The following is a 57,671-nucleotide window of genomic DNA, read 5'->3' on the forward strand; positions in this document are numbered from 1 at the left end:
ATTTAGCTCTTTGCTTCAGGCACTTATTCAATATAGCGAACCTCCTTAAGCTTGTCAACTATTTTTCCAAAAATATTTTGGACTACTTTTGAGTCCCCTGAAACTGCCCACAGTGCCGGGTTGTAGGCAACAATGGTTTATGCACTGTGCTGAGTAAGGAAGGGTGAAGCGTGAATTTTCAGTCGGTAATAAGTTTATTGCATGAGTTTTGGGGCGATCGCGGTTGCTTGATTGCCCAACCCTATGACATTGAGAAGGGGGCAGGTACTAAGAATCCTCAAACATTTTTAAGAGCATTGGGACCGGAACCGTGGGCTGTTGCCTACGTTGAACCGTGTCGTCGCCCGACTGATGGGCGGTACGGCGAAAACCCCAACCGCTTCCAACAGTATTATCAGTACCAAGTTCTGATTAAGCCGTCGCCAGATAATATCCAAGAGATTTATCTTGATTCATTAAGGGTTTTAGGTATTCGTCCTGAAGACCACGATATTCGGTTTGTAGAGGATAATTGGGAAGATGCGACGGTAGGAGCTTGGGGCACTGGGTGGGAAGTATGGTTAGATGGGATGGAAATTACTCAATTTACCTACTTCCAACAGTGTGGGGGAATAGATTGCCGTCCTGTGTCGATTGAGATTACATACGGGTTAGAGCGATTGGTGATGTACCTCCAGGAAGTAGAGGCAATTACTAAGATTCATTGGACAGACAACATTACTTATGGTGATGTTTACCTCCAGGGAGAGATTGAACAGTGTATCTACAACTTTGAAGCGTCAAATCCTGAATTGCTACTGACACTATTTAATTTGTATGAGCAGGAAGCTACCCAATTGACGGAGCGAGGATTGGTCTTGCCTAGCTTAGATTATGTAATGAAGTGTTCGCACACGTTCAATCTGCTGGATGCTAGAGGTGTGATTTCGGTGACGGAGAGAACTCGATATATTGCCAGGATTCGGCATTTGGCTAGGAAGGTAGCTCATTTATATGTTGAGCAAAGGGAGAAGTTGGGTTTTCCGTTGCTCAAAGATACTGTGAGTTCAACAGGAAGCCCGACATCCTAAAGGGTGCGGCTACATGAACTAAGTCCGCTAGGAACAATTGCATATTTGGTTAGCGTACCACTTTGTGTTCTGTTTCTCCATGCTGCGCTGAGGTTTAAGCTAGGTATATCTTTATGATGTCGCGATTACTAAAAGTCAGAAATACCATTAAATCTTGAGTCTAGAACATTAAGGCTACAAAGATAAGGCCCGCCTATGCGGGCTTTGTTCGTATAAACTTGATGGACTATACTTCACCACAAGCATAAAAATTTTTCGGAGTTGCTGATTAAAGAGATGAAAAGCTCACGCAGAGAGAAGTTTGAGCGACGAAAGCCGCTCAAAACTTCGGTAGGCGCTCCAGGCGCAGATAATAAGAGTTTGGAATATTTTATTTCTGAATTTCATAGCCAAATTCAGCAACACCGATTTTTCTCTATTGCTACCCTAGCTATTTTTAAGTTAGCTGCAAATTCGAGTTGTCAGATGCTTTTACAAAAAATCTTATGATTCAAACTAGTGGTGTAATTATTTGTCTTGGCTACATTTTTGGGTTGCTGTTTACAGCAGTTCCTTGGGGTGGTGTGTGGATTTTGGTTCTGGGGATAGTGGGAGCAATTTTTTTTAGAAGACGCACCACTTCACGGCAACTTGCTCAGAAACTAGAAAATGCTGGAGGCAAAAATAAGGCAGTGCTTAACAACACTTGGCAAACTACTCCCCATGCTCGAATATGGCTAGCTGCTGGCTTAGTGGGATTATTGGCAACTCTATATTTTCAATGGCGAGTGCCGCAACCGGGTGCAAAAGATATTAGTCAGTTCGTCCCGCCTGGAAATAGCAGTAATCAAGAACAACTTGTGATTGTTCGTGGCGAAGTAGCGAGTAATCCCCGCTTGACTCGCAGTCAGCGAGGACAATTTTGGCTGGAAGCGACTCAGTTAGATGAAGTCAAAAATGAAAAAGGTTCAGCAGGTGTCTCAAAAGGGGTAACTGGCAAATTGTATGTGACAGTGCCTATACTTCAGGCTACTGGATTATACCCTAGTCAGCAGATTGCTGTGACTGGAATTTTGTACAAACCAAAGGCGGCTTCCAATCCTGGTGGTTTCGACTTTCAGAAGTTTCTCAAGCAAGAAGGAACGTTTGCTGGTTTGATTGGGCGACAAATAAATGTTTTAGATCAGGAACGTAAATGGGGATGGTGGCAAATTCGGGAGCGAATTGTGCGATCGCAAGTTCGTTGGTTAGGTATCCCAGAAGGGCCTCTTGTCAGTGCAATGGTTTTAGGTAGCAAAGCTGTTGATTTACCCTACGATATCCGCGACTTATTTGTACAAGCAGGATTAGCTCATGCTTTAGCAGCCTCCGGGTTCCAAACTTCCTTAATTTTGAGTGTGATATTACAGTTAACTAGGCGGGCAAAAAAAGCAACGCAATTTACCCTTGGCTTTTTCGCTTTAATCATTTTTCTGAGTTTAACAGGTTTTCAACCTGCGGTACTCAGAGCCGTAATTATGGGTTTTGCGGCATTAATTGGTTTGCTATTAAAAAGAAAGGTAAAACAGCTGGGTTCGCTGTTATTAGCAGCAACTCTGTTATTAGTATTTAATCCTCTATGGATTTGGGATTTAGGTTTTCAATTGAGTTTTTTAGCAACACTGGGATTAGTCGTAACAGTACCTACATTAGTCAACCGCCTAGCATGGCTACCACCTGCGATCGCTGCTTTAATTGCCGTTCCTCTAGCTGCAACTCTTTGGACTTTACCTGTACAACTTTTTGTATTTGGAGTTGTACCATCTTATAGTTTGTTACTGAATGTGGTTAGTACTCCATTAATTTCGATCATTAGTATAGGTGGAATCATTAGTGCCTTAGTAGCTTTAATTTGGACTGAAGCAGGAACCTTTCTGGCTGGAGTGTTGCATTACCCTACTGATTGGCTAATTAAACTAGTGGAATTTTTTAGCAAGTTGCCAGGAAATTCTGTTGCTGTAGGCAGCATCTCTACTTGGCAGCTACTGGCGATTTATGTATTGATTATACTGGTTTGGTTAGTCCCTTGGTGGCAGCGGCGGTGGTGGTTTGCTAATGTGATTGCGATTGCTTTAGTATTTATCCCCCTTTGGCATTCTACAAATACATTGTTTCGGATAACGGTATTAGAATCTGGTACAGAACCAATTGTAGTTGTTCAAGATAGAGGTACTGTAACTGTAATTAATAGTGGCGATGAAGGGACAGGACGTTTCACAATCCTACCGTTTTTACAACAACAGGGTGTAAATCAAATCAATTGGGCGATCGCAACTGATTTCCAAGGCAATGAAAGTAATGCTTGGTTGGAATTACTACAACGTTTACCAATCAAAAATTTTTCTGAATATTCCCCTAAGCCAGAAAATTTTCTTGCAACTCAGGCAATTCAACAAGAATTACAAAAGTATCAAGGAGCTTACCAACCGCTGGCAGTTGGTCAAACTGTGGAAACTGGTTCAATAGTGGCACAATTAATCAACGAGCAATTACCCATATTACGATTGCAAATTTTAGATCAGAATTGGTTATTAGTAGGTAATATCAAGTCTAAAGGGATACAAAAACTAGTTAAAAATGGAAGTTTGCCTCATCCACAAGTGCTGTGGTGTGCCCCTCAGTCATTAAAAGATTTAGTTATTGCTCTAAAACCAGAAGTAGCGATCGCTTCTTTTGGTAACTTTGATCTAAAAGCTTTATCTGAACTTAACCAAACCCAAACCAAACTCTTTTTTACAGGACGAGATGGAGCTATTCAATGGACACCTAATGGTCAGTTTGAAGGATTTATTGAAGCAACAGAAAATAAGTCTTCTATCTTATAAAAAATTCACGACGAAGTAAATTTAAAATTAAAATATTTCTTTTTAAGCAAGACTAACTAAAGATAGATGTATGCTCATTTTAAAGTAAGTAAAATCTCGAAATGTCTGAGGAAGTGAATAAGTTTTTATTATCATATCTGGTGACACTGAGTACTTACAGGAAGATATATTTAAAAAAGGGAAATGGGAAGTTTAATTGAATTTACGTTGTTTACTCCTCGTCACAAAGGAGCAGCTTTAATTGGGTCTTTTTCTGAGTGGAAATAAATCCCAATGGGAAAAAGTGAAGATGGTTATTTCTGCACTAAAGTCAAACTGGAAGACGGCATTTATCAATATAAATTTCGCATTCAAAGCAAAAGCCCAAATTTTGCAGTTGAGGAATGGGTAGATGTTATTGACCCTAATGCAACAGATGTTAACGAGACAGAAAAATTTAGCATGGTGCAGATTAAACATGGGCAACGCATTATTGATACTTACGTTTGGCAACATGACGAGAAACCGTTGCCTGACAATCGGGAATTAGTTATATATGAAATGCACGTTGCAGATTTTACTGGTGATGAGGTTGACCTTGACAAACGAGGCAAATATTTAGGGATAATTACCAAGTTAGATTATCTGGTTGAATTGGGAGTTAATGCAATTGAATTAATGCCAGTTAATGAGTATCCCGGTAACTATAGCTGGGGCTATAAAGTCCGCCACTTCTTTGCTACAGAATTTAGTTACGGTTCAACAGAAGATTTAAAACGATACAATAACTCCGTTCACGAGTCTTTTATACTCGTGGGCGAGTCTTTGAACTCCGTTCACGAGTAATCCAAGTAAAAAAATGCCCATGTTGAATAATCTGCAATCGCACAATTGGCGATCGCCTCTTATATCAACTCTTGCAACAACGCCTATAAATTCCTGTGAAAATCGCAATAGTAAGATTGCCGCAGGTATTGCATTGTGAAGCGATCGCAACTGCAAATACAATTAGTTATGGATTATACTCACTGCCTCTACTACCAGATGAGACTGGAGTCTGGCTCCTGACTTACTTAGTCTTTTAGAGTGCAACATGTAGCAGCAAAGATGATTCCACATCCAGCTTGAGGGCTGTGATATTATGGGAGACTGCTGCATACATTTAGAAAAACTAGAAATTGAATCGATCATGGCTCTGACGCAACTGCGGAAACAAGAAATAATTTCCAACTACCAAGTTCACGAAACCGACACTGGTTCGGCCGATGTCCAAGTTGCCATGCTAACTGAGCGCATCAACCGCCTCAGCGAACATCTCCAGGCAAATAAAAAAGACCATTCTTCCCGGCGGGGACTATTGAAGCTAATTGGTCAGCGCAAGCGTCTTCTAGCCTATATATCCCAGGAAAGCCGAGAAAAGTATCAAGCTTTGATTGCTCGCCTCGGTATTCGTGGATAGGGACTACCGCTTATGTCTGCTGAAGAATCTGAACGCAGCCGCTTGCCCTTTGAACCAAACAAAAAGCGCCAAAAACCCGCAAAAACTCAAAGTAAACCGGCAGCACAGCCAGAGGAGTCTGGCAAACAAGCTGATACAAAACGGCGTTACACCAAAGAAGAGATGGCTATTCCCCAAGTAGTTAGCCAGCGGATGATTCGCCGGGTAGCTGTGTTCTGTGGTGTACCAACAGCTTTGGGCATTACTACCTTGGTTGTCAGCTATCTGCTTGCTATCTACTCCCACATCCAACTAGCTCCCATCGCCGTGTTATTGGTGAATATGGGATTATTTGGTTTGGGAGTCTTAGGGATAACTTATGGCGTTCTCTCTGCCTCTTGGGATGAAGAAAGAGTCGGAAGTCTGCTGGGTTTGGGTGAGTTCAACACCAACTGGGGACGAATGGTCGCAGTTTGGCGCGAAACTCGGCAAAAAAACTCATAATGAACGGCGCTCAGGTATTAGATAACTACGGTATTGGGTAAATAAAAAAGTGAGGCACTCCGTTGGGCGGGTTTCCCGACTTGTACCCCTCCGGGGAAGCTACGCGCAGCGTCTCCCCTTCTCCCAAAGGGAGGGCTAGTGCCTGCCGTAGGATGCCCGTTCGCCGCAAGGCGTCCCGTTAGGGAAGGGCTGTAGGGAGAAGGAAGTGCCGAACCGGTGAATGTTGAAGTTGAAATTTTATAACTTCAACATTACTAATAAAAATTATTATATAATTTTATACCCCATATCCACTTTTTATCAGTAAAATCACTTATTGAGCGTCAAGCTAATGACTGAGCGGTATATTTTGTAAATAAATTTTCTTTTTAACTATTCCTAATTAGGGCAATAGGCAATAATAAAGTTAGCCCATTTACAGAAAAATTTACTCAATTAATCAGGAATTTTCACATGATTATAGTAATGAAAAGTGGTTCCCCAGAGGCGGAAATAAACCGCATTGATCAGGAACTAACTAGCTGGGGGCTAACTCCAGAAAAAATTATTGGTCAACACAAAGTAGTTATTGGTTTAGTAGGTGAAACCGCCAACTTAGATCCACTACAAATTCAAGAACTTAACCCTTGGATTGAGCAGGTGTTACGGGTAGAGCAACCTTACAAACGAGCAAGTCGCCAGTACCGTCACGACGAAGCTTCAGAAGTGGTAGTTAATACTCCTAATGGAGCAGTGGTATTTGGTGAACACCACCCCTTGGTAGTGGTTGCCGGCCCCTGCTCCGTAGAAAATGAAGAAATGATTGTGGAGACAGCGCGGCGTGTCAAAACGGCTGGAGCCAAGTTTTTGCGCGGCGGGGCATACAAACCTCGGACTTCACCCTATGCCTTCCAAGGACATGGCGAGAGTGCTTTGGATTTGTTGGCGAGGGCGCGGGAAGTGAGTGGACTAGGTATTATTACAGAAGTGATGGATGCGGCTGACCTGGATAAAATTGCCGAAATTGCTGACGTGATCCAGGTGGGGGCGAGAAATATGCAGAATTTCTCTTTGCTCAAAAAAGTGGGAGCGCAGGCGAAACCAGTTCTCTTGAAGCGGGGAATGGCGGCTACTATTGAAGATTGGTTGATGGCAGCCGAGTATGTTTTGGCATCTGGCAATCCGAATGTAATCTTGTGTGAAAGGGGAATACGCACCTTTGACCGCCAGTATACGCGAAATACGCTGGATTTATCGGTAGTACCAGTGTTGCGAAAGCTGACTCACCTGCCAATTATGATTGACCCCAGTCACGGCGTAGGTTGGTCTGAGTTTGTGCCTTCAATGGCAATGGCTGCGATCGCAGCTGGCACCGATTCCCTGATGATAGAGGTTCACCCCAACCCTGCCAAAGCCTTATCTGATGGGCCCCAATCTCTGACACCAGACCGTTTCGATAACTTGATGCAAGAATTATCAGTGATTGGTAAGGCGGTGGGACGCTGGCAGCAACCAGCAGTGGTTTTGGCTTAAAATTTTAAAAATGCTAAGTAGCTAGTACCGCAAGGCGGAAGTCAAAAGTTAAAAGTCAAAAGTCAAAAGTATTACGGAATGGGCTTTTTAGGGTTTTTAAATTGTTGCTTTATTTACGCCGTGTTGTACTAAGTGTAAAGAAATTAAAATTTGTAGTCAGGATTTTAGTCTTGATAAACCTCAAGCGCTTCATTTTGCTAACTAGAGATTTGATCGCGGGCGATCGCTTAGGTTCGTTAAACACGCCGATCACGTTTTATGTTGCCAACAACTTTTTCCAAAATCCAGTTCTCTAATTTATCTGGGTTTAATTCTTGTTGATGTGTAATCAACCGATTGGCAATTTCTTCATTGCCACTGATTAAATTAAGAAGTTCTTTGTACAATGGATTATTTTTGGATACTCCTTTTGGTTTACTAGGCTGCCTCTTCATTTTTTTGAGGTCTGGTAATGGCGTATCTGACGGTGGAAATAGAGAAACTTCTGTTTGTATTTGTGGTGTTTTTGAACGTAGTTGTTCCTGTGGTTTTTTGAGCTTCAAGTCACTAATAACTTGTTTTAAAAGCCAGTTCTCAGATTTACCTGGGTACAATTGGCGCTGTTTTACCAGTAATTGATTAGCTGTCTTTACGTTGTTGGTTAGAGCAATTAATTCACTGTGCAGATATTTGTTGTTAATGTCTATTTCCTCTTGAGTTACTTTGAATTGCAAAGGTGGTAGCGATACTGATTGCTGCGGAACTTTAGCTTTTGGTTTTGATGTATCTATCCCATGTTCTTTAAGTAGTAATTCATACTCATTTATAGCTTGTCTGAAAAGCTCTATAGATTCTTGGTATTGTACAGACTGCTTAAATAGTTCTGTGGATTTTCGGTACTGTTCCAAAGCTTTCCTCTGAAGCCAAATCTTGATAATGCATATAACCAGCAAGAGGAATGCAACAGATAAAGCAATCTGTAGCTGAAGGATGAGCGTAAGCTGCATAATGAATTTTGAGTTGGTGGTACAACTCTACAAATACGGGGAATCTCTAGGTGAAGACATCAGAAGAATCCCCGTATTTGTTTCACGCTCATTTATGACAACAGTAATTTATCCTGAACAAAAAGCACATGTGATTAGTAGTGATGCTGAAGCGATCGCTTTGGAACTGGCAGCTGAATTTGTCAAAAGAGATTCAGAACGCCACCAGCAGCAGCGTCTACCCTACGGAGAGGTGAAAAAGTTCTCTATTAGTGGTTTATGAGGCAATACGCTTAGGTTAAGCATTTCTTTCTTCTCTCTGCGTTCTCTGCGCCTCGGCGGTTCGTTAAAAAATTGACTTTGATAACAGAATTTTAGCCATAACCCAAGTGTATTGGGTTATGGGGAATCGCTGTACCCAAGGAATATTGAGGGGTGTTTGTTTCCAATGCCACCCTCGCAAAAGTCATCAACCTGAGAGATTAAACTTCCAACCGCTGATAAAAAAGACCTATGGAAACACAACTGGCAACTAAATTAGCCACCATGTATTAATGGCAATGCGCTTTTTTAGTCAGGTTAGCCAGTAAATTAGATGTAGGGCGTAAAAAAATAATACTGAATCAAAGCGATGTCTAACGACAAGCCGCAAGGCGTCTACGCTTCTTATTTTGCATCTATCGTCGGCGAAGAAAATGCTGTTTGCCTTTGGGAAAACATCGAACTAGGTCAGCAAAAACGTATCCAACAGGCTATAGCTTCTGGAAATCCTCCCAGTTGTATCATTTATCCCCGCAGCGAACAACAGCTAGCAGCAGTCATTGCCACAGCTCACAGTAACAACTGGCGCGTCCTCCCCTGCGGTAATAGTAGTAAAATCAACTGGGGTGGTTTAGTCAAGGACATTAATGTTGTAGTCAGTACAGAGCGGATCAACCAACTGATTGAACACGCTGTTGGTGATTTGACAATCACGGTAGAAGCTGGGATGAAATTCTCTGATCTCCAAGCACTTTTGGCAAAGTCGCGGCAATTTCTTGCCCTTGACCCCACTGCACCACACTTAGCAACCATTGGCGGTATTGTTGCTACAGGTGATACAGGTTCTCTGCGGCAACGTTATGGTAGTGTGCGCGACCAGTTACTAGGTATTACCTTTGTCCGTGCTGATGGACAAGTCGCTAAAGCTGGAGGAAGAGTAGTTAAAAATGTTGCCGGATATGACTTGATGAAGTTACTTACTGGGTCATATGGCACATTAGGCTTTATTAGTCAACTAACTTTTCGCGTGTATCCGCTAGCTGAGGCATCGGGGACGGTAGTACTAACTGGTACGGCGGAGGCTGTATCCCAAGCAGCTGATATCCTTCGAGGTTCGGCGTTAACACCAGTCCAAGCTGATTTGCTATCAACTAAACTGGTGTCCAGCTTAGGTTTGGGTGAAGGACTGGGATTAATAGCTCGCTTTCAAAGTATTAGTGAGAGTGTTAAAGAACAGTCAAACCGAGTTTTGGAAGTAGGGCAAAAGTTGGGCTTAGATGGAGCAATTTATGTAGATGGTGATGAGGCTAGTCTATGGCAGAGATTGCAAGAACGAATACATTATACTGCCACAGAATCTGTAATTACCTGCAAAATAGGAGTGTTACCTACTGCTGCCGTAGAGATTTTGACTCAGGTAGAGTTAGGTTTAATTCACATTGGTAGTGGTTTAGGTTTGTTACAATTAGAGGGTAAAAATCAGGTTTTGAAAGTGCGTGATGAGCTACGCTCCGCTGGAAGCGATCGCACTCAAGCTTATAGAGGTTTTTTAACAATTCTGGAAGCACCAGTGGCGGTTAAAGAACAAATAGATGTTTGGGGCTATACGGGGAATGCTTTGCCGCTGATGCGTCGGATTAAAGAACAGTTTGATAGTAAGAATATTTTAAGTCCTGGTCGGTTTGTGGGTGGGATTTAAGAAATTAACCGCAGAGACGCTGAGGGCGCTGAGATAGAGAGGGGAGAAAAATAATTATGCAAGTTTCTGAAAATTCTGTTAATAACACGGCTAGTTTAAAGAATTTGAAGGGGTTTGATGAGAATCATCCGCCTGACCCGAAGTTGATTGATAGTTGTGTACATTGTGGATTTTGTCTCTCGACTTGTCCCAGTTATCGGGTGCTGGGTAAGGAGATGGATTCTCCTAGAGGACGCGTCTATTTAATAGATGCAATTAATGAGGGTGAGATTGCTCTAAATACGGCAACTGTAGAACATTTTGATTCTTGTTTGGGCTGTCTTGCTTGTGTGAGTACTTGTCCTTCTGGTGTGCAGTATGATAAGTTAATTTCTGCAACTCGTCATCAAGTTGAACGGAATTATCCCCGCAGTTTGCCAGACCAATTTTTTCGTCAGGTGATATTTTCTCTGTTTCCCTATCCCAACCTTTTACGGGTTTTACTAGTTCCGTTGTTGGTTTATCAGAAATTGGGTTTTGCTAAATTTTTTCGCGCTACAGGGTTACTCAATAAAATATCGCCCCGTTTGGCAGCAATGGAATCAATTCTGCCAGAAATTACTCTCAAATCTTTTCAAGATAATTTGCCTACTACTATTCGCGCTCAAGGTGAGAAGCGCTACAGAGTCGGGATGATTTTGGGTTGCGTGCAACGGCTGTTTTTCTCCCCAGTGAATGAAGCAACGGTGCGGGTTTTAACAGCGAATGGTTGTGAAGTTGTGATTCCTAAATCTCAAGGTTGTTGTGCAGCGCTTCCCGAACACCAAGGACAAACAGAACAGGCGAAAGCTTTAGCAAGGCAGATGATTGATAGTTTTGTTAATACTGATGTAGATTTCGTGATTATCAATGCTGCTGGTTGTGGTCATACTTTGAAGGAATACGGTCACATTTTAGAAGATGACCCAGAATATCGGGAAAAGGCGAAGGATTTTGCGGGTAAAGTTAAAGATGCTCAAGAGTTTTTAGCAACAGTTGGTTTAACAGCGAAACTTTCACCACTGACTGATAGACCCTTGAATTTAGTTTATCAAGATGCTTGTCATTTATTGCATGGACAAAAAATTAGCGTGCAACCACGTCAGGTATTGCGGCAAATTCCAGGGGTAAAGTTGAGAGAACCAATAGACGCGGCTTTGTGTTGTGGCAGTGCCGGGGTTTATAATATGCTGCAACCGGAAGTTTCTGAAGAATTGGGTCGGCAAAAAGTGCAAAATTTGTTGAATACTGATGCTGAGTTAATTGCTTCTGCTAATCCGGGGTGTACTTTGCAAATTACGAAGCATTTGCAGTTGCAAGGTAAGAAGATGTCAGTTATTCACCCGATGGAGTTGTTAGATTATTCGATTCGCGGTGAAAAGTTGAAATTGTAAACATTTTTTGTAGAATAGACACTTGTCATTGATTTTAAAGCAAAGAGCCAAAGCTACGTTTTAACTCCCCTCCTCGCTTGCCTACGGTGTATACACAAGTGAAATTACCCCCTTAATCCCCCCGATGTATTGGGGGGAAATAAGAAATCTTGTTCCTCCCCTTGACAAGGGGAGGGTTAGGGTGGGGTAAAACCCTGGTTAATCAGCTATTTCAGACTTGTGTATACAATTTGCTGATGTTATTATTTCGCTGTCTTCAGCAAGAAGACCCACCTTTGTCGACTTAACTGAACTATATTGCTTACTGTATCAGATATTTTGTGAAATGGTGTAACGTTAACCATCTCAGTCGTGACGGGAGCGGTATCAGCCGTGACGGGAGCGATATCAATCGTGATGGGAGCGATATCAATCGTGATGGGAGCGATATCAATCGTGATGGGAGTGGTATCAATCGTGATGGGAGTGGTATCAATCGTGATGGGAGTGGTATTAGTCGTGACGGGAGCGGTATCAATCGTGACGGGAGCGGTATTAGTCGTGACGGGAGTGGTATTAGTCGTGACGGGAGCGGTATTAGTCGTAACGGGAGCGGTATCAATTGTAATTTTCACAACTACAGCTTCCGAAAAATCTGTCAATAAACTCCTGGGAAAACTGAATCAGTACCAATCCAGAGCGATCGCCATCTCTGCGACGATATCAAGTAAGAGCCAAGCGATGTCTGGCGACAAGCCGAGGCAGCGTCTACGGAATTTGTAGGATTATCTCATGCGATGCCTACGCTGGTAAACTACGCTCTTTTAGCACAACTATAATCATCTCATGCGATCGCTGAAAAAGTTTCTCAGTTTTGCTCAAGCGATCGCACTTTTTAGAATTATCTCATGCGATGCCTACGGTGGTCACTGAGCCTGTCGTACCCTTACGGGGAAGCAAGCGGAAGCGCAGCGTCTCGTAGAGAAGTGCGGTAAACTACGCTAAGGTTTTTAACTTTTGCTAAAGCGTTTGTTGCAAAAGCGGTGCGTTAGCCTTTGGCGTAACGCACCCGACAAAGTTAAACAGTAGAGAAATTAGCCGTTAAAAACGCGACTGCGCCACTTATTCAATCGGGCTTCTCCAATTGTGGCAGACCGTCGGGCATCAGCGACTTGCTCTTGTAAAGCTGCAATCTGTTTTTCTTGGGCGTCAGCTTGCTGTTGCAAAGATGTATATTCCTTTGTGCTGCTCACAGAATTGGAAGACTGCGAACTACTAGTGAATTTTGTTGTACCAATGCTGGCAAACGGTCGTAAGTCAGCTAGTTGTTGTTGCAAAGTTGCAATCTGGCTTTCTTGCTCTTTAATCTTTTGCCGCAAGCCTTGTTCAGCTGCTGTCTGAGCTGCAATAAACGGATTAACTGGAGGAGCAGTTTCTGGCTTGCGCTTGAATACTTCAGCAAGTATTGCACTAACATCCGTGGGTTTCTGTCTACCATAAGGAGTGTTGGTAATTAGCGATCGCACCAGCTGAGGTTCATTATTCGATGCTAGATTTTTGTCACTGCTAGAATTGCTCCGCACCAGTTGCAGCATATTGGTAAATTCCAATATCTTTTTGCCCGTTTGAGTTTTATAACCCCGGTAATATGGCACTATGTTATCCCCAAAGGCATCTAGATACTCGTCGCTATCCACATAAGAATCAATATCCGCCTCAAAACCCTTCTCATCTAGAATGTTGCTGTGATGTTTCGTCTCGGAGTAGTCATCGGGAGCGCGACCCAGCAGGTGCTTGAAGTTCAGTTCAATCGCCCGGTAGCGGTAAACTTTATCAAAAAATCTGGAACGATACAACTCTGATTTAGCAACTTGACGCACAAACTCACGGACATCGATTATACCTTGCTTGAGTTGGGATTCTGGAACAATGAGCCGCTCACTTTCCATAATATAGGCATTACCCAACACTTGCCGATAAACTGCCCGAATTACAACTTCAATGTCTTCAACTGAAGCAGTAGTCCACAGTTCAAGGGGTTCTGTTTGGGGAAATGCTTGATATTGGCGGCGTCTGGTTTCTTCGTCTAAGAAGATTTGCATACTTGGTTAGTGTGGGTAGGAGTGACTAATGGTTTTGAGGACGTTTGCTAAAAATCTATATTTTAAAGGTAATGGGAACTAAGTATTTGTTAGTGGTTACGTGGTACAACTAATACCAATTCTTTGTAAAACTGCACAAAACCAAGCTTGGTAAGACTTGGGGCTTGAGCAAATTCTTCTGGAGCAACCTCATAGGTAATCGATACAAGCACTAATAAATCTTAATTCCCTTTACAGTCAGGATTAATTTATCAAGTTTTGGGGAGTGTTTTAGTTACATTTTCTAACAAACTTAGACGGCTAACTGTTAATAAGTAACAGCTAATCATAGTAAACAATTAGCAATTAAACATTAACAATTAGCCGTCAACCCCCTTAGGGAGTATTTAAAATTCAAAACTTAATTTTGAATTTTAGTATAGACACCTGTGAGAAGCATTTCCGCAAGATAGTAACTCTCAAACACGCTCATCAAATCTACTGTAGAAACCACCGTATTTTATCCAGTATTGTTTCAAAGTGTGATGAGGCGTATGTAAACTGGCTTTTGCCTGATATAAAATTACTTGGCGATGATCGCCCATCCAAATTTTATTAATCGGGTCAACGCATATTACTGTCCCTCCTAAAGAAGCTACACATTCAGAGAATCTCTCAATCGTTGTATATTCCAATGTCTCGAATATAAAAAAGTTACCCGAACAAATCAAGTGGCGACTGCGAATCCAGCAGCGCATTTTTTTTTCAGCCAGTGGAGGTAACATGTTAGTTTTAACAGACTCAAGCTGAATCAACATAATGCGCTCATCGCATGTAATTCATCAGCAAAACTTTCCCGTTTTTCAAATCGCAAAGGGCCAGCAGTTGATCCCCATATTTGCTCATGGGTTTCAATATCCATACCTTTATCTAGACTTAACCAAGTACGCTCAGTTACTTCTACTTCGCTGATAAGATATGTCTGGCATCCATTGCGCTTAATCAGACATTGATTACCCGGTTCCACACTGCCTCGAAACATTTCACCTTTTCGCTGGAAAACCATTGAACAGTGATGACGCCGTTCGATGTTCTCTGGGGTGATGGTTTTGAGGATATCTAATTCACGAGCAGCACCTGCATAAAGCATAGGGTCTTTCAAGCTGTAATTTTCGATATAGATGCGATCGCCCCAATCCACTAATCTATGTACTCCCTGGCGATAGGGTGTCCATAAATCGTGGTCATATACTTGTTCTGAATAAAAACCGATCGCAGAAAAAAATTCAATCGGTAAAGGACGAAAAAAAATGCGAATGTGGGCGTAAAGTTGCGGATTTGCAAAAGATTGCTTGTAGTTGCTAAAATCTCCTGCCATCCAACAAGCTAAAGTGAGCAAATCGCTAGCGTTGTTGCTAGATTCACTGGGCGCTATCGTCATATTCAACCTCAGGAGTGACAAAAGTAGATGATTCCTTTTATGTTTTAACCTGATATTGCTAACTGGTTGAACTTGATAAAGAGCGAATCTCTGAAGAAAAGGAAGCTGTTGTCACACCTTTACCATCACTGGTTTTAATCGTCGCTACTCGAAATCGGAGATTTGGGTTAGCAAACCAAATTCGCTCTTCAGCAGCAGCGAGTTCATACTCTGTCAGTAGGGTAAAAATACCATCTTCACTCAAGTGATATTTAGCCACTGCTGGGATTGTTTCGGCGTATCCCTGATCCCGCAGGAGTTTGCCTCTAGAACGATTTTCGACATTGGGAATTGGCACCAGCACAGTACTACCAGAGATTAGTTTATCGTCCCAGTCTGACTCACCTTCCCAAGTCATCCGAAAGGGGTGGGTGATACTGACGGGGTCAGTCTCATACAATTCACAGATTGCTACCACCGCCGGATCATTGAGGGATAGAGACTCAATGTCTATCGTAGACAGCACTTGTTCAAAGTGGGCGAATGCTAAATGATGACCGCTACGCTGCGATCGCCATTGTCCAATTGAAAGTTCAAAGAATTCAGTAATTTCCATTAAAAAAGTGATCTTAAAAAGTAGCTTACAATCCAAGAGATATCTTGGTTAAGTAGTTATTCTCTCAGTCTATATGCTAGCCTCCTTGACCACAACCGCATTCAGGGGTGCTGAGTTAGGAGTTTTTCCCCCCAGTCTTCAGCACCCAGTCCCTTTTTCATCTCTACTTAGACAAATCTAAGCAACTTCAGTGATACTGATGATTTTGCCGCCCGTTCTATGAATGTTTTGCATTTGCCCAGACAGTTGGTTGTAGTTAACTACATATTCAAGCTTGCCCAGACGGGTAGGGATCTTAGCTGCACTTTTGACTGCTTTAATCAAGAAGCGTTTGCTAGTGCTGCTTACACTAGAACCAGCAACAGGAGCCTTGATGGATGTGGGTAAATTTGAACCGACATCGCTGATCAGTTTGGCTTTGCGATCGCTATCGCTGCTAGCTACTCCTCTTAATAAGGTAAAGGTGCAGTTCTAATTACGGTTTCAACTTCCTCATTAGAGCGACTTCACTACAGATCAATAAAAGCGGCATCTTCAAACACAACCCTTAATCGTGATACTGGTTCAAAAGCGATTCAAACTATCTCCCAGTTAACAACTAAATTTTATTTATGAGAAGGATATTCAGCAGATGTTAAAAAACTTTACATCGTTGTAATCAAGGAGAGTCTATAAAGACTTTAAATCCTTATAACTTTTTATGATTTAAGTTTTAACATCATTGTGCCTTTACACATTCTGATACGATGTTGAAGCCATATTTATTAAAATTTGTTAAGTTAAATAATAGGAACCTTTGAGAAATTTCAGCTTTTTTTTAGTATCTGATTGGCGTACAGGTAATGGTGTTGTATTAATCTTCTGACTGAGAGCATTAACAGTGCTTAGTCATTAGTTCATTCGTTGCATCCGCATAATTTGTAAAAGCTTAGTTTGAGCCAGCACCACACTGGGAACTAGTCTAGCCACTTTTGGACATAGCACCATTCGCTCAACTAAGTCCTCAGATCAACTAGACACTTGGCTCAGAACTTTTTACGAGTCGTGATGTTTATATTTCCCCTTTTCTAAAGGGGAGATATAAGCAAAGTCGCAAATTTATTCAACTGTGATGTGAATCGTTAATGTACTCCAGTACTTATTTGTGTGCTGACTTTTCCTGTGGTGTCAAACATATAAGAATGTGTCCACATAACCCCCAAAAGTTTGGGAGGCAAAGACGAATATAAAAATCTCCAAATGTTACACTGACACTGCCACGATGAAAAAACAAAAAACAACTGAAAATGGTTTAGTTGTAAAGTACACATGACAATGTGCCGAATCATTAAGGAACCGTGTAATGGAAAACTATTAAGCACGGTTTTGAAGACCAACGCGGTTGGTGACAACCTCGTTGAGTTTACTGAGTATGTTAATTAGGACTATTAAATTGGAAAGTAGCTAGTTGGGTAATTAAATGGTCAAAATAGGGAGCAATCTCTTGCTGATTGGCTTGACACCGCTTTAAACTAGCAAGCTTAATACTTTTTAAGCCTAAGACCATTGCATCTTTTGGAACTTGTAATTCCTGATAGAGCAAATTCATATAGTGCAATCCTGTGGGACTGGTATACTCAGTGTGACCGCCTCCTATGCCATAGGTAATACAGCGGAGAAAATGCCAAAAATCTCGCCAGCAAGCTTGGGCGCGTTCCGGCGGATAAAGACCTCCTCCAGGCTGGATAATTCCGGGATAAGTCGCCAAAACCTGCTCTCTAGCTTCGTCAACAATTTCGGCGGCGCGATCGCGTAATAATTGAGCAACAGGAATCAATGCCGAATTATCAGGTGACAAGGTTTTAATCTGCAAGAAATCTTCGTCGCTCAGATACCGAAAAGCATCGTCCGCAGCTTGGAATATAATAATCGCTGCTTTGGGATGGGATTCCCACTCAGCAAAGCTGATAATTCTAGCTTTGGCTATTAATTCCTTAACGGTTTGGCTTAATTGAGTCATTGGTTTAGGGGATAGGGCATTGGGCATTGAGGAGTGGGGACAAGGGGACAAGCAGAACAAGGAGAATAACCCATGCCTCATACCCTATACCCTTGATTCAATCTTCTTAGAATGCGATCGCTATTTGGTGACATCTGTAAAATAAAGTAAAGAATAGCTATACCAAATGCACCTATGGAAATCGATAAAATCCAAGCTGAACTGAAGAACCCAGATTTTCACTATCGTCTGAAGGCGATCGCTGCTCTGAATAATTATGAATCAGAAGTTGCTGTTCCTCTGTTAACCAGTAAACTTCATGACTCAGAATTTTTGGTGCGTACTTTTGTGGCAAGGGGTTTGGGTAATCAACAATCAGCGGAATCTTTTGCTGCTCTGATGCAAATTATAAAATTCGACGATACCCCCAACGTGCGAGCTGAGGCGGCAAATTCTTTATCGCTATTTGGTAGAGTCGCAGTTTCTCATCTAGTTCTGGCATTTTATCAGGATGACCACTGGCTAGTTAAGCGGAGCATTTTGGCGGCGATCGCCGAAATGGATTGCCCTGAAGAACTATTTGATATCTGCGTTCAGGGTTTAAAAGATGAAGATTTCACAGTTCAGGAATCCTCTGTTGATGGACTCGGCTTACTAGCTGATTCTAGCCAACAGACTGCGGCATTATCCCAAATACTAACGTTGGTGAATGATCAATCTTGGCGGATACGCGTGCGAGTTAGCTATGCCCTGAAACGATTTAACCAGCCCCAAGCAAAAGCAGCCCTGAACCAACTCAGACAGGATGAGAATCACCGAGTTGTTGGAGCTGCTTTAGAAGACTTGTTGCCACAATAGCGGTATAGTTTTGTTGGCAATATTGTCAGAAAACTCAATAGCAAATATCTTAATTATACCTTAAATTTGCCACAAATATCCGGTTAATCTGCCAAAATCTGGAATAAAAAATTAACTTTTTCGAGATGAGGAGACATTTGTGACTGATATTCCAACTGGTCAAATGACTTGGCGATCACCAGGTTCCTCAGAATCTGCCTTACATTTGCGGCATAATGCTTCGGAACCTTGGCGATCGTATAAAGAATTTCCACAATATGTTCTACCTGATCCGCCCGGTTTTTCTGAAGGATATGCTACATTTTTGGCGCTCCTGAAGAAGAACTGGCAGCCGTTGTAAACTCCCTATAGAACAACTGGTCAAACAATTTTGGATTTATTTCGCCCACAAGGAGCGCAGCTTGCACCTAAAATCGAAAATTGGCACAGTCAAGCACTCAAACTCTCACGAGTTGTTGTGCGCGTGTAAGCGTTCCAAGCGTCGAGTTCTGAATGTGGACGGCTACAAAGCATAGCTTTAGTTGCTTGTGTGAGTCCTTGGGCAAGAGTAAAATCTGCCCCAGCGATACTTTGAAGATGCTCCATTTCTGCATCACTGAGGTCAGTTGCTCGCAGGTCTGTATCATGCAAATTAGCTCCAGTCAATCGAGCATTCCGCAAGCAAGCCCCTGTTAAATAAGCTTTCGTCAGGTCAGCGCCACTTAAAGCTGCACCTTGCAAATTGGCTCCTGTCAAGTCAGCACCACTCAAGTAGGCTCCACGCAGATTAGCGCCTTGTAAATCTGCGTTTCGTAAAGAAGCTGTATTGAGAAAAGCACCATTGAGATTAGCACCTGGCCCCACCGCTCCAGAAGCTTTGTAGTTATATTCTTGGGGCCATTTCGTTTGTATATCATAACGCGCTACTTGGAGTTTGGCTCCCTCCAAATTTGCGCCACTAAGATTCGCTTGCTGGAGATCAGCACGATTTAAATAGGCTCCCTGCAAATTAGCTCCACTCAAATCGGCTCCTCGCAGATTAGCGCCTCGCAAATCTGCCCCACTCAGATTTGCATCACTCAAGATTACTTCACCCAGATCAGCTCCTAATAGCTTGGCTTTACTCAAGTTAGCTTGTTGTAAATCGACTTCCTTTAAATTGAATTGGTACAAATCTACCCCATCGAGAGCGATTCCTGCTTTCAAGGCTGTTAATATTTCAGGAGTTGGACTGGGGCGTTCGCTAGTAATAAGTTGAATTTCACTATTTGTCATCAGCTGATTAAAATATGACTTTTGGAGTTATTCTACACTTTAGCTATATCGAGACTTCATCTTCTCACTCAGTATTCAGTAACGCCAAAATTCGATTCCTAGCTCCTCACCAGAGCAATGGAAACGTCTCCGGCTTTGCTCAAAACTCCTAAATTTTAAAAAACGAGGTTTCAAAACATATGCATTTAATACCACCCTTGACTATGATCGACTTCTTCCGTAAAAGTGAGGGGACATGGTTTACGGAACGCTCCGTTCATCATTTTGACTCAGCGGCGGATGAGTCGGGGGAGTCAAATTTGATTATTAAAGTCATGAAAAAGGATGATCCTAAAATCCAAGAAGTCTGTACAGCCCAAGGGATAGACCCTACCAAAGCAACAAGCGGTGCTAGTTTTGCATGGCAGGCTAACCTAGACATTAGGCTACCTAATATCGATAATGCCGCCATTTTAGTTGATGTACCCGACGAAACGAGGCGTTCTGGAAAACTAATCCGCAACCAAGGCTATGTCGAGAGTATTCCGGTTGTGAGTCGGTATCAGTTTGCTGATGATGGAGTCTTGACGATTGATACTGACTATGACAATAACCAAGGTCAGGAACGTTGTTGGTTTGTTACAGATGATTTTCGCGTTAGGGTGAGTACAGTGCGAATGATGAACGGAGTCAACTTGATGACTTATTGTTCTGAGCGTCGCTGTGTTTCCCAAGAAGTCTTAGAAAAAATGATCAGTTGGAATCATGCTAGGTAGGGAATAGGGAGTTGAGGACAAGGGGGATGAGAGGGACAAGGAATAACTCATGCCCCATGACGCCAGTCGCGCCTACAGCGCTGGCTCTCTAATGCCCCATTAAGGAATGTTGCTTAGTTTCTCATAAATGAGACGTGCATGATTGACATCCATTATTTTCATTCAAGGGTTAACAAATCATGCTCCATGTATAAGCCTTTCCTGGAATTTTTAGAAAAAGAGCTATTTCAGCGGTTTGATTTACAAAGTAGGGTTATTCCCCCTGGTTTGGAATTCAAAGTTAGCGATCGCGGCAGAAACCCAGCAACTATCCGCAGTTGGTGTCACCAATGTCAAGAGTTGCGGAAGATTCGCTATACCTACATTGATGCTGGGGAAAGCGCCCAAATTTTTAACAGCGTAATTTATCCCAATCATCACTACGATCTACCTCTATTAGGGATTGATTTTTTATCTTTTGGTAAAGTCAAAAATTTGATTGTGCTTGACTTTCAGCCTTTATTTCAGGATGAAGATTATCAAAAAAAATATATAGTTCCGCTAAAATCTCTTCATGATAAATATCCAGATTTGGCGCAAAATTTAGAAATGAAGTTTTACGATGCCAACCAGTATTTTTCTAAATATCTATTGTTTGCCAAAACAGATCCCGAAACAGTGGCAACACGAGTATTTGAAGCTTTTCAGGATTATTTAAACTTGTATTGGCAAATGCTAGCAGATGCCCAACCTCTCCAAGACCCTGAAGATATCCAGCGGATTGTCAAAGCTCAAAAAGATTATGATCAATATAGTGCAGACCGCGATCCAGCATCTGGTTTGTTTAGCAGTTACTTTGGTCATGAATGGGCAGAGCGCTTTCTCCATGAATTCTTATTTGAAGATGCTGTTCCCCTAGCAGTCAGCGCCAGCAAAAGATGACCGAATGAAAATGAGCATTGGGGATTATTAATTTTCAATGAGTGAATTTTGAATTGGAGCGAAGCGACGTGACACTCTATCAGCCATTTCTCGATTATGCGATCGCCTACATGCGATCGCGCTTGGATTTACAACCCTATCCTATCCCCACTGGGTTTGAGTCTAAGAGCGCTGTTGTGGGCAAGGGAAAGAATCAGGAAGAGGTTGTCACCACCAGTTATGGTTTTCAAACGGCAAAATTGCGCCAAATTCGTGCAGCTCATGTACAGGGTGGCAATTCGCTGCAAGTACTGAATTTTGTGATTTTCCCGCGCCTCAACTACGATTTACCCTTTTTTGGGGCGGATCTGGTGACATTGCCAGGAGGACATCTAATTGCTTTGGATATGCAGCCCCTATTTCGCGATGATCCAGCATATCAGGCAAAATATACTGAACCAATTCTGCCCATTTTCCACGCCCATCAACAGCATCTATCTTGGGGAGGAGATTTTCCAGAAGAAGCACGGCCCTTTTTCTCTCCCGCTTTCCTATGGACTCGTCCCCAAGAAACGGCTGTAGTAGAAACTCAGGTGTTTGCTGCTTTCAAAGACTATTTAAAAGCTTATCTGGATTTCGTGGAGCAGGCAGAAGCTGTAACAAATTCCCAAAATTTAGCAGCCATTGAGCAAGCTCAACTGCGATACCTGCGATATCGGGCTGAAAAAGACCCAGCACGAGGGATGTTCAAACGCTTCTATGGTGCCGAATGGACTGAGGAATATATCCACGGCTTCTTATTTGACCTAGAGAGAAAATTAACACCCATCAAATAGAGGCTCTTGTGCAGGAAGTCATTGCTATATCTTGATTCTTTATTTTAAATCAGGACTTACGCACGGGTGATGAAAGAACGAACCACAGAGATACAGAGAAGCCAGTGCGTTGGGCGGGTTCCCCGACTTGTTCGCGCAGCGTCTCCGACAGGAGAAGCAACTGGCGCAACACGGAGGAATAAGAGTTTGAGAGGTTTTTTGCTTAAGTTTTATTAAGTTTTGAATTTTGAATTTTGAATTGATATTAGTTGTGTTCTAGCAGGTTTAGAATCTTCCTCACTAACTCCTGTGGTTCTAATGGCTTGGTAATGTGAGCTTGAAACCCAGCAGTCAGTGCTTTTTGCTGGTCAATATCTGCGGCATAAGCGGTAAGCGCGATCGCCGGAATTGTTCCTCCCTGATTGGGTGGGCGTGAACGAATCTGCTGAATCAGCATATAGCCATCCATATCAGCCATGCCTACATCACTCACAATTACATCAGGAATGAAACTATCAAGTACTTGCAATGCTTTTAGCCCAGACGCTACAGCTGTAACTTTTGCGCCATTTTGTTCTAGCAAAAATGTTTGAAACTCGCGAGTATCAGTATTATCATCTACCAGCAAAATTTGCAGGTTGCTTAAGGGAGTCTGGGCGCTTGATGTTTCAGCGTCGGCTGACTCAAGTACAATTTTTGCTGACTGGTTCAAGATAGGTATTTGAACTATAAAGGTTGCACCTTGATTCTCACCCAAGCTTTCTGCCTTGACTGTGCCACCGTGCAGTTCCACAATTTGGTAGACGATCGCCAGCCCCAAACCTAAGCCACCAAATCTGCGTGTCGTCGAGCTATCCTCTTGCCGGAAATAATCAAACACATGCGCTAGAAATTTCGGTTGAATGCCAATGCCAGTATCGATCACTCGGATCTGAGCTTGCCCTGCAATTTGCCTTAATTCAATGATTACTTGTCCGTCATCTGGTGTAAATTTGACGGCATTGGTAAGCAAGTTCCATACTACTTGCTGCAAGCGGGCAGCGTCACCAGAGATAGGTGCAGTCGGATCAAGATCGATCCGTAAGTTAATATTTTTTGCTTCTGCTGCTAAACGCACCGTTTCCAGGGCAGCAGAAATAACAGAGATTAGATTAAGGGGAGCCACTGTTAAGGACAGCTTGCCCCGCATAATCCGCGAAACGTCGAGTAAGTCTTCAATTAATTGTGATTGCAGTTTGGCGTTGCGCTCAATCGTTAGCAGTGCTTCGCGTTGACGGGCGGCGTTGAGCTTGCCTTTTTGCAGCAGTTGTGCCCAGCCCAAGATGGGGTTGAGGGGCGATCGCAACTCATGAGACAGCACCGCTAAGAACTCGTCTTTAATCTGGTTAGCTCGTTGCAATTGTGCTGCGTGTTGCTGAATCGAGACAATTAGGTTGGCTCGGTCAAGGGCGATCGCTATCTGCTCAGAAATCAATTGCAGCAAAGCGATTTCTTCTGAGGTAAAGCAAGTGCGAGTGCGGCTACCAAAGCAGATGGTTCCCAATAACCGTTCTTGGATAATTAACGGTTGACCGACATAAGTGGTGCCACTCAGGTCGCGGATGGTGTGGGCACGAGGATGAGTGGCAATTTGGGCGCGGTTGAGAACGATTTGCTGGCGTTCTTGAGCCACCAATCCACAGAGGTCTTCACCAAACTCAAGCCACTTGATCGCCTCTATGATCTCTTGAGTAATGCCCTGATGGTTTTTCAAATGTAGGATGGGGCGGTTGTCTTTTGACTCGACGATGTAGTTGTAGTAAAAGTCCAACCCTAGCTCGGGTGCGAGTTTGCCAAATAGGTTGTGCATTAGCGTCATCGGTTGCTCGACCTCCAGGAGACTGCTGGTGATGTCATAGAGCAACCGCAAGCGTTCATCAGCTTGCCGCTGTGAGGTGACATCGCGCATGATTTTAATAAATTCTTGCACGTCGTCCGCTTCATCGCGTATGGGCATCACAAAGCCACTACCCCAAAAGCGACTACCGTCTTTTCGGATATGCCAGCACTCATTTTCTGCCTGTCCTTGAGTTTGGGCGGTCTGCAATTCCCACCCCACGCGGTCTTGTACGTTATCTTCAAGCGTGTAAAGGCTGCGACTGTCACGGCCAATCATTTCTGCTTCTGAATACTCGAACAATTCTTCGGCACCAGCACTCCAACTGGTGATCGCAGCGTTAGTATCAAGGGTTAAAATCGCATATTCTTTTGCACTTGCCACCATTAACCGAAAGCGAGCTTCACTTTGTTTCAGGGCAATTTCAATTTGTTTGCGAGCGGTAATGTCGTAAGACATTGCCAGCACAGCATCAACTTCACCGCGATCGTTGCGTAAGGGTGTGCCATGAGAGATATAGTAGCGATCGTGGCTGTTGTGTTCTAAGGTAAATGATTCGCCATTGAGAGCTTGGCAGTAGTAGGGTTCGTGGCTGGCTGCCAGCGTTGGGCCGAGGGCTTCCCAGAGTGTTTTGCCGACAAAATTTTCAGTAGTCATGCCGACTCGCTCCAGCGCTTCGCCTTCTGCCAGCAGGTAGCGCAAATCTCGATCCACAATGAACACAGCGCCATGAGGCAGGTTTGCCGCGACTTGACGCAGGCGGGCTTCGCTTCGGTGCAGTGCTGCTTCGGCTTTTTGGCGATCGCGCTTTTCTTTGGCTTCTTGCAGCGCTCGTTGGACACAAGGCACCAACCTCCTTAAGTTGCGCTTTAGCACATAGTCGGTGGCTCCCAGTTTCAGCGCTTCAATCACCAATTCTTCGCCCATACTGCCAGAGACGAAAATAAAGGGCGTGTCAGGACAGAGGTTTTGGGCAATTTTCAAGGCGGAAATCCCATCAAAACCGGGCAAGGCATAGTCTGCCAAAATCAAGTCAAACGCATTGGTTTCTAATGCCGCCACAAACTCAGCGCGAGTTTCCACCCGTAGCAGTTCACAATCAGCACCGCCATCGGTCAGTGTGAGATGTATCACCTCTGCATCAAGGGGATTGTCTTCGAGCAAAATAAACCGCAGTGCTGTCATGACTATGCCTCATGTTTTGGCAGCGAAAAGTAAAACGTTGCGCCTTGGCCAGTCGCACCTTCTGCCCAGATGCGTCCGCCATGTCGATGAATGATCCGCTGCACAGTGGCAAGTCCAACTCCGGTGCCAGCAAACTCCTCCTGCGGATGCAGCCGTTGAAATATACTGAATAGTCGATCATAGTATTTCATGTCGAACCCTGCACCATTATCTTTGACAAAGAAAATCACTTCTTGCTCCTGTTCAATGCTACCGATCGTGATTGCGGCTTCAATATTATTACGGCTGTACTTGACGGCATTCGACAGCAAATTTTGCAATACTACTTGCAGCAGCGCCGGATCGCCTTTTACCGCTGCTAATGGCTCAATTTGCCAGTGAAGCCATCGCCCGATTAGTTCCGGCTGCAATTGTACTTGTACCTGCTGCACCAATTGACTGATATTAACACTAGTCAAATGCATTTCTGTCTGCCCCAGGCGGGAAAATTCCAGCAGGTCATTCACCATTTTTTCTGCCTCAAGAGCTGATTGGGTGATAATGTTGAGAGTCTGCAAACTGGATGTATCGACGAGGGTTGGATTGAGCTTGCCTTGCAACCGTTCGGCAAAGCTGCTGATGTAGCGTAGCGGCGTTCGCAAGTCGTGGGATATCCAGGAAGAAAACGCCTCCAGTTCTTGATTGATGGCTTCTAGTTGAGCCGTCCGCGCCCTCACCTGTTGCTCTAAGCGTTGATTGAGTGTTTGTACTGCTTGCATCACCTGTTCGCGGTAGACCGCTTCGCGTCGTAGCTGTGCCAATTGGAGGTTGGCATTGACTCGCGCTAACAGTTCTCGTGCCGAGAAGGGTTTAATTAAGTAGTCATCTGCGCCAGTTTCTAACCCCTCCACCCGTGATTCTTCGCCAGCACGGGCAGAGAGCAAAATAATCGGGATTGTCTGGGTATTTGGTGAAGCCCGTAGCGATCGCAGCAACTCAAAGCCATCCATTCTCGGCATCATCACATCTGCTAACACCAAGTCATAGATGGCACTCCCACCACGCCGGATCGCAGTCAGTGCGGCTAACCCGTCATTTACAGTTTCCACCTCGTAGTACTGGTTTAACAACCGCCTGAGATAGCCGCGCATGTCGGCATTGTCATCCACCAGGAGAATACGCGCCCTTTTGGAGCCTGGAGCTTGAACCTCTGAGCTTTGAGCTTGAACCTCCGAGCTTTGAGCTTGAACCTCCAAGTTCTGAACTTGAACTTCCGAGCTTTGAGCTTGAACTTCCGAGTTCTGAACTTGAACTTCCGAGTTCTGAGCTTGAACTTCCGAGTTCTGAACTTGAACCTCCGAGTTCTGAGCTTGAACTTCCGAGTTCTGAGCTTGAACTTCCGAGTTCTGAGCTTGAACTTCCGAGTTCTGAAATTCTGTGCTTTCTTCAGGTAGCCAATGTAAGGCTTCTTCAACAAAAGCATTTGCAGTTACAGCCGTCGATGCCAGTGTCGAGGCAACCCAAATTTGGTCGGCGGGTAGATGGGCGATTCCGGTGGGGATAGTGACGGTGAAGGTTGTGCCTTGGTCTACTGCGCTCGTAACCGCGATCGCGCCGCCGTGCCGCTTGACGAGTTCCTGCACCAGAGACAAGCCAATGCCTGAGCCTTCATAGCTGCGCCCCTTCGCGCCTTTGACTTGATAGAATCTCTCAAACAGGTGAGGCAGTTCGGAAGCGGAAATACCTACGCCCGTGTCGCTGACCATCAATTCAACTGTGTTTGCTTTGGGTTTGAGCGAGACAGAAATGATCCCCTCGAAGGTAAATTTTAAGGCATTGGAGAGTAGATTCAACACAATCTTTTCCCACATCTCGCGATCTATGTAAATGGGGTTAGGTAGGGGGGGACAATCGACAACTAACTGTAAATTGTCATTCTCGATCGCCGAGCGGAAAACACTTGCCAGTTCAGCCGTGTAGGTGGATAAGTCGGTGGGTTCGTAGTTTGCCTTCAGGCGAGCGGCTTCGATGCGGGAGAAGTCGAGTAGGGTATTGACTAATTTCAGCAAACGCAAGCTGTTGCGGTGGACGAGTTCTAGCCGTTCCCGTTGTTTTTGAGTTAGGGGATTGGCCGAATCGCTCAAGGCATCTTGCAGGGGAGTTAGCAGGAGCATCAGCGGCGTGCGGAATTCGTGGCTGACGTTGCTAAAGAAGAGAGTTTTGGCGCGATCGAGTTCTGCCAGATTTTCGGCGCGTTCCCGTTCTCGTTCGAGGACAGCTTGTTCTCGCACTCGCTGAATTTCTGATTCCCGTAGTGCTGCTTCGGCGCGGGCGCGCTCCACTGCTGCCCAAGTACGTTCGGCAGTTTCCTGTGCAAGTCTTATTTCCTCTTCGCTCCATTCTCGCGGCGACGTATCAGCCAGCAGAAAGACCGCGATTAGCCGCCCTTCTTTTACAAGCGGCACACCCAGAACTGAGCGCATACCGATTGAGGTGTAGCGTTCAACGACGCGCGGGTTGAACAATGGAAAATTAGCGAAGTTCGGGGCATTCAGCAAGCCTCCAGAGTGCAGTAAATCGGTAAACTCAGGAACGTCCGATAGATCATGAACGCCAATCATCGTCGGCAAGCCTTCCCTCACGGAGTCTTGCAGGATCGTAGCAACCGTGCCGGTCTCATCGAACTCGTTGTAGTAGCACCAGCCAACATCGAGTTGCTCGCGCAGCAGGCGTGCCGCCTCGCCCTGAATGTTAGCAGGATCAAGGAGCGATCGCAGCGCGTCGTTCAACTTCAAGATAAATTCCTGCCACCGCTCCTCGTTGCGTTTGCGCTCGGTGATGTTGTTGAACAGCACGGCGACCTTACGCTCTTGGGGCAAGCCCACGCGGAAGGCGTAGAGATCGAACGACCTTTTGAGAGTATCGGACGATTCTTTAAAGCGCAGGCTTTCGCCCGTCTCGGCAACGCCCCCGTAAATTTCCATCCATTTCGGCTCGATGGAGGGCGCGAGTTCGCGGATGGTTTTGCCAGTGGCGTTCGTCAGTCCGTTGTGTTTTTCAAATGCCGGATTGACTTCGAGAAACCGCCAATTAACTGGTTTGCCTTGTGCATCATACAGCATTTGGATAATGCAGTAACCTTCGTGCATCGAATCGAACAGCCCGCGATATTTATCTGACGACTCGTGCAACGCTTCCAGCGCGACTTGTTGCTCATGAATGTCGATCACAGCAGCTAAAATCTCTTGGTACGTTTGAATGTCGCCTTCGGTTACAAGCCTCGCGCTCAATTCGTGCAGTAGTTGCGTATCTTTCAGGTCTGACTCGACGGCTGCTTCGGCCTGTTTGCGCTTGGTAGTATCTTTGTCAAGTTCCGGCGCTTCCTGCAATGCCCGTTGTACCGATGGCACTAACCGCCCTAAGCGTTGCTTGAGTACATAATCTGTCGCGCCCTGTTTGATAGCTTCAATTGCCAATTCTTCGCCCAAACTGCCAGAGATGAAAATAAACGGTATCTCAGGATGTAGGCGACGGGCGATCGTTAGTGCCGCAATCCCATCAAAACTAGACAAGGCATAGTCTGCCAAAATCAAGTCGATTTCCTTGGTTTCCAGTGTTCTGATAAAATCAGCGCGACTCTCTACTCGCAGTAGTTCACAGTTAATACCGTCCTCAAGTAGCGTGGCTTGCACCACTTCTGCATCGGTTAGATTGGCTTCGAGCAAGAGAAATTGAAGTGGTGACATTATTTTCCGCCTTTATAAGGGGGGATTACAAGATTTATTATTTCCCCCCTTTATATCGGGGGGATTAAGGGGGGTAATTTGACTTGTGTATATATAAGTCTGAAATAGCTTACTAATCTGGTTTTTCGCGTCAGTTTTACCCCACCCTAACCCTCCCCTTGTCAAGGGGAGGGAACTAGATTTCTGTTTCCCCCCTTAGAAAGGGGGGATTACAAGATTTATTATTTCCCCCCAATATATCGGGGGGATTAAGGGGGGTAATTCGACTTGTGTATACACGGTAGCCTTAAAAAGGGGGAACCAGAATCAAAGTCCCCCAATTTATCGGGGGATTTAGGAGGATCAAGAACCTTTTGATACCTACAATAGGACTTTTCAAAGATTCTCTAATATCAATTTACATTGAAGCTGCATAGAAAAGAGCTTCGAGAATAAAGTCATAATAAGTTAAAGAAATAACGCCTTGCGATTATGATTTTTGTTGATTAATTTATTTCTTGGAAGTCCCTCGTCAGAAAATGTGACATCGCACCAACTTAATTAGGATATAGCAACATTCTTGAGGATGGTCATCGGCCCTTGGGCTTTGAGAATCTCCATTTCTGCTGGATTCCGCACTAGCAAAGCACCAGCGAATCCTAATGAATTTACAGAGATAGATTGGAAATGCTCCTGCGATCGCGGTACGATTAACATCCATTCTCGTGTCGCTAGCAGATTGTAAGCACCAGATTGCCTTGCATCCAAACCCACAGCATGTAGCAAAGTGCGATAAAGTTGCTCTGTTGCTTGGGCCGCTGCGAATGGGGATTGCACCCAATTGGAATTTAGGGGTGCGAAAGCATGGACAAAAGGAAGTTTTGGTAAAGTTGTGTTCGAGTTCTGAAATTGTGCTGATGTTAGCAGAGGTTCAATAGGTATCTGTGGCCCTGAAGGTGCAAGTGGTAGCGGCACTAATTGCAAGTGCTTATGTCGCTGACTAGCACCTGCGGTTTTACCACTGTTGTAAAATGCTAAACCATCGAAATCAGCTAAACAAGCCCACATAGCCACAAAATCTTCTAGGGTGAGCAAGGTTTCCTGTTCCTCGAAAGCACGGGTAATAATTAGCAAATGATAATCAACAACATTGAATTTATTTAAAATACATACATGGGTATCAGATATATCCGCTACAAATAAATCCTCTTCGTAGGGCAAAAAAGGATTAAACTCTTGACCAGAGGTAGCAGATTGTTTTTCCTGTTTCTCCTTAGCTGCTTTTTTGCGATTCAGGTTAGACAAAATCCGCACTAAAAAGCGCACGTTATCCTGTTCGATAAATTCAAATTCCGTCGGTATCGACAGCAACGCCCCACATTGTAAAGCATGTTCAGTCTGTTCTTTCACACTTGTCCATAAAGTGCCAGGCTTAAGTAAGATTTTACCCTGTGCCATTTTATTCCTTCAGACATCGAGGTAACACGCAAGCGGGACGCACATCTGTGCGCCCCTACGAATGACTATATTCCAATACAGTTGAGTTACAGCTATTTTCAGGTAAATAGACCACGCGGTAGAAGCGCAAGGCCTTGCGCCCCTACGACAGATGTGGTTCAAATAGATGAAAACTGCTGTAAAATGCGATAAGTAAAATACCAAACCTTTCACAACAACGCAATATTTCTGCAACAAAACTGTCACAAATCATATCTACATTAGTAATACATTTAAATATCCTTCCAGACAGCAATGCAAAATGAATCTCGCGACAGAGAACACCCATTAAATAGCATTTCACATAACACTACTGATGCCAAATACCATAATCTAGCACCCTGGAAAAAGGCTGCTGCCTCTCTATCGTTGGTGCTGCTGGGATCAGGTATGACATTGGCAGGCGGCTATATGGCTGGACATCCTCAGCAAGTGTCTGAAAGTGCATCTAATTTGGCAGTGAGTCGAGTAAATGCCGCTCCTCCATTACCAGCCACCACAGATCCTAACTTTGTTATCCAAGTGGTACAAAAGGTCGGGCCTGCTGTGGTGCGAATTGACTCTTCCCGAACCGTAAAAACCCAGATACCAGATGAATTTAACGATCCATTTTTCCAACGCTTCTTTGGTTCTCAACTACCAGAACAACAGAATCGGGTAGAACGGGGTACTGGTTCAGGTTTTATTATTAGTGCTGATGGTCGTATTCTCACCAACGCCCACGTAGTTGATGGTGCTGATACGGTAACAGTAACACTCAAGGATGGACGTAGCTTTAAAGGCAAGGTGTTAGGAAAAGACGAGTTGACCGATGTTGCTGTTGTTAAGATTCAGGCAGACAATCTACCGTTAGTAGCATTGGGTAACTCAGATAAACTGCAACCAGGAGAATGGGCGATCGCGATCGGCAATCCTCTTGGCCTAGATAATACAGTAACTACTGGAATCATCAGTGCTACCGGACGCAGTAGCAATCTAATCGGTGCTCCCGATAAGCGAGTAGAGTATATTCAAACCGACGCAGCGATTAATCCCGGTAACTCCGGCGGGCCTCTGCTAAATTCCCGTGGTGAGGTGATTGCGATGAATACAGCCATTATCCAGGGGGCACAAGGATTAGGTTTTGCTATTCCCATCAACACAGCACAACACGTTTCCAGTCAACTGATAGCTACAGGTAAAGTACAACATCCTTACCTGGGAATTCAGATGGTAGGGTTAACGCCTCAGATAAAACAGAATATCAACTCAGATCCCAATAGCGGTTTGAGTGTGAATGAAGATAAAGGTGTATTAGTTATAAAAGTTGTGCCAAATTCGCCAGCTGCTAAAGCAGGAATACGTGCTGGTGATGTGATCCAAAAGCTTGGTGGGCAATTAGTCACAGATGCCAGTAGTGTCCAAAAGGCAGTAGAAAATAGCCAAGTCGGGGGCGATTTACGGATGGAATTACGTCGCAATGGGCAGAATCTTAACGTAGCTGTACAACCTGGTGCTTTCCCCATACAACAAGTACAATAATCGCTTTCGTAAAGGGTTTTAAGCAATTTTTGAGTAGCAAATGAGTAGCCTCAAAAATTTAGGGCTTCTGACTCGGTAATATCTGGGTGGCAGTAGTACATAACCACTGTCTGAACAGTATCCCTAAGCCAGTAAGCCCTTTAATCTGGTGAAGCACCATAAGCGATCGCCAAAATAGCAAATGCGTACGCCGAAGTAGCAAATGCGTACGCCGAAATAGCAAATGCGTACGCCGAAATAGCAAATGCTGTCGCTGAAGTAGCAAATGCGTACGCCGAAATAGCAAATGTGATCGCCGAAGTAGCAAATGCGTACGCCGAAATAGCAAATGCGTACGCCGAAATAGCAAATGTAGTCGCCGAAATAGCAAATGCGTACGCCTGTTGTGGAAAAGTGAATGCGTTAGCGTTCGCGAAGCGTCTCGTAGAGAAGCTTACCGAAGGTATCGCCTTGCGGAAAACCTCATAAACAAAGTGTTCGCCTGTTGTGGAAGAGTAATCGCTGTGTGTATATTTGACTTAAAACAACAAAGTATGATAATGAGTATCAAACGTTATTTGATAGAATATCATTTGTTACTAATCACAGAGAAGTTATCTTGTGGATTCTACATTTAACTGGAAACCAGAACAGACTTTACTTGAAAAAGTCATAAATTTGGCTAGTCAACGAGGCGAATCTCCTGAATCAATTGTTAGTGAAGCTGTTAAGCTGTATCTCGAAACCCAATTGCTAGAACCAGTTGATAATTATGTATCTGACCCATTAATTGGCTTATTTACAGAAACACCTGATTTGCCTACAAATTCTGAAGATATTCTCCAACAGGAAATTACTGAAAAATCTGGTTAGACGTGGAAATAACCTCAGTGGTGGCTGATACAGGTTTTGTTGTAGCATTGTTGAACCCTTCAGATGCAATGCACAGTATTGTCACAACAGTATATATACAACAAAAGCAAATTCTGTTGCCACAAACAGTATTGGCAAAGTTAGCTTATTTGGTAGGACGTAATGCAGGTGTAGCGACGGTAGTAGCTTTTTTATAAGGGCTATCTGCAAGTCGATTTAGATTGGTAGCTTTGACAGACCAAGATATAATTCGTGTGACAGAAATCTTGGATTTTATGCTTGAATTATCTCGCGTGTAAGTCGCGGACGTGATTCTAGTTGTAACTTAGGGTGAACGCAGTGAAACCCAACGAATAAACTATGATCAAGAAGCAGACTTGATATACTGGAGTCCTTTGCATGGTTTCAGCAGAATTAATCTCCACTTTGCGAGAACTTAGTCGAGCAGATAAATTTTACATTATGCAGGTTTTAATCTCAGAGTTAGCCCAACAGGAAACCAATCTGATTAAGCCTGATCAGTCCTATCCTGTGTGGTCGCCTTATGATGCAGTTGAAGCAGCAGATACTATGTTAAAAGTGCTACAAGCTGCTAAAACTCAAGACCATGCGTAATGCTGAACGGTATTCTTTTATCCCGATTGATGTTGCATTGGGCGAAGCCAGTTTCCGCCCCTATTTACCCCTTACTTTGATCTACCAGCAAAGTTCTGTCATAACATCCGGTCTGTTGGATACTGGAGCAAGCGTGAACGTGCTTCCTTATCCAGTAGGAGTTGAGCTTGGTTATATGTGGGAGCAGCAGACAACTGTATTGAGTTTGACAGGTAATTTAGCTCAATATGACGCGCGTGTCGTGGTTCTTCAAGCAGTCGTTGGGCAATTTGAACCTGTACAACTTGTATTTGCATGGACACAGGCTACAAACGTACCGCTGATTTTGGACAAGTTAACTTTTTTATGGAGTTTGATGTTTGTTTCTACCGTTCCCATTTACAGTTTGAGATCAACTCTAAATGGGTAGCGTCAGAGTAGATTTATTGTAGTTGCCTGCCACTTTACACTTCAGAGTAGCGGACGGAAGCCGCTAGTGGAGGGCTATTATGAACAGTGATCGCCTGTTGTGGAAAAGTGAATGCGATTGCCTTGCAGAAAACCTCAAAAACAAGGCGATCGCCTGTTGTGAAAGAGTGGAGCGATCGCTTTGCAGAAACCCTCAAAAACAAAGCGTAGACGCTTCTTCGGCTTGTCGTTAAACATCGCTTGTTGTCCAAGAGTGAGCGATGCCTACGGTAAACTACGCTAACGCACCTCACACTCTCAAAATGCCACTTTGCAAACTACCCAAATATCGTAGTTTCGCAAAAAAGATATTTAAAATCGTTGACTCTAGGTATTGATTACTTTATCCGCAGCAACAGTTAAGATTTCATCCATCCAAGCATTTATGCTTTTGCCAGCCTTTTTAGCAGCAATAAATATTTTGCGGTGGTGTTCTGGAGTTGTGCGGAATGGAAGTTTACCAGAGAATGGTTTATCAGGCTCCTCTCCTAGTTCTTTGCAAAAAGCAAGATAATCATCAACAGAATTTTGGAATTCTTGACGCGCTTCATCTACAGTTTTTGCCTTAAAGGTAATCACGTCATTAATATCTAGGACTTGACCAAAAAGTATTCCCGCCTCTACATCTACTTTTACACTAGCTGTGTATCCGTTATAAGTCATCATATTTCAATTCCTGCTTTAATCAAAAATTCTCTAACAGATTTGACTGCTCCTTTATCTGTCTCATTTTGAGGATGCGGTTCGTGAAAAATAGCTTTCACATCATTTAATTTCACTCGAACCCGCGAACCTTTACCTTGAGTAATATCAGCGCCTAGAGCTATGAATAAACTTTCAATATCTTTCCAAAGAATATTAGATGGTATAGGATTTGTAAAAATTAATTCTAAAATCTGACTTTGTTTATTATTAAGATCCATTTAATCAATACAATTACAGGCATCTTACAGTTAAGTATAGTCATTAATGTAATGATATCATAGTCTGATATCATTGACAATATAGAAGCGATCGCTTATTCCTACATTCCTAATAAGCGATATCTACGCCCTTACTAGACATCGCCTGTTGTGAAAGAGTGAGCGATCGCTTTGGAGAAAATCTCAAAAATAAAGCGATCGCCTGTTGTGGAAGAGGGAGCGATCGCTTTGCAGAAAACCTCAAAAACAAAGCGTAGATGTGTAGTGGCAAGTCGAGTGACATTGCTCGTAATTATAGTGTTAGGTTCGCGTCTGCCAGGATTTTGGATCTCTACGACCATGAAAAATTGCCGTCACTATTACTCGACTCGACACAATCCGATAGTATACAGCATAGGGAAATCGCTGCACTATTGCTCGTTGAATATCACCGTAGACAATTACATAGGATTCTGGCATCTGAGAAATTCGATTCACCATTTCGTCTACACAGTCTAAAAACTCGTCACCCAGACCGGGTTTCTGACTCTCGTACCAATTGTGTGCATCATTGAGTTCTTCTCGAACCTCTGGGCGAAATACCAGGACATAATTCATTGCTGGCTCTTAATTGATGCTTTGATTTCCTCCCAAGTCAGCACATTATTTGGATTTGAATTATAGTCAGAAGTTCGACGATCGAGTTCTTGCTTTTGTGCATCGGTTAAATCGGGGTAAACTTGCTCCGCAGCGATAGTATCCCAAATTGCCTGTACAATACGGATTCTATCTTCAACACTGAGAGTTGCGATTTCGTTCAAAGTAGCTGTGATATCCATACTGATTAACTTGGAGTGAGGAAGCAACTGGTACAGCTTAAATATAGCGGACAAGATTTTGTCTATCAAATCAAACGTTGCATCTGCTTTGATGCCCAACAGAGCGATCGCTTTGCAGAAAATCTCAAAAACAAAACGAGTAGACTTAACTTTATCAGCTATGCTGTGGTCTATTTAGTGTTTATGTATTATTGTAGGGAAATAATAATGCCTACCACAGCACAAGTGCTGAAATGTTTTCAGCTTTGCTGCGACCTTACCAGCAAGTACTGCTCTATCGACTTAGTGACTCTGGATAAGCGCACTGGGAATGTGATTATTCTAGTAAAACAGGAAATAAATATTGAGATTGAGGCTACTGGAGAATGGAGGTTTGTATGAGTGTAAAACCAGACTTTGCTAGCATGACTACGATTGAACTTCGAGCTTACGTCTTAGAACACCGTGATGACGAGGAAGCTTTACATACCTACCTCGACAAACTCCATGCTGAGAAATCAAGCTCACGAGTATATAGACCTGAAGAAGACGTAGCTGAAGCGATCGCAGAATACCTGAAAGGTAAAAGACATAAGGAAATATAAGTTTCCCTGGAAGCGATCGCCTGTTGTAAAAGTGTGAGCCATACCTGCGGTAAGCTCTGCTAACGCACTCCACACTTTCAAAATCACACTCTGAAGAGCGATCGCCTTTCAGAAAACCTCAAAAACAAAGCGATCGCCTGTTGTGAAAGAGTGAGCGATCGCTTTGCAGAAAACCTCAAAAATAAATGTCATGACTCTTGTTTTGTTATTCAGTTACCAAATCGGCTCAAGGTTTAAAATAAACCCCTGTAAAACATCTTCTCCTGACAAAGTAACAGGCGATTCCAACACCTCAACCTCTTGGTCTTGCCGATAAATCTCTACTTGCCGCGATTTACGATTAATTAACCAACCCAAACGCACACCATTATCTATGTATTCTCTCATCTTTTCTTGAGCAACTTTCAAACTATCACTTGGCGAAAGTAACTCAACGACAAAATCAGGACAAAGCGGTATAAATTTTATTTGTTGTTCACCAGTCAGTGCATTCCAACGTTCCAGTCTCAGCCAAGAAGCATCAGGTGAACGGTCTGCGCCATTGGGAAGTTTAAAACCTGTGGAGGAATCAAAGGCAATACCAGTGCCATCTTGATCAGACCAATTAAATAACTGTTGATTGAATCTACCATTGCGATTTCCCGTTTCTCCCCCAGTGGGTGGCATGATAATTAATTCTCCCGTTGCAGTGCGTTCAAATCTCAAGTCACGGTTTGCCTGACATAGATTAAAAAATTGTTCATCTGTCAGTTCCAATACTGGTTTGAGATTGATTGTTAAGGCGTTCATAAGCAGAATTAGAGCATAAAGCCAAGAAGCTACTTATTTTATGATGGCATGATACAAGGCGATCGCCTGCGTGGAAGATTAGTGCGATCGCTTTGCAGAAAACCTCAAAAATAAAGCGTAGACGCGTAGCGGCTTGTCGTTAGACATCGCTTTTTGTAGAAGAGTGAGTGCGATCACCTTGCAGAAAACCTCATAAACAAAGCGATCGTACTTCGCACATTCTGTAAAGCGATCGCCTTTTAGAAAACCTCAAAAACAAAGCGATCGCGTGTTGTGGAAGAATGGTGCGTTAGCGTAGCTTACCGTAGGTATCGCTAATTCTATGATTGCACGCTCCGGCTATGGGTTTTGTCTAAGAGTGAGTGAGCGGCATAATTTTAGGGAATACTAAGAAAGCCCAATCAGTTGCAATAGCTTTCATGTCTAGTGCGTTAACAGCTGAAACTTTAATTCCACTTACTGTTCTAGAACGTAGAGCCTTAATTTTACATCATGCTTCGTTAATTGATGTAATTCACATTGCCGATAAAGATTTGCATAAAGCATATAAGTATGCAAAAGTTATTTCTTCAATAGCACCTGCTTATTTTGAATATCAAATTGCACAAGACAAGCAGAATGGCTCTGTTTTAGAATTAAATATACAATCTCAGTTAATTAGCAGTCAAACTGATAAATTTGCAGATAATTTTATTGACTGGCTAAAAGCAGACTTTGAAAATAAAAGCGCAATAATTGACCATTATCCTAACCCAAAAAATCTTTTTGAACTATGTGGAGCAAAATTACTGGTAACTAGCAACTCAGCAACAAGGAGCCTTAGCACAACAATGGGAAATCTTTGGGAAAAAATATCTAATATAAGTCCTTATATTATTAACCCAGAATTGGAATTTGGAATTAAAATTACTGGTATTGATATTATTATTTTTTCAGAAGAAACGGTTAAATTTGCACAACTAAAAACTCTAAAAGGTACATTAACTGGTTCTCAAGCGCCTAGAGCAAAAAAAGAATTAACTATTCATCAAAACCCTTTATTTATAGCAGCTTTTAATTTAGGTCAGTGGACATTTAATGCTCCGAACATTCCTCGCATTGCTGGTCAAGCATTTTGGGAGCAAATTCACATGGATTATAACATTGTTGAAAGCCATGTCAGAAATATGTTACAGAAAATTGATCTGGCTTTTACGGAGTTAGCTGCAAAGTAAATTTTCTCAATCAAACAGCGAAAGCTGTTGAGCCATCTCTTTACCTTTTAGTCTATTTCCTTGAATCAAGTTAAAAAGATAACTACCAATTTCTTTTGCAAGTAGTACTGGTACCGCGTTACCAATTTGCTTATATTTAGAAGTTACCGAACCATAAAAAATCCAATCATCAGGAAAAGTTTGGATTCTTGCAGACTCGCGTACACTTAAAGAACGCAACTCCACAGCATGACACATATCTGTAGCTTTTTGGTGTGGACTTGTTGTGATTGTTGGTGAAGGTTTATCCCAAGACAATCTTCTATAAAAACCGACTTTTCCACCTCCTGAGTTATAAGCACCTCCCATAGCCTCTTTTTTTAATTCTTCTGGTAAATGTCTCCAGTTTTGTCCTGATTTCAATAATTTTAAAAATTTCAGACGATTTTCAGAATAAGCGATAAACTCTGGTTCTGGATCAACTAAATTTATTAAAGCGTCTCTTAAAGTTAGCCATTTAGGTAAATTTTTACCATCTTTACTATATTTAGCAATAGGAAATGTAGCCACTTCTTGATCTCTAGAACCAATAAAAATTACACGCTCTCTGTTTTGAGGAACACCGTAATCTGCTGCTTCTAAAAGGTTATAAATCACGTAATAGCCTAGTTCCCTCATTTCTGCTAATACCACTTTTAATACAGCGCCAGCTATTTCATCAGATTCTAAAGGTGGATAATCTTTTCCCCGTTGGTTAATTGGCCTGTGACGAAGAGGAGCAGACAGCAAACCTCTCACATTTTCCATTAAGAAAAAACGAGGTTGGACTTCTTGAACAATGCGGATAAAGTCCATGAATAAACTACCACGAGGGTCTATTACTGAACCTCTTTTTCCTGCGGTACTAAATGGCTGACAAGGTGGTCCACCTGTTATTAAGTCTACCTCACCAGGACGTAAGGCTCTACGTAAATCTAAAACTCTTCCTCCTTCCTCAAGTAATTCTTGGGAACTGACTTTTTCTATTTCTCTAGGAACTGCACTTTCTTGCAATAATGGTCTATTAATAAGAATAGTTTTTGTAGCATCAGGGTCTTTTTCTACTATACTTACTGTATGAAATCCCGCTTGTTCCATACCCAAGTCTAAACCAAAAGCCCCTGTAAATAAGGAAATAGAAATAGCTTTACCATCTATCATCGTGATTGCTCCCAAGCAATTATTGTCATGAATTATAGTAGTATATTTATACTATAATGTCATAACTTGCTCGTATTCTTCTTTATGGCTTTGCAAAGCATCCCAAAGCTCAACTTTTTGCTGAAGATTGAGCCAAAGTCTTGGCCCATTTCCTAAAGCTTTACCAAGACGTATTGCTATATCTACTGTAATTGGTCTTTGACCATTAATAATTTCCTGAGTTGTTTGATTAGATACTCCTAAAATTTCTGCAAACTTTGCGGTATTAATATCTAAATCATCTAAAATATCTGCAATTACTTCGCCAGGATGTATTGGTTTTATTAATCTATCATTAGTAATATCTTGCCAATTATCCATAATTAACCTTATCTCATTGTTAAGGCAGGCATAATGCCTGCCCATGTAATCCTACTCTATCCCTTCAATCCGGTCTTCAACTTCTTGGTACAACTCGCGCAGACGATCTAAATTCTCCTCGCTAGTCTCCCAATAACCGCGTCCATTTACTTCCAATAAAGTTGATACAACCTTGCGGAAAGAATGGGGATTAAGGTTCATTAACCGTTTCTGCATTTCTTCATCTTTGATGAAGGTTTCATTAGTATCCTCGTAAATCCAGTTATCCACAGCGCCGGCTGTCGCACTCCAACCCATTGTATTTACCAATCGTTTGGAGAGTTCGCGCACACCTTCATAACCGTGATTCAGCATCCCCTCGTACCACTTGGGATTTAACAATTTGGTACGCGCATCCAAGCGCACAGTTTCCGATAATGTCCGCACTTGCGCGTTAGCTGTGGTTGTATCTGCAATATAAGATGCTGGTTTTTTACCATCACCCCGCAGACTTGCCACAAGCTTAGTGGGATCTGAATCAAAGTAGTGGGAAACATCCGTTAAGCTAATCTCGGAAGAATCCAGATTTTGGAAAGTTGCATCAGCAGTTTTCAAAGTACTTTCAAAAATCTGCCGGGATTCGTCCATTATTCCGGGGTTATCGGAATTGAACGAGAAGGATTTCCGGTTGAGATACATGTCCTGCAACTCGGCTTCGCTATCCCAAGTACTGTTTTCTACGGCCAAGTTGATATTTGACGAATAAGAACCAGAAGCATTGGAGAAGACGCGAGTCGCTGCTTGACGCAGATTAATCCCCATATCCTCAGCTTGCTGCAAAGCATGTTTGCGAACAAAGTTCATTTCTAAGGGTTCATCTGCTTCAGCCGCCATCTTCACGCCTTGGTCTAGGAGGTTCATTTGGTTGATGAACAAATCACGGAATACACCTGAACAGTTGATCACCACATCAATTCTGGGGCGTCCCAACTCTTCTAGAGATATCAATTCCAATTTGTTCACGCGTCCCAAGGCATCAGGAACCGGACGCACGCCCACCATCCACATAATTTGCGCTAGGGATTCGCCGTAAGTTTTGATGTTATCGGTTCCCCAAAGGACACAGGCGATGGTTTCTGGCCACTTACCTTCGTTTTCCGCTTTATTCCGTGCTAAAAGCCTGTCAACGACGATTTTGGCTGATTGTACTGCTGCTGTTGTGGGGATCGATTGGGGATCTAGAGCATGGATATTCTTACCCGTGGGTAATACATCCGGGTTGCGGATGGGATCACCACCAGGACCAGGTAGGATGTACTCGCCTTCTAAGCCTTTGAGTAATGCTCCTAGTTCGTTGTCGGCACAAACTTGCTGGAGGCAGAATTCCAAATACTCAAATAGGGGTTTGAGTGTGGCTGTGTCAACTTTGGGATAACCTGCTTTATGCAATGCTTCTACCCAAGGTTCCTTTTTGCCCATGTTGAAGAAATTCAACCGGGAAACTAGAGAAACTCGCCCTTGTGCGTCGGTTTGCTCTTGGACAAGGGCGCTAACTGCTGCACGGGTTGCTAAGGTGATATCTTGCAGTAATTGGACATCTTCTAAAATGCCTCTGTCGTTACTTTGGTAAATATCGTCAATATTACGCCCAATGCTATTAGCGATAATTCCCGGTAAGCCTTGAAGTCCTTCTTCCTGACGATCTAGACTAGCAATATTGACGAGAGTTGCGATCGCTTCTTCTGCACTTGGGGGTTTCCCAATCACGTGCAACCCACAAGGCAACAACCGTGACTCAATTTCCATCAACCGGCGGTAGACGTTGCCAACAATATTATCCCGCTCATCGGCATTCATATCTTTGGAATCGGTTTCTGGCAGATTGATATCCTTATCCAGATTCACTATCCGGCATTTATCCATGATGCTGTTAACAATGGGAATGCCGCGTCCACTATCTTTCAAGGTTTGATAGGAAGCAATTAACTCGCTGAGTTCCTTTAAACCTTTATACAAACCAGCATTTTCTGCCGGAGGTGTCAAGTAGGAAATTGTTTCGGCATAACTCCGACGTTTGGCAATTGTCGCTTCACTCGGATTATTGGCTGCGTAGTAATACAAGTTGGGAATTGAGCCAATCAAGTTATCTGGATAACAATCACCTGACATCCCCATCTGTTTACCTGGCATGAATTCCAAGGAACCGTGTGTACCAAAGTGGAGTACAGCATCAGCTTTCCAAACTTGCTCTAGGTAAGTGTAGTAGGCAGCAAAACCGTGGTGAGGACTAGCTGAACGGGAGAACAACAGCCGCATCGGATCGCCTTCGTAACCAAATGTAGGTTGGACACCGATGAAGACGTTACCGAATTGCTTACCATAAATCAGCAGGTTTTGCCCATCACTATTGAGATGTCCAGGAGGTGGGCCCCAGTTTTCTTCTAGGCGTTGAGAGTAGGGGGTGAGCGCCTCATACTCAGGAACCGACATTTTATAAGCAATGTTGAGCTCAGGGCTGTTGTACTGCGCTTGGGCGTCATGGATGACTTCTTGCATCAACGCTTCGGCTGACTCTGGCAATTGGGGTAAGTCGTAGCCGTTATTTTTGAGGGCTTTCATCACCTCATAGATGGAACCGAATACATCCAAGTAGGCGGCGGTTCCGACGTTGCCTTTATCTGGCGGGAAGCTGAAAACGGTGATCGCGACTTTCTTATCAAGCTTCGGCTTCCGGCGGAGGTTAGCCCATTTTAAGGCGCGTTCAGCTACCGCTTCAACCCGATCGCGCAGGGCGATCGCTTTCCCTGTAGTCCCATCCCTACCTGACAAAATTATCGGCTCAATTGCCCCATCCAATTCCGGAATCGCAATTTGCAAAGCTACTTGAATGGGATGCAAGCCTAAATCACTATCTATCCACTCTTCTGTGGTTTGGAAGACTAAAGGTAACGCCACCATATAAGGACGGTTTAAGCGTTTGAGTGACTCAATTGCTTTGGGATGGTCTTGTCTGGCTGGACCACCCACTAAAGCAAAACCAGTCAGCGATATCACTGCATCTACCAACTGGATGTTGGTAGTCGGTTCATAGAAGTAGGCATCTACAGGCTTAGAGAAATCCAAACCACCAGCAAACACAGGTAATACCCGTGCGCCTAGTGCTTCTAATTCCTGCACCATAGCTACATAATGGGCATCATCCCCTGTAACTAGGTGAGTGCGTTGCAATACTAACCCGACACAAGGAGCTAGGGGATCTTTTAGATCGCTAGAAATATCCTTACGAGCTGTATACCAATTGAGGTACTCTCTGACATCTTCAAACATATTGGGAGCCAAAGGATGCCAAATCCCTAAATCGGGATAAACCACCGGTTGTTGATATGTAGAAGCTGCAAAACTTTGTTTCTCTAAACCTTTAAATACGTATTTATCAGCTAGCATCAGCAAGAAGTTTTCCAGATTTTCTGGAGAACCGCCTAGCCAATACTGAAAACTGAGCATGAAATTTCGGGCATCCTGTGCCTTGTCCATTGGGAGGAACTTCAGTACTTGCGGCAGGGTTCGCAAAAGCTTCAGCATCCCATCTTGGAATCCCGCACCTGATTTTTCTTTGCGTTTCCGCATGAATTGGGCGATCGCACTTTTTGACTGACCCAACTGTGCCAAGGAAAAAGTGCCCATTTTATTTAGGCGCATTACTTCTGGCATGGAGGGAAAGACAACGGCAACATCTAGGCGATCGCGATGTGGTTCTACTGCTGCTACTACTTTCTGTGCTAAGTCTTCGATAAAAATCAGGGAGGCAATAAATATATTGGCACTTTCCATATCCCGTTTGAACTCCTGATAGTTCTCTGGGTCTCGGAGTTCCTCAATTAAGTAACCACTGATTTCAATCGCCAGGTCTGGGTTGCTCGCGTTAATCGTGCGAACTGCTTGCGACAATGCACTCTGGTACTGAGACTCAAGCACGACATAGACCACCTTGATTAAATTACGTCCGCGTAAATTATCAGGCGCAATATGTCTAATGGTGGACTTGACGTGGGTGAACATGCAGATAGGCTCCTTTGATGCGTGTCCTCTACTAGAAGTTCTTAGCAGCATTAACCACTAAAGTTACTTCTTTATCTTCGGCAATAAGAGTTTTCTATCAGAAAACACTTACCCACTGGACATTTATCGTCTATCTGATACAAATCGATATAAAAAACGAAATATATTTTCACAAAAAGTGGTAAATCGGTAAGTATTTACTTCAATTATTGTAAATATTTTGTTACGTATTTTTTATCGTTAAATAGTTATTTAATAATATTGTGATCGGATAGTTAATAATAAACCCACAGTTTATGATTAGTAAGAGACTTACTTGTGAGTAGCTGCTGCGATTGCCTCCGGCACGCTACGCGAACGCAGTTAAAGTTCAAACCTGACAAAAGTGCAATCTATCTATTAGCAGATTTACAGCAGATGAAATAGTCTCAGAAAAGAGTTAGTATATTTAATTGACTTATTTTATTTTTTCTAGAGTATTTTGTAAATGTTTTCTTCTAATCTAAAATAATAGCTATTGGAGGTAAAAATAAAAGCAAAATTCATTTAACAGTATCGGAATTAAGGATTATATTGAGTGATATACCCATAGAAGATAGTGACGAAGAAAAGCCAGGGGTAATTTAAGATCACGATGAAGACGGAAATATTATTGGGTTAAAAATATTAGACGCTTTCAAAAGAATTGATAGTCCATGTTCCCTAAAGGATTCAATTTTTACATAGTAGAAGTTTGAGAGTTTTAGCGAACAGCTTTTCTTACCTTTCAGTGATCGTCTTTTAACCAAAGACACTAATACACAAAGATAAAAATATTTAACCTTCCCGCACCATCAAAACTAACATCATTAGTAGTATTTGCAATGAACATACGGTATAATAAACTAAATATATTCTCAGTGTTTGCCCTTAAATTTAAAAAATCGTCAAGCTGTAGCACTGCTGACGCTGCCATAAATTTTCTTAATTGTTATATTATTAATTTCATTGAAATTTTTGTACGGCAATCATTTCTGCTGCACATTGTGTAATTGGTTCACCGAGTAGCCATGTTGCAAAGTCGGCTGAAAATGACTCTGTAAGAAACTCGCAGACGTTATCGAACATAGCCTGCAATTATATCAGTAATGTTGTGCGTCTAGAAATTAGGAAGGAATTAGGTAATATTTCCCTCTTGACTAATGGGCCCTAACTCCTGAACATTAACTAATGACTCAAGTAGATATTCTCATCCTATCGAATGGCCCAGGTGAGGTAACAACCTGGGTACGTCCAGTAGTGAAGGCGTTGCGGCAAGAACTAGGTGATGACCGTTCTGTGGTGAGAATTTCTGTGGCATTATCGCCTTGCTCAAATGCTAGTGGTAAAGAAGCTGCGATCGCTCTTTCTTACCCAGAAGTAGACAGAGTTCAGGGAGCAGAGCATTTTTGGCAATTTTTGCTTTGGGGCAAAACATTTGAAAATTGGGACTGGAGAAGTCGCGGTGTAGTCGTTTTCCTCGGTGGTGATCAAATTTTCCCCGTAGTCATAGGCAAAAAGCTCGGATATCGCACAGTGATTTACGCCGAATGGGAAGCCCGTTGGCATAACTGGATTGATCGCTTTGGCGTGATGAAACCCGAAGTTGCTGCCCGTGTCCCCCAGAAATATGCTCACAAATTCACCGTTGTCGGTGATTTGATGCTAGCAGCAGGTGAAGCCGGAGAGAGCCTAAATTCAAATTCCACTCTGCCTATTACTTCATCATTCAAAACTGAATTGATTGGTTTACTGCCTGGATCAAAAGCGGCAAAATTAGCCCAAGGAGTGCCATTAACTTTAGGCATTGCCGAATACGTTCACGCAAAAAGGCCCCAAACCAAGTTTGTGATTCCTGTAGCCCCGACTTTGGATTTACAAACATTAGCTAGTTTTGCTGATCCCCAAAAGAACTCTATTGCTGAAACCTTTAGCTTTGGTGGTGCTGACTTAATTGTCCCAGAGGACGCTAAAGGCAAGGCATTGCTCAAAACAACAACGGGCTTAACTGTAGAACTGTGGCAAGAAAACCCTGCCTATGATTTATTATCCCAGTGCTGTATCTGCTTGACTACAGTGGGGGCAAACACTGCTGAACTCGGTGCTTTAGGAGTGCCAATGATTGTTTTGCTACCAACACAGCAACTTGACGCTATGCGTTCTTGGGATGGTTTACCTGGGTTGTTGGCAAATCTGCCGGGGGTAGGTACCACCTTTGCGAAGATGATTAATTGGCTATTCCTGAGACTGGTGAGAAATAAAGGTTTATTAGCGTGGCCAAATATCTGGGCACAGGAAGAGATAGTGCCTGAACTTATGGGTAAACTCCAACCGCAAGAAGTTGGGGAAATGGTACTAGACTTATTAGCCCATCCAGAAAAATTGGATGAGATACGAAGCAAGCTACATAGCGTTCGTGGCGAAAACGGCGCAGCACAGAAGATAGCACAGATTGTTTCTCAGGAAATTGGCAAGTAGGGGTTTGGACACAACCAAAGGGTGCAGAGGCACTAAGGGCTTCGTAGGTGTACTTTTTAATAGACCTGTTGCATAAATCCGATTATCCCCTGAGATTCAAAGTCACTGGCTCACATATTTAGCCTGCCTACGCAAGCTAAATATGTGTGGGACTTACGCACAACTTACGGAATAACGAACCGCAGAGACACAGAGAAGCCAGTGCGCCCTTGCGGTTAAGAGACTTGTTTGCTCTTAGCGTTCCCGCAGGGTAGCAACTGACGCGACACGGAGAAATCAGAGTTTGAGAGATATTTTGCGTAAGTCCTAATATGATTTAATTTCAAAAATCTGGTTCATCCAGTCACAAATTTAATTCATTAAACATTTGTGCAATTAGAGACTATACTATTAAAGTATTTGTCAGTAAGTGAATTTGAGCACATTAATAATGTGATTCAAGTCACTTATCGGCAAATAAGTACAGTCATACCATCTTCTGGAATTGAGAATGCAGTAACAGGGCATGGGAAACTTGATACCCCCTCTGGGGATAAAGGGCGATGGAGCATGAGGTGTGTTACCAATGCCCTATGACGCCAGTTGCTACCCTGCGGGAACGCTAAGAGCGAACAAGTCGGCAGAGCCGCAAGGGCGCACTGGCTCCCTTATGCCACAAGCCGCTTTCATGAAAAGTTTTTCAAGTATAAATAGGAAAGTATAAGATTTACTATGATCTCAAGTTTACAGAGGAAATTTAATTATTTCACAAATCATAGGGCTTTTAAAGAGTCCCCTCTGAAAGTTACTTACCGTTTAATATATTGGTGGATAGTTTGTCAGCTTTCTATTCCACAAACGATTTTAGTTAAAAAGTGGAATGTTCGCTTTTTTTTACCGCCTGGTTTTTATAGAACAGGGAATACTAGTCTTTTTGTTTTCCGTGAAACTTATGAGCCTGAATTAGGTTATATTGAGCGCACCCTCTCATCAGGTGAAGTGTTCATAGATGCAGGAGCTAACTGTGGTATTTATACCTTGTTGGCTAGCAAATTAGTCGGAGATTCTGGATTAGTTCTTTCCTTTGAACCAGGAGAAGAATCTTTAAAAAGTATTGAGCATAATCTAGAAATCAACAGCGTGACTAACGTCAAGTTATTTAAATCGGCACTTTCTGAAGAAGAAGGTACAGCTAAGTTGTATCATATTGAAAATGCACCTACGAGTTATTCTTTGGGATCAGATAAAAGTGAAGAGATAAGTTTTGAAGAGGTTCCGATCACGACTCTAGATCATGTGTTGGCTCATGAAGGGATTGAGCGAGTGGATTTTATCAAGATAGATGTAGAGGGAGCAGAGGAACTTGTCTTTCGGGGTGCAACTTCATTATTTAGCCGGATGAAACCGAAAGTAATATTTGAGATCAGTTCTCAGACAAGTGCAAGACTTAATTTGTCAACTGATGGAGCCTTCAATTTTCTTAAGGAACTTGGTTACCAGTTTTTCAAAGTTAAAAATACAGGCGAACTCTTCAGCTTTGAATCTCCTGAAGGCAAGAGAGGAAATATTCTAGCAATTCATAAGGATGATTTAGTGACAGGTTAAGATAATTGCACATTTGTCAATAGGTAATCGGAAAAAAGGGATAAATTTAGCTGAGGTCAAGGTTTGCTGATGGCTTAGACCACACCTAAACCCTGGTTTATAGAGGCGACAGCTTACTTCACCGGAGCTGTCGCTTTGTATTACTGTTGCTAATCCGAAGACTGTCCATCTCTTCGCCCTAGTTCATAAATGCCGCAACCAATACAGGCTAGTATGCCTGTGCTAATTGCCCAACTGCGACCTAAACTGATTTCCACACCCCAGTTACATAAAGCGCCAATGACCAGAAAAGGCACAATGCTAAACAGTGAGGCGTAAAAAGCGTTTTGGGATTCTCTGGCTTTACGAGTTCTTTCAAATTCTGACTGGCTGGTGTAAAGCGATCGCTCCGCAAAGTTAAACCAGCGGTTGAGTTGCTCGATTACCCATTCACTGACTGGGTTGAAACCTAGATATAGCGCCAATGACCACAAACTCGCTCCAGCAATCGCGATCGTATCTAATTCAAAACGGAAAGGCAAAATTTCAGTCAGCATGGCTTATGGGAGTACTGCAAAGGGTTGACTTTAGCTGTCAGTAGATGCTAAATAAACCTCTTGTGCAATTTTAAGCATAAACGTCAACAAGATTTCAACTACTTGGCAATTATCCCGCTCCTTTAAATTAGGCAGGACTTACGCACAGGTAACGGAAAATCGTAGACGCAAAGCGGCTTGCCGCAGGCTACTACAGAGTCCGCAGAGAAGCCAGTGCGCCCTTGCGGTTAAGAGACTTGTCCCTTGCGCGTCTCCCCGAATCACATTGGGAGAGGCTAGCGCCTGCCGTAGGATGCCCAAAGGGCTGTACGGAGAAGCAACTGGCGCGACACGGAGGAATAAGAGTTTGAGAGTTTTTTTGCCTAAGTCCTACTAAGATATCAACATATAAGTAGATATAAGTAGGTCGGCGTAAATAATTCTTGTTGGGATAAAGCAGGGGGCTTTCTAGCAGAGAGAAAAAAGGTTTGAGCCTTGTTTACTTTTCTTGACACAGTTTGATTTTATTGTGCCAACTTACTTACCTCTGTCCAACCAGCTACATTGGCAAACTGAAGATGCTCCTGATAAAACTCAGTTGGTAGCCTAAACGCTGCACTCTTATCAATTTTGCTAAGACAAATGCTGTAGGAGTTGCTCATCTGCAAGCCTATCTAGATGACGTACTTAGATGATAGTAATTTATTACGCAATGCATTGGTCTGCATTAGTTAATGCGTCGGCTTGCAATCTTAATGTATTGGCTACATTGTTAATGCATCGGCTTACAATGTTAATGCATTTGTCTGAATTGTTAATGCGTAGGCTTACAATATTAATGCATAAACTTACAATGTTAATGCGCCGACCGCATTGTTAATGCATAAACTTACAATGTTAATACATCGGCCTACAATGTTAAGGAAATACGGTAAGACATCAATCTAGATTTTGCAGCCCCATCGCAATCTTACTGTGTTTCTCAATTTGTCCCATAACTTGTTTTGCTCGTTGAATCACTACCGCTGGTAAACCCGCCAATCTTCCCGCTTCAATCCCATAAGACTTATCAGCGCCTCCTGGTTGGACTTGATGCAAAAAGATAATTTGGTCGGGTAATTCTTTCACCGTGACTTGATAATTAGCCACATTCGGCAAAATGCTAGCCAGTTCATTTAACTCATGATAATGAGTCGCAAAAATCGTTCGTGCCCGAATATCCACTGCTATATATTCCGCCACCGCCCAAGCTATGGAAAGACCATCAAAAGTTGCCGTTCCCCGACCAATTTCATCTAACAACACCAGCGACTTAGATGTGGCATGGTTAAGAATATTTGCGGTTTCATTCATCTCCACCATGAACGTAGATTGACCAGTTGCTAGATCATCTACTGCACCTACACGGGTGAAAATGCGATCGCATATTCCCAATCTGGCAAACCTAGCTGGCACAAAACTACCAATCTGTGCCATTAACTGAATTAATCCTACCTGACGCAAATAACAACTTTTGCCACTAGCGTTTGGCCCAGTGAGAATAATCAAATCAGGAGTAACAGAGGCAGAGAAAGGAAGAGTGGAGGATTTCTTCTCCTTCTCCTCTGCGTCCTCTGCGTCTTTGCGGTTCGTTTCTTCCCCTCCCAATTGAGTCGAATTTGGCACAAAGAAACCCGCAGGTAAAGACTGTTCCACTACTGGATGACGGCCATCAACAATGTTTATCTCCCTTCCTGGCAACATTTCTGGACGACAGTAACCTTGATGGACCGCCAACTCAGCCAAACCACACAACACATCCGCCGCCGCCACTGCCCGAGAGAGATTGCGAATTACCTCCGCTTCTTGTGCTACCTCTTCCCGCAACGCCGTAAAAATCTCATATTCCAACTGATTTAAATCATCCCGCGCCGTTAGAATCCGGGCTTCTCGTTCTTTCAAATCTGGGGTGATGTAACGTTCTTCATTCGTCAAGGTTTGCTTGCGGATGTAATTAGCGGGTACTTGGTCGGCTTTGGTGCGGGAAATACTGATATAATAACCAAAAGTTTTGTTAAATCCTACCTTTAGTGTCGAAATTCCCGTATTAGTCCTCTCATCAACTTCTAAATTGGCAATCCATTGCTGGTCTGCTTCTACAGTCGCTTTCCTTTCATCTAATAGGGAATTTACGCTAGGGCGAATCAATCCGCCTTCTTTGATTAGTATGGGTGGCGACTCCACAAGATGCGCGTGTAACTTTTGTGCCAATTCTTCCAACACACTTGGGACTTTCTGCAAAGCTTTGAGGAAAGGAGAACGCGCCTCATTTACTAAGTGGGATAATTCCGGTAAGCGGGAGAGAGAATCTGCCAAAGCTACTAAATCTCTAGCATTAGCTGTACCAGAACCCGCCCTTCCTGTGAGTCGTTCCAGGTCATAAATTTGGCGTAACAACTGCCGCAAATCTTGACGCAGGGGCGTATTTTCCATCAATTCTTGAATGGTATCTTGCCGTGCTCGAATGCCTTTAATATCGAGTAGTGGCTGCAATAACCACCGCCGTAAAGCACGCCCACCCATCGCTGTACTAGTTCTATCTAGTGCCCAGAGTAGAGAACCGTGAAAAGTACCATCCCGGACAGTTTGGGTAATTTCCAGGTTACGGCGGGTTTGATTGTCAACAATTAGATAGTCTTTGTCTGTGTAAGTACGAAGTTTCTGGAGGGAAACTGGGTTTTCCTTTTGGGTATCTTCCAGATATTCCAGAAGACCACCAGCTGCGCGGACGGCGAGGGGAAGATGATCACAACCGAGTCCTTCGAGCGATCGCACCTTAAATTTCTGCAATAATCTAGGTCTAGCTTCGGCTTGGGAAAAGGGAACTTGCGATCGCAAACTATAGCAAAATGATGGTGGCAAACACTGTGGGAGATGTGGCGAAGTTTCTCCCGGACGCAGCAAACTACCCAAATCGGGCGCATTTGTGGGAACTAATACCTCTGAAGGTTGCAAGCGCATTAATTCTTGTGTCAAATGTTCTAAATCATTACCTTGAGTCGTGAGAAATTCCCCTGTAGAGATGTCTGCATAAGCTAAACCCCAATGATTTGCGGCAATTACTACTGCTGCTAAGTAGTTATTGCGACTTGATTTGAGCATTCCCTCTTCTAGCAAAGTCCCAGGAGTCAAGATGCGCGTTACTTCTCGCCGCACCAATCTCCCAGCAGCTTCAGAAGCATCTTCTACTTGATCGCAAATTACCACTGCATAGCCTTTTTCTACCAGCATCGTCGTGTAGCGTTCCCAAGCGTGGTGTGGAACACCAGACATCGCCACTCGTCCCTGTTCCCCAGCTTGCTTACTAGTGAGAACTAATTCCAATTCTTGCGCTAGTTTTACAGCATCTTGGAAATAGCATTCAAAAAAATCTCCTACCCGATACAGCAATACCGCGTGAGGATATTTATCCTTCGTCTCAACATAGTGCAGATACATTTGACTTAGCTTACTGCGGTCTACCTGTCGATGGTCGGAAATAAAAGTACTCGCGTCGGGTTTGGTAGATGGAGTTTCAGAGTGAGAAGCGGTCATAGATGCTATTGAGTTACGCACGGAAATTTCACAATATTCGATGATAGCGTGATGTGAAAGTTGAGGGGCGATCGCTCAAGGATTTTTTACCCTTTGTTATATTACCTTGCTGAGGTACCCATTGTTGCAGCTAATACCGCAAGGCGGAAGTCAAAAGTCAAAAGTCAAAAGTATTACGGAATGGGCTTTTTAGGGTTTTTAAATGGTTGCTCTATTTACGCCGTGTTGTACTAATGTGGTGAACAGGCGAACGCAGTATGGCGAAGCTTGGCGAACCTTAGTTACATTCAACAACGCTAAAAGCTTCAAAGCGTATGTCCTTCTAGTTCTTTTTTCATACTTGCTATTTTTTGAATGACGGGTAGCTGTCTTTAACTGGATATACAAACTTTCTTTATAAATTTGCTCTATATTCTGATATTGTGCTATCAAACGCTCAATTCCATCTTCCCTAAATTCTTCCCCATAAAATTCTCTTAAAGCATCAATATCAGCAATCAACTATGCTTCCATTTTTTGCACCATCAAGTGGCACCGCTCATCTTCAGAGTTCACAGCATCTAAAATCCAAGGATGATCTTCTGTTCTATTTCTCAGATGTTCCCAATGTGTAGCAGTGGAATCAACTGGAGATAGCGTGGTGTAGAATTCAAGAAAAGTGATCAATTTACTATAAAACAGATCAGTTTTTTTTGTGATTGTTCTAGTAGACAATTGGTGGAAAAGCGCCTTTAAGAAAAGCTTAATTCGGATAGTTGAATGAGTGCAGTAATTTTTTCCTTAAGTCTGTCAGCGAGTAAGTGTGGAAGAAAGAACACAAAGAACCAAACTAGTAAGTCCCTCATCCTGAATTGCTGGAAGTGGTTGGGAGTTGGATTTTTGGTGTTGGTGCTAATGCCGAGTCAGGTGTCAGCCCAGAAACCAACGAAACCTCTACGTGTGGCGACGGGATTAGCCACACCCTTTGTCTTTGAGAAAAACGGTCAAATTACTGGATTCAGTATTGATCTTTGGCGTAGCATCACTGAGGAGATGAATGTTAAGTCTGAGATATTTGTCAATCCAACTACTCAAGATTTGCTGTTTGCTATTAAATCTGGTAAGGCAGACGTGGGAATTGGCAATATATCTATCACTGCAGAGCGAGATAAAGACTTTGATTTCTCTCAACCGATGTTTGAATCAGGACTTCAGATTTTAGTACTAAATCATAAGAATGGTGTCAGATCAGTACCTAGTCTATTAGCAGTGATTTTCTCACCTGCCCTAATACAGCTTGTTGGCATCATTTTGGTAATTATTCTTGTGCCAGCCCACATTATCTGGTTTTTTGAGCGTCAGCGGACTGAAGGAATAATCCCAACTTTGTCCTACTTTCCTGGTATTTTCAAAGCTTGCTGGTGGGCAGCAGCAACCCTGGCTACCCAAGCTGACGAAATGCCTAAGAGTGTAATCGGACGCGTAGTAGCCGTAGTCTGGATGTTTACCAGTGTTGTTTTTGTTGCCTACTTTACGGCTACAGTGACTACTTCGCTGACGGTGGATCAACTACAGGGAAATATTAAAGGTCCAGATGACCTAGTGTCCAAGCGTGTCGCTACTGTCACCAATAGTACATCGGCAGCTTACCTACATGAACAAAACATTCAGGTTCTAGAGTTCAATAAGGTTGCCCAAGCTTATGATGCACTTTTACAAGAAAAGGCAGATGCAGTTGTTTTTGACGCGCCTGTTCTCCTTTACTACGCGTCTGGTGAAGGCAAAGGAAAAGTAAAAGTTATTGGCAGTATTTTTCACAAGGAGAACTACGGCATTGTCTTTGGGACAAATAGTCCCTATCGAAAGCCTGTTAATAAAGCCCTGCTAACACTACAAGAAAACGGCACTTATCAAAAGCTTTATCAAAAGTGGTTCAGCACCAATTGAAGAACAGGTTCACTTTTGCTTTATGGTGCTATCACCATCGATTTCCTCCAATTTCACCCATCCGCCAGAGGTCGCCAAGAGTATAATTTTCTAACCAATTTTTCAGTTTATCAGGTTCAAGGCGACGGAGGTGAGAGCCTTTTTCATCACGTTCACACACCAGCACTGATTCAGGATATTCACTCAAAGCAGAAACTAAAACATCAGAATGGGTAGTGACTATGATTTGAGTTCGTTGAGATGCTTCGATTAACATTTCTGCAATAGTCGGTAAAATATCTGGATGTAAACCAATCTCTGGTTCTTCAAGACAAATAAGTAGTCGTGGAGTTGGGTCAAGCAGTAAAGCCATTAAAAATAAATAACGAAGTGTCCCATCAGATAAACGATTTGCAGAAATTGGTTGAATAAGTCCTTCTTCACGAATAAATATCTGTACTGTACCACCATATATTCTTACATCCAGATCCTCTGCTGGTTCATAAAAGTTTTTCAGCTTTTCAATAATATCCAATGATAACTTGATAAGCGTTGTTGATTTGGCGATTTCTGCCTGAATTTTTTGATTTATATCAAGTTCGGGTGATTACTTATAATAAAATTTCTCAATGTAGGTTCGTTGTAGCTTGCTTCCCCGTAGGGGTACGCCAGTAAAACCCAACATTTACTTCTTGTCAATGTTGGGTTGAGGAACGAAACGCAACCTACAGATATTATAAGTGTTTAACCGAACCTGATATTACACGTTCAAAATGGTAAGCGTAGCCATGCCGTTAAGCTTATCGCTTGCGCTCTTCTTGAGTTTGGGTATTAGTGGTAAGCGAAGCCATGTCGTAGGCTTATCGCCTGTTCAATTGCCGTTGCTGGAATCGCCATCTCGATTGCTTTAAGTAGGTCAGCACTTTGTATATCAGGACACACCAACGAGAAATCCTTGAGATACATTACACTCAATTTTAAGGTTTGGGAACAATGCTTAATTTACATGATTTTCAGCCTTAACTGAACCGTATTGGCATATGCAGGGGATTTTTTATTAAACTAAGCTAACAGGTATCTTCATGACAAATTCTGCACCCTTTCCTGGGGTAGAAAAACACCTAAGTTCTCCCTTATGTTTTTCAACTATAATCTGATAGCTTATAGATAGCCCTAGTCCAGTACCTTTGCCCACAGCTTTAGTGGTGAAAAACGGATCAAATAGCTTTGAGCGAACTTGTTCATTTATCCCCAAACCATTATCAGCAATACTAACTGCTATCCATTTTTCATCGATTAACTCAGTTTTAATTTGAATTTGGGGATTATTTTTTATCAGTTTTTGATTGTCAGTTGTTTGGGGATTTACTGCTGACCACTGACTATTGTTTGCTGATGCCTCCAGCGCATCGATCGCATTAACAAGAATATTCATAAATACTTGGTTGAGTTGACCAGCATAGCAAGTTACATTCGGCAGTTGACCGTATTTTTTGATGACTTTGATTTCTGGATACTTATCATGCCTAGCTTGCAGGCGATGCTCTAAAATCATTAAAGTATTATCGATTCCTTCATGGACATTAACTTGCTTAAGTTCTGCTTCGTCAACTCTGGAAAAGTTACGTAGAGATTTAACAATTTCGTTAATTCGTTCTGTTCCTACTTTCATTGACTGGAAGAGTTTAGTTATATCTTGAATTAGAAAATCTAAATCTATTTCTTGTATTTTATCTTGGATTTCTGGGGGAGTAATTGGACAAAGTTGTTCATAAATTTGCACTAATTTAAGTAAATCCTGAGTGTATTGATAGGCGTGGTGAAGGTTCCCATAAATAAAACTCACGGGGTTATTAATTTCATGGGCAATACCAGCGATCATCTGTCCTAAACTAGACATTTTCTCAGCTTGGATAAGTTGAGTTTGAGTAAGTTGTAGTTCCTTTAGTGTTTCTTGTAAAGCAGTTGTACGTTCCTCAACCCGAATTTCTAGCTCTTGATTTGCTTTTTTGAGTGCTTCTTCCGCTTCTTTACGTCTGTGAACCTCTTTTGCTAACTGATCGATTTTCTGATTCAGAAGGACGAAATTACTGCTGGCTAAAGTTCTATTTTCCAAACGCAGAAGAATTAAAGCTGAAGATTCAGGAGACCAAGGTTGAATAACGGCTCCTTGACTACGACATCTTAACGTTTGTCCATCATTCTTTCGTAAAGTTAAGGAGCCAATAACCATTGCTCTGCTACTTGAACAGGCTTGCAGGTACTTTACAACATCGTTAGTAGACTGGGTTACAAGTTCAAAGAGCATTCTCCCCCGCAGTTCTTGACGGCGTAACCCCAGTATATCTGCTACTGGTTGATTGGTGGCTAACAACTGACCCTCTCCACTCACCAGAAGTAAAGGCTCTGGTAAAACTCTGGCAAATTCGAGAAATTGTTCAGGAGTCATAGGGGTTGCGATTTCAGGGTTCGACTTTACTTTACATATCTGCACTCAAGTTTTTATCTTGGGGTTAGTTTAGTGCTGAAGGGTTTATACAGATTCTAGTCCTCTAAAGTATTCTCGACCTTCTGCATCTTCTACCTCCTCTGTAAGTTTTAAGTAAACAATAACTCTACATCCAGAAGCACCCTGTGCTATGGTCTCTTGCAATTCTACTTTCGCATATCCCAGATTATTAGCTGCGATCGTCCCAAAGACGTTTGAAGTCATCATGCACATGGCAGGGCGATTCAGCACTTTTTCGGCAAATGGGCAGACGCGATTGCCAAAGACAATTTTTTCATCATTCTGCTCAATTACATAAAAATCGCCCTGGATTCGTCTTTTTAAATCAATCAAGACATCAGCTACCTGCTTACGAGAAAGGTTGGAGACTTCCAGGGCAGATTTGTAATCTTGGTTAATCTGCCTACCCATCCTTTCACCAACTACGCTAATAAATCCAGAGGCTTCTTCTAAGCCAACTACGTCCTGCAATGTACCAGATAATTCTCTGATTAATGTACGTAAAAATATATCGCGTTCTAAAGAAAGATTAAGTGTAGCTACTGAGTGGTTAAGTGCATTGGTCATAAATTTTGAAGACACAATCTTGGAACTACAGTTATAGAGTTCCCCTAAATGCCTTTCAAGTAACTTTTTATTGTCTTTATTAAGAAAAATTGAAGCTTGTCGTTGCGACAGTTCCCGGTTTTGCAAAGTCTCTTTTAGCTTACAGCAGTTTTTATCTATTTGAACCACATCTGTCGTAGGGGCGCAAGGCCTTGCGCCCCTACCGCGTGGTCTATTTACCTGAAAATAGCTGTAAGTCCCTATTATTGCCCCATGCATACATCAGGGCAAACGCATCTAAAGTATAAAAATCATTTTACTGCAAGAGTTCCAGTCTTGATATCAAAGACTATTTTTTAATAACAATCCAGTCCGTAGTCAATCTGGGAAAGATAAATTTGTAACAATTGATGAACTTTGAAATTATAGAGACGGGTATTCATGATGTTACCAGAAATATTACCTCAGCAGTCAAGCCTTGAGAGTATGCTAACTATGGGTAGCATAACAAATGCTAATGAGTCGAACTCGCGATTAGAGTCAACTTTGCAAGAATTACCCTTTTGGCAAGTTCACATCGAAGTAGAGCGTCCGGGCAATGA

General features: G+C 42.9%; 57 protein-coding genes and 2 pseudogenes (1 of these 59 running past the window's edge). 30 read left to right on the forward strand and 29 right to left on the reverse strand.

The window, feature by feature from the left end; translation table 11 throughout:
* Nucleotides 1–170 precede the first annotated feature (170 nt).
* The 7 genes and pseudogenes from glyQ to aroF all read left to right on the forward strand — a co-directional run bounded on the left by glyQ (nucleotide 171) and on the right by aroF (nucleotide 7,346).
* Nucleotides 171–1,070, forward strand: coding sequence for a glycine--tRNA ligase subunit alpha (glyQ, locus tag V7K40_RS27670; RefSeq protein ID WP_334965457.1), 900 nt, complete (start codon nucleotides 171–173; stop codon nucleotides 1,068–1,070).
* 276 nt (nucleotides 1,071–1,346) lie between these two features.
* Nucleotides 1,347–1,559, forward strand: a complete 213-nt coding sequence (locus V7K40_RS27675; RefSeq protein ID WP_334965459.1) for a hypothetical protein — start codon at nucleotides 1,347–1,349, stop codon at nucleotides 1,557–1,559.
* Nucleotides 1,556–3,913 carry a ComEC/Rec2 family competence protein gene (locus V7K40_RS27680; protein ID WP_334965461.1) on the forward strand — a complete coding sequence of 786 codons (2,358 nt, stop codon included), beginning with the start codon at nucleotides 1,556–1,558 and terminating at the stop codon, nucleotides 3,911–3,913. Before V7K40_RS27675 ends, V7K40_RS27680 begins: the two co-directional genes overlap by 4 nt.
* Before the next feature lie 183 nt (nucleotides 3,914–4,096).
* Nucleotides 4,097–4,738: pseudogene (locus V7K40_RS27685) on the forward strand (alpha-amylase family glycosyl hydrolase).
* A gap of 343 nt (nucleotides 4,739–5,081) precedes the next feature.
* Nucleotides 5,082–5,351 carry a 30S ribosomal protein S15 gene (gene rpsO / locus V7K40_RS27690; protein WP_041565894.1) on the forward strand — a complete coding sequence of 90 codons (270 nt, stop codon included), beginning with the start codon at nucleotides 5,082–5,084 and terminating at the stop codon, nucleotides 5,349–5,351.
* 12 nt (nucleotides 5,352–5,363) lie between these two features.
* The gene (locus tag V7K40_RS27695; RefSeq protein WP_334965463.1) at nucleotides 5,364–5,834 is read left to right on the forward strand and encodes a PAM68 family protein; all 471 of its coding nucleotides are present in this window, start codon (nucleotides 5,364–5,366) and stop codon (nucleotides 5,832–5,834) included.
* A gap of 453 nt (nucleotides 5,835–6,287) precedes the next feature.
* Nucleotides 6,288–7,346, forward strand: coding sequence for a 3-deoxy-7-phosphoheptulonate synthase (gene aroF / locus V7K40_RS27700; protein WP_334965465.1), 1,059 nt, complete (start codon nucleotides 6,288–6,290; stop codon nucleotides 7,344–7,346).
* A 236-nt stretch (nucleotides 7,347–7,582) separates the two neighbouring features.
* Here aroF and V7K40_RS27705 read toward each other — a convergent pair whose 3' ends face one another.
* Nucleotides 7,583–8,332 (reverse strand): hypothetical protein, encoded by a 750-nt coding sequence (locus V7K40_RS27705; protein ID WP_334965467.1) that lies wholly within the window; start codon nucleotides 8,330–8,332, stop codon nucleotides 7,583–7,585.
* A 1-nt stretch (nucleotide 8,333) separates the two neighbouring features.
* Between V7K40_RS27705 and V7K40_RS27710 the strand changes: the two genes are divergently transcribed.
* From V7K40_RS27710 to V7K40_RS27725, 4 genes are all read left to right on the forward strand, one after another.
* Nucleotides 8,334–8,594, forward strand: coding sequence for a hypothetical protein (locus tag V7K40_RS27710; RefSeq protein ID WP_334965469.1), 261 nt, complete (start codon nucleotides 8,334–8,336; stop codon nucleotides 8,592–8,594).
* Between the two features lie 348 nt (nucleotides 8,595–8,942).
* Nucleotides 8,943–10,271 (forward strand): FAD-binding oxidoreductase, encoded by a 1,329-nt coding sequence (locus tag V7K40_RS27715; RefSeq protein WP_334965470.1) that lies wholly within the window; start codon nucleotides 8,943–8,945, stop codon nucleotides 10,269–10,271.
* Between the two features lie 56 nt (nucleotides 10,272–10,327).
* Nucleotides 10,328–11,683: a heterodisulfide reductase-related iron-sulfur binding cluster gene (locus V7K40_RS27720; protein WP_334965472.1), complete on the forward strand. Its 1,356-nt coding sequence runs from the start codon at nucleotides 10,328–10,330 to the stop codon at nucleotides 11,681–11,683.
* A 396-nt stretch (nucleotides 11,684–12,079) separates the two neighbouring features.
* Entirely contained in the window at nucleotides 12,080–12,445 is a 366-nt protein-coding gene (locus tag V7K40_RS27725; RefSeq protein WP_334965473.1) for a hypothetical protein, read from the forward strand.
* A gap of 311 nt (nucleotides 12,446–12,756) precedes the next feature.
* On the opposite strand, the gene V7K40_RS27730 is transcribed toward V7K40_RS27725, so the two are convergent.
* The 6 genes from V7K40_RS27730 to V7K40_RS27755 form a co-directional block, all read right to left on the reverse strand.
* A complete protein-coding gene (locus tag V7K40_RS27730) occupies nucleotides 12,757–13,764 on the reverse strand; it encodes a phycobilisome rod-core linker polypeptide (protein ID WP_334965475.1) in 1,008 nt (335 codons plus the stop codon).
* Between the two features lie 89 nt (nucleotides 13,765–13,853).
* The gene (locus V7K40_RS27735) at nucleotides 13,854–13,976 is read right to left on the reverse strand and encodes a hypothetical protein (protein WP_334965477.1); all 123 of its coding nucleotides are present in this window, start codon (nucleotides 13,974–13,976) and stop codon (nucleotides 13,854–13,856) included.
* 246 nt (nucleotides 13,977–14,222) lie between these two features.
* Nucleotides 14,223–14,561, reverse strand: a complete 339-nt coding sequence (locus V7K40_RS27740) for a CpeR family transcriptional regulator (protein ID WP_334965478.1) — start codon at nucleotides 14,559–14,561, stop codon at nucleotides 14,223–14,225.
* On the reverse strand, nucleotides 14,555–15,184 hold the full coding sequence (locus tag V7K40_RS27745) for a chromophore lyase CpcT/CpeT (protein ID WP_334965480.1): 630 nt from the start codon (nucleotides 15,182–15,184) through the stop codon (nucleotides 14,555–14,557). The genes V7K40_RS27740 and V7K40_RS27745 overlap by 7 nt, the downstream gene beginning before the upstream one ends.
* 58 nt (nucleotides 15,185–15,242) lie before the next feature.
* Nucleotides 15,243–15,779, reverse strand: coding sequence for a phycobiliprotein lyase (locus V7K40_RS27750; RefSeq protein WP_334965482.1), 537 nt, complete (start codon nucleotides 15,777–15,779; stop codon nucleotides 15,243–15,245).
* A 177-nt stretch (nucleotides 15,780–15,956) separates the two neighbouring features.
* Entirely contained in the window at nucleotides 15,957–16,103 is a 147-nt protein-coding gene (locus V7K40_RS27755) for a phycobilisome linker polypeptide (protein WP_334965484.1), read from the reverse strand.
* Here V7K40_RS27755 and V7K40_RS27760 point away from each other — a divergent pair.
* A complete protein-coding gene (locus V7K40_RS27760) occupies nucleotides 16,087–16,254 on the forward strand; it encodes a hypothetical protein (protein ID WP_334965588.1) in 168 nt (55 codons plus the stop codon). The genes V7K40_RS27755 and V7K40_RS27760 overlap by 17 nt on opposite strands.
* 627 nt (nucleotides 16,255–16,881) lie before the next feature.
* Here V7K40_RS27760 and V7K40_RS27765 read toward each other — a convergent pair.
* A pseudogene (locus tag V7K40_RS27765) lies at nucleotides 16,882–16,972 on the reverse strand (IS200/IS605 family transposase); the annotation flags it as partial.
* Between the two features lie 13 nt (nucleotides 16,973–16,985).
* On the opposite strand from V7K40_RS27765, the gene V7K40_RS27770 reads away from it, so the two are divergent.
* Nucleotides 16,986–17,030, forward strand: a complete 45-nt coding sequence (locus V7K40_RS27770; RefSeq protein WP_334965582.1) for a hypothetical protein — start codon at nucleotides 16,986–16,988, stop codon at nucleotides 17,028–17,030.
* A gap of 163 nt (nucleotides 17,031–17,193) precedes the next feature.
* Here V7K40_RS27770 and V7K40_RS27775 read toward each other — a convergent pair whose 3' ends face one another.
* Nucleotides 17,194–17,778, reverse strand: coding sequence for a phycobilisome protein (locus tag V7K40_RS27775; RefSeq protein WP_334965486.1), 585 nt, complete (start codon nucleotides 17,776–17,778; stop codon nucleotides 17,194–17,196).
* A 174-nt stretch (nucleotides 17,779–17,952) separates the two neighbouring features.
* Here V7K40_RS27775 and V7K40_RS27780 point away from each other — a divergent pair, with 174 nt between their 5' ends.
* Complete coding sequence (locus V7K40_RS27780; RefSeq protein ID WP_334965488.1) at nucleotides 17,953–18,615, forward strand: HEAT repeat domain-containing protein; 663 nt, start codon at nucleotides 17,953–17,955, stop codon at nucleotides 18,613–18,615.
* Nucleotides 18,616–18,754: 139 nt separating this feature from the next.
* On the forward strand, nucleotides 18,755–18,955 hold the full coding sequence (locus V7K40_RS27785; protein WP_334965490.1) for a hypothetical protein: 201 nt from the start codon (nucleotides 18,755–18,757) through the stop codon (nucleotides 18,953–18,955).
* Between the two features lie 89 nt (nucleotides 18,956–19,044).
* On the opposite strand, the gene V7K40_RS27790 is transcribed toward V7K40_RS27785, so the two are convergent.
* Nucleotides 19,045–19,869, reverse strand: coding sequence for a pentapeptide repeat-containing protein (locus tag V7K40_RS27790; RefSeq protein WP_334965492.1), 825 nt, complete (start codon nucleotides 19,867–19,869; stop codon nucleotides 19,045–19,047).
* A gap of 179 nt (nucleotides 19,870–20,048) precedes the next feature.
* Here V7K40_RS27790 and V7K40_RS27795 point away from each other — a divergent pair, with 179 nt between their 5' ends.
* From V7K40_RS27795 to V7K40_RS27805, 3 genes are all read left to right on the forward strand, one after another.
* Complete coding sequence (locus V7K40_RS27795; protein WP_334965494.1) at nucleotides 20,049–20,624, forward strand: phycobiliprotein lyase; 576 nt, start codon at nucleotides 20,049–20,051, stop codon at nucleotides 20,622–20,624.
* Nucleotides 20,625–20,810: 186 nt separating this feature from the next.
* Nucleotides 20,811–21,545 carry a 15,16-dihydrobiliverdin:ferredoxin oxidoreductase gene (locus V7K40_RS27800; protein WP_334965496.1) on the forward strand — a complete coding sequence of 245 codons (735 nt, stop codon included), beginning with the start codon at nucleotides 20,811–20,813 and terminating at the stop codon, nucleotides 21,543–21,545.
* 68 nt (nucleotides 21,546–21,613) lie between these two features.
* Nucleotides 21,614–22,360 carry a phycoerythrobilin:ferredoxin oxidoreductase gene (locus tag V7K40_RS27805; RefSeq protein WP_334965498.1) on the forward strand — a complete coding sequence of 249 codons (747 nt, stop codon included), beginning with the start codon at nucleotides 21,614–21,616 and terminating at the stop codon, nucleotides 22,358–22,360.
* A gap of 244 nt (nucleotides 22,361–22,604) precedes the next feature.
* Here V7K40_RS27805 and V7K40_RS27810 read toward each other — a convergent pair whose 3' ends face one another.
* From V7K40_RS27810 to V7K40_RS27820, 3 genes are all read right to left on the reverse strand, one after another.
* Nucleotides 22,605–25,400 carry a response regulator gene (locus V7K40_RS27810; protein ID WP_334965500.1) on the reverse strand — a complete coding sequence of 932 codons (2,796 nt, stop codon included), beginning with the start codon at nucleotides 25,398–25,400 and terminating at the stop codon, nucleotides 22,605–22,607.
* A gap of 2 nt (nucleotides 25,401–25,402) precedes the next feature.
* Nucleotides 25,403–29,125 carry an ATP-binding protein gene (locus tag V7K40_RS27815; protein ID WP_334965502.1) on the reverse strand — a complete coding sequence of 1,241 codons (3,723 nt, stop codon included), beginning with the start codon at nucleotides 29,123–29,125 and terminating at the stop codon, nucleotides 25,403–25,405.
* Nucleotides 29,126–29,665: 540 nt separating this feature from the next.
* On the reverse strand, nucleotides 29,666–30,562 hold the full coding sequence (locus V7K40_RS27820; RefSeq protein ID WP_334965504.1) for a phosphorylase: 897 nt from the start codon (nucleotides 30,560–30,562) through the stop codon (nucleotides 29,666–29,668).
* A 294-nt stretch (nucleotides 30,563–30,856) separates the two neighbouring features.
* Here V7K40_RS27820 and V7K40_RS27825 point away from each other — a divergent pair, with 294 nt between their 5' ends.
* The 6 genes from V7K40_RS27825 to V7K40_RS27850 all read left to right on the forward strand — a co-directional run bounded on the left by V7K40_RS27825 (nucleotide 30,857) and on the right by V7K40_RS27850 (nucleotide 34,230).
* Nucleotides 30,857–32,122: an HhoA/HhoB/HtrA family serine endopeptidase gene (locus tag V7K40_RS27825; RefSeq protein WP_334965506.1), complete on the forward strand. Its 1,266-nt coding sequence runs from the start codon at nucleotides 30,857–30,859 to the stop codon at nucleotides 32,120–32,122.
* 600 nt (nucleotides 32,123–32,722) lie between these two features.
* Nucleotides 32,723–32,974: a hypothetical protein gene (locus tag V7K40_RS27830; RefSeq protein WP_334965508.1), complete on the forward strand. Its 252-nt coding sequence runs from the start codon at nucleotides 32,723–32,725 to the stop codon at nucleotides 32,972–32,974.
* Nucleotides 32,975–32,976: 2 nt separating this feature from the next.
* Nucleotides 32,977–33,171 (forward strand): hypothetical protein, encoded by a 195-nt coding sequence (locus V7K40_RS27835; RefSeq protein WP_334965510.1) that lies wholly within the window; start codon nucleotides 32,977–32,979, stop codon nucleotides 33,169–33,171.
* 202 nt (nucleotides 33,172–33,373) lie between these two features.
* Nucleotides 33,374–33,589, forward strand: coding sequence for a hypothetical protein (locus V7K40_RS27840; RefSeq protein ID WP_334965511.1), 216 nt, complete (start codon nucleotides 33,374–33,376; stop codon nucleotides 33,587–33,589).
* Entirely contained in the window at nucleotides 33,582–33,998 is a 417-nt protein-coding gene (locus V7K40_RS27845; RefSeq protein ID WP_334965513.1) for a hypothetical protein, read from the forward strand. The genes V7K40_RS27840 and V7K40_RS27845 overlap by 8 nt, the downstream gene beginning before the upstream one ends.
* A gap of 79 nt (nucleotides 33,999–34,077) precedes the next feature.
* On the forward strand, nucleotides 34,078–34,230 hold the full coding sequence (locus V7K40_RS27850; RefSeq protein ID WP_334965514.1) for a hypothetical protein: 153 nt from the start codon (nucleotides 34,078–34,080) through the stop codon (nucleotides 34,228–34,230).
* 133 nt (nucleotides 34,231–34,363) lie between these two features.
* Here the strand turns inward: V7K40_RS27850 and V7K40_RS27855 are convergent, their stop codons facing one another.
* The 5 genes from V7K40_RS27855 to V7K40_RS27875 form a co-directional block, all read right to left on the reverse strand.
* Nucleotides 34,364–34,699 carry a type II toxin-antitoxin system HicB family antitoxin gene (locus tag V7K40_RS27855; RefSeq protein WP_334965584.1) on the reverse strand — a complete coding sequence of 112 codons (336 nt, stop codon included), beginning with the start codon at nucleotides 34,697–34,699 and terminating at the stop codon, nucleotides 34,364–34,366.
* On the reverse strand, nucleotides 34,699–34,959 hold the full coding sequence (locus V7K40_RS27860) for a type II toxin-antitoxin system HicA family toxin (protein WP_334965516.1): 261 nt from the start codon (nucleotides 34,957–34,959) through the stop codon (nucleotides 34,699–34,701). Before V7K40_RS27860 ends, V7K40_RS27855 begins: the two co-directional genes overlap by 1 nt.
* Before the next feature lie 109 nt (nucleotides 34,960–35,068).
* A complete protein-coding gene (locus V7K40_RS27865; protein ID WP_334965518.1) occupies nucleotides 35,069–35,242 on the reverse strand; it encodes a hypothetical protein in 174 nt (57 codons plus the stop codon).
* Nucleotides 35,243–35,259: 17 nt separating this feature from the next.
* Nucleotides 35,260–35,556: a type II toxin-antitoxin system RelE/ParE family toxin gene (locus V7K40_RS27870; RefSeq protein WP_334965520.1), complete on the reverse strand. Its 297-nt coding sequence runs from the start codon at nucleotides 35,554–35,556 to the stop codon at nucleotides 35,260–35,262.
* On the reverse strand, nucleotides 35,553–35,777 hold the full coding sequence (locus tag V7K40_RS27875; protein ID WP_334965522.1) for an addiction module protein: 225 nt from the start codon (nucleotides 35,775–35,777) through the stop codon (nucleotides 35,553–35,555). Before V7K40_RS27875 ends, V7K40_RS27870 begins: the two co-directional genes overlap by 4 nt.
* Nucleotides 35,778–36,154: 377 nt before the next feature.
* On the opposite strand from V7K40_RS27875, the gene V7K40_RS27880 reads away from it, so the two are divergent.
* Nucleotides 36,155–36,361 carry a hypothetical protein gene (locus tag V7K40_RS27880; RefSeq protein WP_334965523.1) on the forward strand — a complete coding sequence of 69 codons (207 nt, stop codon included), beginning with the start codon at nucleotides 36,155–36,157 and terminating at the stop codon, nucleotides 36,359–36,361.
* 213 nt (nucleotides 36,362–36,574) lie between these two features.
* Here V7K40_RS27880 and V7K40_RS27885 read toward each other — a convergent pair whose 3' ends face one another.
* A complete protein-coding gene (locus tag V7K40_RS27885) occupies nucleotides 36,575–37,150 on the reverse strand; it encodes a Uma2 family endonuclease (protein WP_334965525.1) in 576 nt (191 codons plus the stop codon).
* Between the two features lie 362 nt (nucleotides 37,151–37,512).
* Between V7K40_RS27885 and V7K40_RS27890 the strand changes: the two genes are divergently transcribed.
* A complete protein-coding gene (locus tag V7K40_RS27890; RefSeq protein ID WP_334965527.1) occupies nucleotides 37,513–38,364 on the forward strand; it encodes a hypothetical protein in 852 nt (283 codons plus the stop codon).
* Between the two features lie 6 nt (nucleotides 38,365–38,370).
* Here V7K40_RS27890 and V7K40_RS27895 read toward each other — a convergent pair whose 3' ends face one another.
* The 3 genes from V7K40_RS27895 to V7K40_RS27905 are packed head-to-tail and all read right to left on the reverse strand — an operon-like array spanning nucleotide 38,371 to nucleotide 43,941.
* Entirely contained in the window at nucleotides 38,371–39,543 is a 1,173-nt protein-coding gene (locus V7K40_RS27895) for a DNA cytosine methyltransferase (protein WP_334965529.1), read from the reverse strand.
* Between the two features lie 51 nt (nucleotides 39,544–39,594).
* Nucleotides 39,595–39,903, reverse strand: a complete 309-nt coding sequence (locus V7K40_RS27900) for a HigA family addiction module antitoxin (RefSeq protein ID WP_334965531.1) — start codon at nucleotides 39,901–39,903, stop codon at nucleotides 39,595–39,597.
* 51 nt (nucleotides 39,904–39,954) lie between these two features.
* Complete coding sequence (locus V7K40_RS27905; protein WP_334965533.1) at nucleotides 39,955–43,941, reverse strand: magnesium chelatase subunit H; 3,987 nt, start codon at nucleotides 43,939–43,941, stop codon at nucleotides 39,955–39,957.
* Nucleotides 43,942–45,150: 1,209 nt separating this feature from the next.
* On the opposite strand from V7K40_RS27905, the gene V7K40_RS27910 reads away from it, so the two are divergent.
* Complete coding sequence (locus V7K40_RS27910; RefSeq protein WP_334965535.1) at nucleotides 45,151–46,437, forward strand: lipid-A-disaccharide synthase; 1,287 nt, start codon at nucleotides 45,151–45,153, stop codon at nucleotides 46,435–46,437.
* 711 nt (nucleotides 46,438–47,148) lie between these two features.
* Entirely contained in the window at nucleotides 47,149–48,021 is an 873-nt protein-coding gene (locus V7K40_RS27915; RefSeq protein WP_334965537.1) for an FkbM family methyltransferase, read from the forward strand.
* Between the two features lie 149 nt (nucleotides 48,022–48,170).
* Here V7K40_RS27915 and V7K40_RS27920 read toward each other — a convergent pair whose 3' ends face one another.
* From V7K40_RS27920 to V7K40_RS27935, 4 genes are all read right to left on the reverse strand, one after another.
* Nucleotides 48,171–48,557: a hypothetical protein gene (locus V7K40_RS27920; protein ID WP_334724997.1), complete on the reverse strand. Its 387-nt coding sequence runs from the start codon at nucleotides 48,555–48,557 to the stop codon at nucleotides 48,171–48,173.
* Nucleotides 48,558–49,060: 503 nt separating this feature from the next.
* Complete coding sequence (locus tag V7K40_RS27925) at nucleotides 49,061–49,198, reverse strand: hypothetical protein (protein ID WP_334965539.1); 138 nt, start codon at nucleotides 49,196–49,198, stop codon at nucleotides 49,061–49,063.
* 277 nt (nucleotides 49,199–49,475) lie between these two features.
* Nucleotides 49,476–52,109 (reverse strand): DNA mismatch repair protein MutS, encoded by a 2,634-nt coding sequence (gene mutS / locus V7K40_RS27930; RefSeq protein ID WP_334965541.1) that lies wholly within the window; start codon nucleotides 52,107–52,109, stop codon nucleotides 49,476–49,478.
* 198 nt (nucleotides 52,110–52,307) lie between these two features.
* A complete protein-coding gene (locus V7K40_RS27935; protein ID WP_334965543.1) occupies nucleotides 52,308–52,610 on the reverse strand; it encodes a hypothetical protein in 303 nt (100 codons plus the stop codon).
* A gap of 258 nt (nucleotides 52,611–52,868) precedes the next feature.
* Between V7K40_RS27935 and V7K40_RS27940 the strand changes: the two genes are divergently transcribed.
* Entirely contained in the window at nucleotides 52,869–54,035 is a 1,167-nt protein-coding gene (locus V7K40_RS27940; RefSeq protein ID WP_334965545.1) for a transporter substrate-binding domain-containing protein, read from the forward strand.
* Between the two features lie 31 nt (nucleotides 54,036–54,066).
* Here V7K40_RS27940 and V7K40_RS27945 read toward each other — a convergent pair whose 3' ends face one another.
* The 3 genes from V7K40_RS27945 to V7K40_RS27955 all read right to left on the reverse strand — a co-directional run bounded on the left by V7K40_RS27945 (nucleotide 54,067) and on the right by V7K40_RS27955 (nucleotide 57,090).
* On the reverse strand, nucleotides 54,067–54,606 hold the full coding sequence (locus V7K40_RS27945; RefSeq protein ID WP_334965586.1) for an AAA family ATPase: 540 nt from the start codon (nucleotides 54,604–54,606) through the stop codon (nucleotides 54,067–54,069).
* A gap of 465 nt (nucleotides 54,607–55,071) precedes the next feature.
* Nucleotides 55,072–56,463, reverse strand: coding sequence for an ATP-binding protein (locus tag V7K40_RS27950; protein ID WP_334965547.1), 1,392 nt, complete (start codon nucleotides 56,461–56,463; stop codon nucleotides 55,072–55,074).
* Between the two features lie 84 nt (nucleotides 56,464–56,547).
* Entirely contained in the window at nucleotides 56,548–57,090 is a 543-nt protein-coding gene (locus tag V7K40_RS27955; RefSeq protein ID WP_334965549.1) for a methanogen output domain 1-containing protein, read from the reverse strand.
* A gap of 474 nt (nucleotides 57,091–57,564) precedes the next feature.
* Here V7K40_RS27955 and V7K40_RS27960 point away from each other — a divergent pair, with 474 nt between their 5' ends.
* Nucleotides 57,565–57,671, forward strand: partial view of a hypothetical protein gene (locus tag V7K40_RS27960; protein WP_334965551.1) — the 5' portion only. Its footprint extends 25 nt past the window's final position; only the first 107 of its 132 coding nucleotides appear in the window; the start codon lies at nucleotides 57,565–57,567; its stop codon lies off the right edge, out of view.

Origin of the sequence: Nostoc sp., assembly GCF_036917195.1 — a bacterium.
Lineage (GTDB): Bacteria > Cyanobacteriota > Cyanobacteriia > Cyanobacteriales > Nostocaceae > Nostoc.

Coding starts and splice junctions, on each gene's coding strand:
- V7K40_RS27675 (WP_334965459.1), top strand. CDS start 1,347: ATGAAAAGCTCACGCAGAGAGAAGTTTGAGCGACGAAAGCCGCTCAAA.
- V7K40_RS27680 (WP_334965461.1), top strand. CDS start 1,556: ATGATTCAAACTAGTGGTGTAATTATTTGTCTTGGCTACATTTTTGGG.
- rpsO (WP_041565894.1), top strand. CDS start 5,082: ATGGCTCTGACGCAACTGCGGAAACAAGAAATAATTTCCAACTACCAA.
- V7K40_RS27695 (WP_334965463.1), top strand. CDS start 5,364: ATGTCTGCTGAAGAATCTGAACGCAGCCGCTTGCCCTTTGAACCAAAC.
- aroF (WP_334965465.1), top strand. CDS start 6,288: ATGATTATAGTAATGAAAAGTGGTTCCCCAGAGGCGGAAATAAACCGC.
- V7K40_RS27705 (WP_334965467.1), bottom strand. CDS start 8,332: ATGCAGCTTACGCTCATCCTTCAGCTACAGATTGCTTTATCTGTTGCA.
- V7K40_RS27710 (WP_334965469.1), top strand. CDS start 8,334: ATGAATTTTGAGTTGGTGGTACAACTCTACAAATACGGGGAATCTCTA.
- V7K40_RS27715 (WP_334965470.1), top strand. CDS start 8,943: ATGTCTAACGACAAGCCGCAAGGCGTCTACGCTTCTTATTTTGCATCT.
- V7K40_RS27720 (WP_334965472.1), top strand. CDS start 10,328: ATGCAAGTTTCTGAAAATTCTGTTAATAACACGGCTAGTTTAAAGAAT.
- V7K40_RS27725 (WP_334965473.1), top strand. CDS start 12,080: ATGGGAGCGATATCAATCGTGATGGGAGCGATATCAATCGTGATGGGA.
- V7K40_RS27730 (WP_334965475.1), bottom strand. CDS start 13,764: ATGCAAATCTTCTTAGACGAAGAAACCAGACGCCGCCAATATCAAGCA.
- V7K40_RS27740 (WP_334965478.1), bottom strand. CDS start 14,561: ATGTTGATTCAGCTTGAGTCTGTTAAAACTAACATGTTACCTCCACTG.
- V7K40_RS27745 (WP_334965480.1), bottom strand. CDS start 15,184: ATGACGATAGCGCCCAGTGAATCTAGCAACAACGCTAGCGATTTGCTC.
- V7K40_RS27750 (WP_334965482.1), bottom strand. CDS start 15,779: ATGGAAATTACTGAATTCTTTGAACTTTCAATTGGACAATGGCGATCG.
- V7K40_RS27775 (WP_334965486.1), bottom strand. CDS start 17,778: ATGACTCAATTAAGCCAAACCGTTAAGGAATTAATAGCCAAAGCTAGA.
- V7K40_RS27780 (WP_334965488.1), top strand. CDS start 17,953: ATGGAAATCGATAAAATCCAAGCTGAACTGAAGAACCCAGATTTTCAC.
- V7K40_RS27790 (WP_334965492.1), bottom strand. CDS start 19,869: ATGACAAATAGTGAAATTCAACTTATTACTAGCGAACGCCCCAGTCCA.
- V7K40_RS27795 (WP_334965494.1), top strand. CDS start 20,049: ATGCATTTAATACCACCCTTGACTATGATCGACTTCTTCCGTAAAAGT.
- V7K40_RS27800 (WP_334965496.1), top strand. CDS start 20,811: ATGTATAAGCCTTTCCTGGAATTTTTAGAAAAAGAGCTATTTCAGCGG.
- V7K40_RS27810 (WP_334965500.1), bottom strand. CDS start 25,400: ATGACAGCACTGCGGTTTATTTTGCTCGAAGACAATCCCCTTGATGCA.
- V7K40_RS27815 (WP_334965502.1), bottom strand. CDS start 29,125: ATGTCACCACTTCAATTTCTCTTGCTCGAAGCCAATCTAACCGATGCA.
- V7K40_RS27820 (WP_334965504.1), bottom strand. CDS start 30,562: ATGGCACAGGGTAAAATCTTACTTAAGCCTGGCACTTTATGGACAAGT.
- V7K40_RS27825 (WP_334965506.1), top strand. CDS start 30,857: ATGCAAAATGAATCTCGCGACAGAGAACACCCATTAAATAGCATTTCA.
- V7K40_RS27840 (WP_334965511.1), top strand. CDS start 33,374: ATGGTTTCAGCAGAATTAATCTCCACTTTGCGAGAACTTAGTCGAGCA.
- V7K40_RS27845 (WP_334965513.1), top strand. CDS start 33,582: ATGCGTAATGCTGAACGGTATTCTTTTATCCCGATTGATGTTGCATTG.
- V7K40_RS27850 (WP_334965514.1), top strand. CDS start 34,078: ATGAACAGTGATCGCCTGTTGTGGAAAAGTGAATGCGATTGCCTTGCA.
- V7K40_RS27855 (WP_334965584.1), bottom strand. CDS start 34,699: ATGACTTATAACGGATACACAGCTAGTGTAAAAGTAGATGTAGAGGCG.
- V7K40_RS27860 (WP_334965516.1), bottom strand. CDS start 34,959: ATGGATCTTAATAATAAACAAAGTCAGATTTTAGAATTAATTTTTACA.
- V7K40_RS27865 (WP_334965518.1), bottom strand. CDS start 35,242: ATGTCACTCGACTTGCCACTACACATCTACGCTTTGTTTTTGAGGTTT.
- V7K40_RS27870 (WP_334965520.1), bottom strand. CDS start 35,556: ATGAATTATGTCCTGGTATTTCGCCCAGAGGTTCGAGAAGAACTCAAT.
- V7K40_RS27875 (WP_334965522.1), bottom strand. CDS start 35,777: ATGGATATCACAGCTACTTTGAACGAAATCGCAACTCTCAGTGTTGAA.
- V7K40_RS27880 (WP_334965523.1), top strand. CDS start 36,155: ATGAGTGTAAAACCAGACTTTGCTAGCATGACTACGATTGAACTTCGA.
- V7K40_RS27885 (WP_334965525.1), bottom strand. CDS start 37,150: ATGAACGCCTTAACAATCAATCTCAAACCAGTATTGGAACTGACAGAT.
- V7K40_RS27895 (WP_334965529.1), bottom strand. CDS start 39,543: ATGATAGATGGTAAAGCTATTTCTATTTCCTTATTTACAGGGGCTTTT.
- V7K40_RS27900 (WP_334965531.1), bottom strand. CDS start 39,903: ATGGATAATTGGCAAGATATTACTAATGATAGATTAATAAAACCAATA.
- V7K40_RS27905 (WP_334965533.1), bottom strand. CDS start 43,941: ATGTTCACCCACGTCAAGTCCACCATTAGACATATTGCGCCTGATAAT.
- V7K40_RS27910 (WP_334965535.1), top strand. CDS start 45,151: ATGACTCAAGTAGATATTCTCATCCTATCGAATGGCCCAGGTGAGGTA.
- V7K40_RS27915 (WP_334965537.1), top strand. CDS start 47,149: ATGATCTCAAGTTTACAGAGGAAATTTAATTATTTCACAAATCATAGG.
- V7K40_RS27920 (WP_334724997.1), bottom strand. CDS start 48,557: ATGCTGACTGAAATTTTGCCTTTCCGTTTTGAATTAGATACGATCGCG.
- V7K40_RS27925 (WP_334965539.1), bottom strand. CDS start 49,198: ATGAGCAACTCCTACAGCATTTGTCTTAGCAAAATTGATAAGAGTGCA.
- mutS (WP_334965541.1), bottom strand. CDS start 52,109: ATGACCGCTTCTCACTCTGAAACTCCATCTACCAAACCCGACGCGAGT.
- V7K40_RS27940 (WP_334965545.1), top strand. CDS start 52,869: ATGAGTGCAGTAATTTTTTCCTTAAGTCTGTCAGCGAGTAAGTGTGGA.
- V7K40_RS27950 (WP_334965547.1), bottom strand. CDS start 56,463: ATGACTCCTGAACAATTTCTCGAATTTGCCAGAGTTTTACCAGAGCCT.
- V7K40_RS27955 (WP_334965549.1), bottom strand. CDS start 57,090: ATGACCAATGCACTTAACCACTCAGTAGCTACACTTAATCTTTCTTTA.